Below are 45,584 nucleotides of genomic sequence, written 5' to 3'. Positions count from 1 at the left end.
CCCTTCCGGGACCCTTGAGAACAGGACGTTCGAAAGGGAGCCCCCAGGGACGGGTTCACGGCGTTCCCGGAAGGGCGCCGGCCGCGCCCGCGCACCCTTGGAACGGCACGATTATCGCATCCCGATGTCTCTGTGACGGACATCGGATTTCCGGCAGAGGGCACCGTGGCCGGGGCATTTTTGCTTGCCCCGGCCGGGGGCGGTGCCTAGAATCAACTGCAAATTTCGCACGTATATCATTGTTATGAATAAATTTATGGGTTGCGCGATCTTGGGGATCGCGCTAGTGGGGAGTGGCTGTGCCCTCTCTCCCTCGGGGAATGGACAACACCGCGACGATACACCGGACGTAATACAACTCCCGCCAATGCCGGCGGCGGAGCCCTCCCTGGAGGACCCGGACCTGGCCAACGGCATGGACGAACCGGCGCCCCACGATCCCGCCGGCGACCAGGCCACCGACCAGGATCTGTGGGAGCGAATCCGCCGCGGCTACGCGCTCAACCTGGATCAGGACAACCCCCGCGTGCGCGCCCAGCGCGACTGGTACGCCCGCCACCCTCAGTACTTCACCCGCGTCACCACCCGTTCCGAACGCTACCTGCACTTTATCGTGGAAGAGGCGGAAGCCCGCCAGATGCCCCTCGAGCTGGTGCTGCTGCCGGTGGTGGAAAGCGCCTTCGACCCGTTCGCCTACTCCCACGGCCGCGCCGCCGGCCCCTGGCAGTTCATCCCCTCCACCGGCAAGTACTTCGGGCTCGATCAGACCTGGTGGTACGACAACCGTCGCGACATCGTGCGCTCCACCCGGGCCGCGCTGGACTACCTGCAGCAGCTGTCCGAGCGCTTCGACGGCGACTGGCTGCTGGCGCTGGCCTCCTACAACGCCGGCGGCGGCACCGTGTCCCGGGCCCGGCGCCGCAATGAAGAAGCCGGCCTGCCCACGGATTTCTGGAACCTGGATCTGCCCAGCGAAACCACCGCCTACGTGCCCAAGCTGCTGGCCGTGGCGCAGATCGTCCGCACCCCGCAACGTTACGGCGTGACCCTGCACCCCATCGACGACCAGCCTTATTTCGCCAGCGTCGACGTGGGCGGCCAGATCGACCTGGCCCAGGCCGCCAGCCTGGCGGGCATTTCCACCGAGGAACTGTACCTGCTCAATCCCGCCTTCAATCGCTGGGCCACCGCCCCCCACGGCAGCACGGAACTGCTGGTGCCGGTGGGCTCCGCCGACACCTTCCGGGAGCGGGTGGCGGCCCTGTCACCGCAGGAACGGATGCACTGGCTGCGTTACACCATCCGTCCCGGCGATTCCCTGATCGCCATCGCCCGGCGACACCGCACCACCCCGGCGGTGCTGCGCGACATCAACGATCTGCAAGGCAGCACCATCGTCGCCGGCCGTACCCTGCTGATTCCGGAACGGGCCGCCGCCAACGGCCGGCTCGCCGGCCAGACCGAGCGGGCCGGCGGCGGTCGCCAGCGGGTCGATCACCGGGTGGCCTCCGGAGAGACCCTGTGGGCGCTGGCGCGCAGCTACGACGTGAGCGTGCGCGAGCTGGCGCGCTGGAACGACATGTCCCCCGGCGACCCACTGCGCATCGGCCAGACCCTGGCGGTGTGGACCGAGGACGGCCCCGCCGCCAGCCGCGCCGCCGAGCGCCGCGACGAGATGATCCGCAAGGTGCGGTATTCGGTGCGCCGGGGCGATTCCCTGTACGCCATCGCCAGCCGCTTCAACGTCTCGGTCAGCCAGATCCGCGACTGGAACAACACCGTCAAGCAGCGCCGCTACCTGCAGCCCGGCGACCGCCTGACCCTGTACGTGGACGTACGCCGCGCGCCCTGATCGGCGCGCCGCGAACTCCGCGGCGGAAAGCGGCTCCAAGTAGTCCGGGTATTTGGTGAAAATCGCGGCCTGGGCTATGGTGTCGCCACCGGCCCCTTTCTGGAGTCCACAATAACGATGACAGGCGCTATGCGGTCCTTTCTGTTTCTGGCGGTCCTTTTTCTGGCGGTACCGTGGCCCGAGGCGGTACGGGCGGACACCACCACCGCCCACGCCATCGCCATGCACGGCAGCCCCAAGTACGGGCCCGGCTTCCCCCACTTCGATTACGTCAACGCCGATGCCCCCAAGGGCGGCGACCTGCGCCTGCACGAGCTGGGCGGCTTCGACAATTTCATGCCCTGGCTGCCGAAAGGCACCGCCGCCGCTGGCGCCGGCGAATACCTGTTCGACACCCTCACCGTGCGCAGCCTGGATGAACCGTTCAGCGAGTACGGACTGCTGGCGGAAACCATCGAGTGGCCCGAGGACCGCCGCTGGGTGACCTTCACCCTGCGCAAGGAAGCCCGCTTTGCCGACGGCGAACCGGTGCGCGCCGAGGACGTGGTGTGGACCTTCAAGACACTGCGTGACGAAGGCGAACCGTTCTACGCCTATTACTACGGCGACGTGGACAAGGTGGAAGCGCTGTCCGAGCGCAAGGTGAAGTTCAGCTTCAAACCCGGTGACAATCGGGAGCTGGTGATGATCGTCGGCCAGTTGCCGGTGATGCCCAAGCACTACTGGAAGGACCGGGATTTCGCCGACGCCAGCCTGGAGCCGCCGATGGGCTCCGGCCCCTACCGGGTGAAGAGCTTCAAACCCGGCAAGCGGGTGGTCTACGAACGCCGCGACGACTACTGGGCCAAGGATCTGCCGGTGATGCGCGGTCGCTACAATTTCGACCGCATCATCCACGAGTATTACCTGGACGAAACCGTGGCCCTGGAGGCCTTCAAGCGCGGCGACTACGACTGGCGCACCGAAACCAATTCCAAGCTGTGGGCCACCGCCTACACCGGCGATGCCTTTAGCAGCGGCCGTCTGGTCACCGAGGAAGTGCAGCACAGCAATCCGGCGGGCATGCAGGGTTTCGTGTTCAACACCCGCCGCCCGGTGTTCCAGGATCCGCTGCTCCGTGAAGCGATCACCTACGCCTTCGATTTCGAATGGTCCAACAAGAACCTGTTCTACGGCCAGTACCAGCGCACCCGCAGCTACTTCCAGAATTCCGACCTGGCCGCCGAGGGGCTGCCGGACGAAGACGAGCTGGCCCTGCTGGAGCCGCTCAAGAAGGACCTGCCGCCCCGTGTGTTCACGGAAAGCTACCAACCACCCCGCTCCGACGGCTCCGGGCGCCCCAGGGAAAACCTGCGCCACGCCCAGAAGCTGCTGATCGACGCCGGTTATCAGGTCAGGAACGGCAAGCTGCATACCCCGGACGGCCAGCCGGTAAGCTTTGAGTTTCTGCTCTACCGGCCGGCCTTCGAGCGCATCGTGCTGCCGTTCGCGCGCAATCTGAAAACCCTGGGCATCGATGCCAATGTGGTGCGCGTGGATCAGTCCCAGTTCGTGCAGCGCCTGCGCCGTTTCAACTTCGACATGATCGTCGGCGGCTGGGGCCAGTCCACCTCGCCGGGGAACGAACAGCGCGGCTTCTGGAGCTGCGAAGCGGCCGAACGGGAAAGCAGCCAGAACTATGCCGGCGTTTGCAACCCGGCGGTGGACGCCCTGGTCGACAAGGTGATCGCCGCGCAGAGCCGCGAGGCGCTGGTGACCCGCACCCGCGCCCTGGACCGGGCGCTGCAGTGGGGCTTCTACGTGGTGCCCAACTGGTACGCGCCCACCCATCGGTTCGCCTACCGGGCCGGCCTCGACCATGCGCCGCTGCCCGCCTATGTGCCGATCACCGGAGCGCTGGACCTCTGGTGGAATGAAAGCGCGCGCTGATGCTGGTCTATATTCTCAAACGGCTGGCGCTGATCGTTCCGACCCTGTTCGGCATCCTGCTGCTGAATTTCGTGATCGTGCAGGCGGCCCCGGGCGGCCCGGTGGAGAAGGCCCTGGCCCAGCTGCAGGGGATGGGCGGCGGTGGCGCCGGCGGCGGCTTTGCCGGCAGCACCGCTGATTTCGTCGGCTCCGGGGGCAGCGATTACCGGGGCTCCCGCGGCCTGCCGCCGGAACTGATCGAGCGCATCGAAAAGCTCTACGGTTTCGACAAGCCGGCGCCGGAACGCTTCTGGCTGATGATCAAACGCTACCTGACCTTCGACTTCGGTGAGTCCTATTACCGGGATCGGGCGGTGGGCGATCTGATCCTGGAGCGGTTGCCGGTGTCGATCTCGCTGGGCCTGTGGAGCACCTTGATCACCTATCTGGTGGCGATACCGCTGGGCATCCGCAAGGCGGTGCGCGACGGCAGCCGCTTCGACGTCTGGACCAGCACCGCCATCGTGGTGGGCTACGCGATCCCCAGTTTTCTGATCGCCATTCTGCTGGTGGTGCTGTTCGCCGGAGGCTCCTATCTGGAATGGTTCCCGCTACGCGGGCTCACCTCGGACGACTTCGAGCAGCTGTCCGCGTTCGGCAAGATGCTCGACTATCTGCACCACATCACCCTGCCCACCCTGGCCATCGTGATCGGCAACTTCGCCACCCTGACCATGCTCACCAAGAATTCCTTCCTCGACGAAATCGGCAAACAGTACGTGCAGACCGCCCGCGCCAAGGGACTCACGGAGAACCGGGTGCTCTACGGTCATGTGTTCCGCAATGCCATGCTGATCATTATCGCCGGCTTTCCGGCGGCCTTCGTGGGCATGTTCTTCACCGGCGTGCTGCTGATCGAGTACATCTTTTCCCTGGACGGCCTGGGCCTGCTCGGCTTCGAGTCGGTGATCAACCGGGACTACCCGGTGGTGTTCGGCACCCTGTTCATCTTCACCCTGCTGGGCATGCTGCTGAAGCTGGTGTCGGATCTCACTTATATGTGGGTGGACCCGCGCATCGATTTCGAGCGGAGGGCGCGCTGATGGGCACCGAGCCGATCTGGCACCGCCAGTGGCGGGCCTTCCGGCGCAACCGCCGGGGCCTGTGGTCGCTGTATCTTTTTCTGGTGCTGTTCGTGGTCAGCCTGGGCGCCGAGCTGGTGGCCAACGACAAGCCGATTCTGGTGCGCTACCAGGGTGAGCTGTACTGGCCGGTGTTCCAGGTCTATCCGGAAACCGCCTTCGGCGGTCTGTTCGAAACCGAAGCCAATTACCGCGATCCCTACGTGCGGGAATTGATCGACGAGGACGGTTGGATGCTGTGGCCGCCGATCCGCTACAGCTACGACACCATCAACTACGAGCTCACCGTGCCGGCGCCGGCGCCGCCGTCGGCGGAGAACTGGCTGGGCACCGACGACCAGGGCCGGGATGTACTGGCGCGGCTGATCTACGGGTTCCGGCTGTCGGTGCTGTTCGGCCTGATCCTGACGGTGGCCTCCAGCGCCATCGGCATCGTGGTCGGCGCGCTACAGGGCTATTACGGCGGCTGGCTGGATCTGACCGGGCAGCGTTTTCTGGAAATCTGGTCGAGCATGCCGATCCTCTATCTGATCATCGTGATTTCCAGTTTCGTGGTGCCCGGCTTCTGGACGCTGCTGCTGATCATGCTGCTGTTTTCCTGGATGACGCTGGTGGATCTGGTGCGCGCCGAGTTTCTGCGCGCGCGCAATCTGGACTATGTGCGCGCCGCCCAGGCACTGGGCGTGCGCACGCCGGTGATCCTGTTCCGCCATATGCTGCCCAACGCCATGGTCGCCACCCTCACCTACCTGCCGTTCGTGCTCAACGCCTCGGTGATCCTGCTCACCTCCCTGGACTTCATCGGCTTCGGGCTGCCGCCCGGCGCGCCCTCCCTGGGCGAACTGCTGGGCCAGGGCAAGGCCAACCTGCACGCCCCCTGGCTGGGGCTGAGCGCCTTCGTCACCCTGGCGCTGATGCTGTCGCTGCTGGTGTTCGTGGGTGAAGCCGTGCGCGACGCCTTCGACCCGAGGAAGTACCGCGCCGACGCGGGAGAACGCCCATGAGTCTGCTCCGTCTTCGTGAACTGAGTGTGTGGTTCGACGACCCGGCCCGGCCGGCGGTGGACCGGGTCAGCCTGGATCTGAATGCCGGTCGCATGCTGGCGCTGGTGGGTGAATCCGGGTCCGGCAAATCGCTCACCGCCCTGTCGATTCTCGATCTGCTGCCCGGCGGCGCCCACCGCCGTGCCCAGGCCATCGAACTGGACGGCGACAATGTGCTGGACTGGCCGGAAGCCCGGCGGCGCGCCCTGCGCGGCGGCCGCATCGGCACCATTTTTCAGGAACCGCTCACTGCCCTGAACCCGCTGCACCGGGTGGAAAAACAGATCGGCGAGGCGATCCGCGTGCACCAAAAAACGGGCGGCGCGGCGGTACGTCGGCGTTGCCTGGAGCTGCTGGAGCAGGTGGACCTGCCCGCCACCGCCGACATGCTGGCGCGCTATCCGCACCAGCTCAGTGGCGGCCAGCGCCAGCGGGTGATGATCGCCATGGCGCTGGCCAATGACCCGCGACTGCTGATCGCCGACGAGCCCACCACCGCCCTGGACGTGACCATCCAGGAAACCATTCTGGATCTGCTGAAACGGCTGCAGCGGGAGCGTCACCTGGGCGTCTTGCTGATCAGTCATGACCTGGGCCTGGTGGGCCGGTTCGCCGAGGATGTGGCGGTAATGCATCAGGGCCGCGTGGTGGAATACGGCGACACCGACCAGGTGCTGAATCGCCCGGAGCACGACTACACCCGCCACCTGCTGGCCGCCGAACCCGGCGGGCGCCCGCTACCGACGCAGCCGGACGCTCCGGTATTGTTGCGCGCGGAGCAACTGGAAATGCACTTCAGCGGCCGCCGGCGCGGCTGGCTCGGCGCCCGGGAGACAGTGGCGGCGGTGGACGGCGTATCCTTCGATCTGCGCCGGGGCGAAACCCTGGGCGTGGTGGGCGAATCCGGCTCCGGCAAGTCCACCCTGGCCCTGATCCTGCTGCGCCTGATCCGCGCCCGCGGCAAGGTGGTGCTGCTTGACCAGCCTCTGGACAGCCTCAGTAGCCGCGCCCTGCGACCCTGGCGCAAGCACATGCAGGTGGTGTTTCAGGACCCCTACGGCAGCCTCAATCCGCGCCTCACCGTGCATCAGGCGGTGGAAGAAGGGCTGCGCGTGCACGACAAATCCCTGGACGCGGACCAGCGCGCGGAACGGGTGCGCGCCCTGCTCGCCGAAGTGGGCCTGCCGGCGGACAGCGGCGACCGCTATCCCCATGAGTTCTCCGGCGGCCAGCGCCAGCGCATCGCCATCGCGCGGGCGCTGATCCTGGAGCCGGACCTGCTGATCCTGGATGAACCCACCTCCGCCCTGGACCGCAGCGTTCAGGCCCAGGTGCTGGCGCTGCTGAAAGACCTGCAGCAACGGCGCGGGCTCAGCTACCTGTTCATCAGCCACGACCTGAAAGTGGTGCGCGCCATCAGTCACCGTCTGCTGGTGATGCGACACGGCAAGGTGATCGAGCATGGCGACACCGAACGGGTATTCGACGCCCCGCAACAGGCCTACACCCGGCGTCTGATCGAGGCGGCCTTCAACCGCGACGGGAAACAAGCCGTTGCACAATAACCCCGCCGGCGCCTTTCACGGCTAACGTGATCGCCTATACTGGGCGCCGGAGTGACTATCTTTTTTGAGGACAGACCATGGGTTTTCTCGCAGGCAAGCGATACCTGATCGTGGGCATCGCCAGCGACCGTTCCATCGCCACCGGCATCGCCGACGCCATGCACCGTGAAGGCGCGGAACTGGCGTTTACCTACCAGAACGACAAGCTCAAAAGCCGGGTGACCAAGGTCGCCGAACGGTGCGGCAGCAGCGAAGCGCTGTGCTTTCCCTGTGATGTGACCTCCGACGAGCAGATCCAGCAGGTGTTCAAGGGTCTCGGCGAGCAATGGGACGGCCTGGACGGCGTGGTGCACGCGGTGGGCTTTGCCCCGGCCGCCGAACTGGACGGCAACTTCGCCGACGTGGCCACCCGGGAAGGCTTCCGCATGGCCCACGACATCTCCGCCTACAGCTTCGTGGCGCTGGCCCAGGCCGCCCGCCCGATGATGGCCGGCCGCAACGGCTCCCTGCTCACCCTCACCTACCACGCTTCCCGGCAGACGGTACCGAACTACAACGTCATGGGCCTGGCCAAGGCCAGCCTGGAAGCGTCGGTGCGTTACCTGGCCGCCAGCCTGGGCCCGGACGGCATCCGCGTGAACGGCATCTCCGCCGGCCCGATCCGTACCCTGGCCGCCTCCGGCATCAAGAAATTCCGCACCATGCTGGACTACAACGCCGCCAAGGCCCCGCTGCGCCGCAACGTCACCATTGAGGAAGTCGGTAACACCGCCGCCTTCCTGTGCTCGGACCTGGCCTCCGGCATCACCGCCGAAATCACCTACGTCGACGCCGGCGCCGCCACCGTCTCCATGCCCTTCGAAGAACCCGCCGAATAACCGGGGTCGGACCACGGCAACTCACTGATTCCAGTAGAGTTGCCCTGATTTTTGGCGGGGGAAAAAGGCTTTATATGGCCTTTTCCCCGCCAAAAATCCCCCTCCAAGAAGCACCATCCCTTCTCAGACGTCTTCTTAATGCCCTTTTTTCAGGGCAAAAATAGCCTTTTAAGCGTCAGGATCAGCCCTGAATCGCCACGAAGTATTGGTGTATCAAGCAGTTAGCGGGGTCCGACCCCGAAAAAGCCCGCCGGAGGCGGGCTTGGGGGGTTACTGGGCGGCGTCGGTGTCGGCCAGGCGGTTGGGGTGCAGTTTCACGTCGAGGCTGTCGCGGAGGAAGGTCATGACCTGGCGGAAGGTGCGTTCGCCTTCCACGCGGGCCAGTTCCTGCAGCGCCTGTTGCTGCTGTTCGTCGGGCAGCGGGTCGGCGTTGCCGTCGGCGACGGCGGTGACCTGCAGGGCCACCAGGTCGCCGTTGCGCAGGTCCACGAAGCGGATGTCGCTGGCCTGGCCGTCGGCGGGACGGGGGGTGGCGAAGGCGGCGTCACTGACCGCCATGTCCGGTTCCGCGGCGCCGCGTTGAACGCCCTGCTCTTCTTCCACCTCGGTGCCCAGCAGTGTGGCGAGGCGGTTCAGGTCGGCGCCGTCTTTCTCCACCGCGTCGCGGGCTTCGGTGGCCAGTTCCTCGGCCCGGTCGCGGGCTTTGTTGAGGCGCAGTTGGGCGCGAATGTCATCGCTGACCTCGGCCAGAGGCAACGGCTCCGGTTCTTCCACTTCCTGCAGGCGCACCGCCGCGTAGCGGTCACCGCCCAGCTCGAGCAGGTCGCTGTTGTGGCCCTGCTCGCGGACCGGGTCGCTGTTCAGCGCCTGGCGGACACGATCGTTGTTGAGCGGCGCGGGCAGATCCTGCAGCGACACCCAATCGGTGGTTTCCAGCGGCAGGTTCAGCTGTTCGGCGGGCACTTCCAGATTGGCGTGTTCGTAGATCAGTTCTTCCAGGGTCACCAGGTCCTCGGACAGCAGGGCCTGGGATTGGGAGCGACGCAGGTCGGCGGCAATGCCTTCGCGCATGTCGGCCAGCGGCGCCATTTCCGGCTTGCTCTCGCTTTCCAGCTTGAGCAGATGCACGCCGGACTCGGAGACCACCGGTTCGGACACCTGACCCACCTGCAGACCGTTGAGGGCGTCGTCCAGCGCTTCCGGCAAGGTACCGGGCTCCACGGTACCCAGTTCGCCGCCGCTGCCGGCGGTGGCGCGGTCATCGGAGTAGTCGCGGGCCACCTGGGCGAAGCTGGTGCCCTGCTCCAGGGCCTGGCGGGCTTCCCGGGCGCGTTCGATGGCCTGATCCTCATCGCGGTCGTCGTTGACGGCGATCAGCACATGGGCCACCTGACGACGGGTGGCGCCGTCCTGCTGCATCTGCCGGCGGGCGTCGTATTCCGCCTGGATCTGTTCGTCGCTGATCTCGACCCGGTCGCGATAATGCTCCGGCGAGAGCACCAGGTATTGTACTTTTACCTGTTCCGGGCGCATGAAGCTGTCCCGGTTCTGCTCGTAGTAGGCCTGGATTTCGTCGTCGCTGACCTGCGCCTCGCCGCGCAGCCGGTCCAGATCGAGCCGCACGTAACGAATGTCACGGCTCTGTTCGCCCAGCCGGCGCTGCTCGGCCAGTTCGCCGGCCAACGCGAAGTCGGTGGCGGCGAAGGCCTGACGGTATTGCTGGCTGATGCGTTCCTGGCGCAGCCCGTCCAGATAGCCCTGGGGCGTCATGCCCTGGGAGCGCACCATCTGTTCGAAACGGGTTTCGGAGAAGCCGCCCTCGTCGGTGAAAGCGGGATTGGCGCGAATCATGCGCGCCGCCTGGGTGTCGCTGAACGCCATGTTCGCGTTGCGCGCGGCGGCGATCATCAGCTGTTCGTTGACGATGCCCTCGAGCACCATCTGCGGCCGGATGAAAGAGTCCAGCACGGATTCGTTGATGTCCGGGCTTTGCTGCCGCAGCATCTGACGCAGTTGCTGGGTACGCGAATTGACGTAGGCACGGGTGATCTTGTTGCCCTCAACCTCCGCCACGGTGCTGTCACTGCCACCACCGGTAAAGTAACCGTAAAAACCGGAAATCACGAACGGAAGAATGATGGCGGCGAGCAGCACCTTGCCCACGGGCCCGCGGACGAACCGCCTGAACTCCTGCATGCTTTACTCCAAGGGATATCGTCTTTTTATCGTTGAAAATCGAACGGATCCAGAAAGCAAAAAAGCGTATCCGCCCTGGATACGCTTACTTCTGCTGGCGGAGCGGACGGGACTCGAACCCGCGACCCCCGGCGTGACAGGCCGGTATTCTAACCAGCTGAACTACCGCTCCTGGAACCTGTTCAGTTCACGGCGTCCTTCAGCGCTTTACCGGCTTTGAAGCCCGGAACCTTGGCGGCGGCGATTTTGATGGTTTCGCCGGTCTGCGGGTTGCGGCCCTCGCGAGCTGCCCGCTCTTTCACGGAGAAGGTGCCAAAGCCCACCAGGGAAACGCTGTCACCCTTTTTCAGTGCGCCGGTAACGGCATCCAGAGTGGCATCCAGCGCACGGCCCGCGTCGGCCTTGGAAATGTCAGCGGCCGCAGCAATGGCATCGATCAGTTCGGATTTATTCACAAAATTCCCCTTTTCTCTTTCCCGGTTTTATGGTCGAGGCGCGATGCACTCTCCTTATGACGAAGCCGCCTTTATACCAACGGGTCCAGGGGGCGTCAAGAAAGGAAGAGCCTGTTCGCACCAGCTTTAACAAAGGTAAAAAACCTTTCCTATCAATGTTTTAAAAACGTCGGCAATGGTTACCGAAAGGCGCCGAGGCACCGCATTAGAAACGCCGCGTGGGCGGCGGTCAATGGGTGCTCGGCCGTTCGGATTCCTTTTGCGCTTTTTCTTCCGCCAGAGCGAGATCTTCTTCCACTTCGGCTTCACTCAGCGGCGTCGGTGTATGGGTCAACGCCACCTCGAGTACCTGGTCGATCCATTTCACCGGGCGGATGTCGAGAGCTTCCTTGATGTTCTCCGGAATTTCTTTTAAGTCGCGCTCGTTTTCGTGTGGAATCAACACGGTTTTAATGCCACCGCGATGGGCGGCGAGTAATTTTTCCTTGAGACCGCCGATGGCCAGCACCTGGCCACGCAGGGTGATCTCGCCGGTCATGGCCACGTCCGCGCGCACCGGAATACCGGTGAGCATGGAGACCATGGCGGTGCACATGCCGACACCGGCGCTGGGGCCGTCCTTCGGCGTGGCCCCTTCGGGCACGTGGATGTGCAGATCATTCCGCTCCAACTGGCGGCGACGGATGCCCAGGTGACGGGCCCGGCTCTTGACCACGGTCCAGGCGGCCTGAATCGATTCCTGCATCACGTCACCGAGGGAGCCGGTGGTGGTGACGCGGCCCTTGCCCGGGGTTGAGACGCCTTCAATGGTCAGCAGTTCACCGCCCACCGAGGTCCAGGCCAGGCCGGTGACCTGCCCCACCTGATCCTGCTCCTCGGCGCGGCCATAGCTGAACCGGCGCACGCCCAGATACTGCTCCACGCTTTCCGGATCCAGTTTGACCGGCGCGTCGTCCTTGGCCAGCAGGTGCTCCTTGACCACCTTGCGGCACACCTTGCTGACTTCCCGCTCCAGACCACGCACCCCGGCTTCCCGGGTGTAGTGACGGATCACGTGGCGCAGGGTGGCGTCGTCGAACACCACCTCGCCTTCCTTGAGGCCGTTGGACTTGATCTGTTTGGGAATCAGGTACTGGGCGGCGATGTTGACCTTCTCGTCCTCGGTGTAACCGGGCAGACGAATCACTTCCATGCGGTCCAGCAGCGGACCGGGAATGTTCATGGAGTTGGAGGTGCACACGAACAGCGTTTCCGACAGGTCGTAGTCCACTTCCAGGTAGTGATCACTGAAGGTGTGGTTCTGCTCCGGGTCGAGCACTTCCAGCAACGCGGACGCCGGGTCCCCGCGCATGTCCATGCCCATCTTGTCCACTTCGTCGAGCAGGAACAGCGGATTGCGCACGCCCACCTTGGACAGTTTCTGAATCACCTTGCCCGGCAGCGAGCCGATATAGGTACGACGGTGGCCGCGGATTTCCGCTTCGTCGCGCACGCCACCCAGGGCCATGCGTACGAACTTGCGGTTGGTGGCCCGCGCCACGGATTGCCCCAGGGAGGTCTTGCCCACCCCCGGCGGCCCCACCAGACACAGCACCGGGCCTTTCACCTTGCCCACCCGGCTTTGCACGGCGAGAAATTCCAGGATCCGTTCCTTGACCTCTTCCAGGCCGTAATGATCCTCGTCCAGAATCTGCTTGGCATGGGCAATGTCGTGGCGCACGCGGCTGCGTTTTTTCCACGGCACCGAGGTCATCCAATCCAGATAGCTGCGCACCACCGTGGCCTCGGCGGACATCGGCGACATCATGCGCAGCTTGTTCAGTTCGTTTTTGGACTTTTCCTTGGCGTCCTTGGGCATGCCGGAGTCGTCGATCTTCTTCTCCAGATCCTCCAGCTCATTGCCACTTTCGTCCAGGTCGCCGAGTTCCTTCTGAATCGCCTTCATCTGCTCGTTCAGATAGTACTCGCGCTGGCTCTTCTCCATCTGCTTCTTGACCCGGCCACGGATGCGCTTCTCGACCTTGAGCACGTCCATGTCGGATTCCATCAGCGCCACCAGATGCTCGACGCGCTCGCGCACGTCCACCATCTCCAGCACGTCCTGTTTCTCTTCCAGCTTCAGCTGCAGGTGCGCGGAAATGGTGTCGGCCAGGCGGCTGATTTCGTCGATGGAGGACACCGAATTGATGATCTCCGGCGCCACTTTCTTGGACAGTTTGACGTATTCCTCGAACTTGGCGAGCAGCGAGCGGGACAGCGCTTCCTGCTCGCTGTCCGAGGGCGCCACGTCGTCCAGTTCGCGAACGTCCGCCACCGCGCCGTCGTCGTCGAAGCGGGCCTTGCTGAGGTGGCCGCGACCGCCGCCCTCCACCAGCACCTTCACGGTGCCGTCGGGCAGGCGCAGCATCTGCAGAATGGTGGACACGGTGCCCACCCGGTAGATGTCCTTCTCGCCCGGATCGTCATCGGACGCGTTGCGCTGAGCCACCAGCATGATCTGTTTGTCGCTGGACATGGCCGCTTCCAGCGCGGCAATGGATTTTTCCCGTCCAACGAACAGCGGGATCACCATGTGCGGATACACCACCACGTCACGCAGTGGCAGCAGCGGAATCTCTTTCAGCACGTATCGCCCCTAATGTGGATGAGTCGGCTGTTGATGGGTCGGCCCCCGCGGGGGCCGGGCGCCCGGTTCAGTCGGGCGCCACTCTGGATTTCTGCTCGCTGTTCTCGTAGATCAGCAGCGGCTCGGACTCACCGTCAATGGTGGCGCTGTCGATCACCACCTTGGCCACGCCCTCCAGGGACGGCACCTGATACATGGTATCCAGCAGCACCGCTTCCAGGATCGAGCGCAGCCCGCGGGCGCCGGACTTGCGTTCCATGGCCTTGCGGGCCACGGCGCGCAGGGCGTCGTCGCGGAAATCCAGCTCCACGCCTTCCATGTCGAACAGGCGGGTGTACTGTTTGGTCAGGGCATTGCGCGGCTCGGTGAGGATCTGCACCAGCGCCTCCTCGGAGAGTTCCTCCAGGGTGGCGATCACCGGCAGCCGGCCGATGAACTCCGGAATCAGGCCGTATTTGACCAGGTCTTCCGGCTCCACCGAGGCCAGGGTCTGCCCCATGCTCAGTGCCGTGTCCTTGCTCTTCACCTCCGCGGAGAAGCCGATGCCACCCTTCTCGGAGCGGTCGCGGATCACCTTGTCCAGCCCGGCGAAGGCACCGCCGCAGATAAACAGGATGTTGGAGGTGTCCACCTGCAGAAATTCCTGCTGCGGATGCTTGCGACCGCCCTGGGGCGGCACCGAGGCCACGGTGCCCTCGATCAGCTTGAGCAGCGCCTGCTGCACGCCCTCACCGCTCACATCGCGGGTGATGGAGGGGTTGTCGGACTTGCGCGAAATCTTGTCGATCTCGTCGATATAGACAATGCCGCGCTGGGCCTTGTCCACGTCGTAGTCGCACTTCTGCAGCAGCTTCTGGATGATGTTTTCCACATCCTCGCCCACGTAACCCGCCTCGGTGAGGGTGGTGGCGTCGGCGATCGTGAACGGCACGTTCAGCAGTCGCGCCAGGGTCTCGGCCAGCAGCGTCTTGCCGCTGCCGGTGGGACCGATCAGCAGAATGTTGCTCTTGCCCAGTTCCACGTCTTCGCGGTTGCGCGATGACTTGGAGCCCAACCGCTTATAGTGGTTGTACACCGCCACCGACAGCACCCGTTTGGCGCGCTCCTGACCAATCACGTAATCGTCCAGGGTGGTCTTGATTTCCTGCGGCTTGGGCAGGCGCTCATCGCCGCCGTCGCCGGACTCTTCCTGCACTTCCTCGCGGATGATGTCGTTGCACAGATCCACGCACTCGTCGCAGATAAAGACCGACGGGCCCGCGATCAGCTTGCGGACTTCATGCTGGCTCTTGCCGCAGAACGAGCAATACAGCAGTTTGCCGTCGTCGCCCTTTCCGGTGGTATCGGTCATCGAATCGCCTCAGAACCTGATGTTTCAGTTTGAAGATGCCGGGTGCCACCGGCTTTTTCAAGCCCGGCGGCGCCCCGGCGCGGGTGCGCGGCGGCCTCAGCGGCGTCGCAGCACCTCGTCGACCAGGCCGTATTCCTTCGCCTGGCTGGCGTCCATGAAGTTGTCACGGTCGGTGTCGCGCTCCACCACTTCCAGCGGCTGGCCGGTGTGTTCGGCGAGCATGCGGTTGAGATCGCCCTTGATCTTGAGTATCTCGCGGGCATGAATCTCGATGTCGGAAGCCTGACCCTGAAAGCCGCCCAGCGGCTGGTGGATCATCACCCGCGCGTTGGGCAGCACATAGCGCTTGCCCCGGGCACCGGCGGCCAGCAGGAAGGCGCCCATGCTGGCGGCCTGGCCGATGCACATGGTGGACACGTCCGGCTTCACGAACTGCATGGTGTCGTAGATCGACATGCCGGCGGTCACCGAGCCGCCCGGGCTGTTGATGTACAGGTTGATGTCCTTATCCGGGTTCTCGGACTCCAGGAACAGCATCTGCGCGACGATCAGGTTGGCCATGTAGTCTTCCACCTGACCGACCATGAAGATCACCCGCTCCTTGAGCAGGCGGGAGTAGATGTCGAAGGAACGCTCGCCCCGGGAGGTCTGCTCGATCACCACGGGCACCAGGCCCACGTTGGTCGGATCCTGCATCAGGGTCTTCATTTCCGGAGTGACGGACGTGATCCGGCTCAAATCTATCATCTAGCGCTTCCTTTTTTGGGTCCCTACGGGGCCGCCTTGCGACCCGCAGAGGGTAATTGGGGCGCGGAAGCCCGCTTACAAGGCAGGGCGCGCCTATTACCCCGATAGTAAGGGGGCCCCCGGGGGCCGTCCATAAAGGCCGGTGAATAAGCGGTTCAACTGCGCAAAAGTTGCGCAAAAGGGCCCCATTTGAACGAAAAAACCTCCGAAACACCGGTTTTTCCGGTCTTTCGGAGGTTGGCTGGGTGCCGTCGACGACGGCACCTGGCGGCGTCGGGCCCGGTTCAGCCCTGCTGCTGGTCGCGGGGCTTGACCGCGTCCTGGTAGGGCTGGGGCTTCTCTTCCACCTTGGCGGACTCCAGCACCAGGTCCACCACCTGATCTTCCAGCACCGCGCCTTCGATCTGCTGCAGCTGCTGCGGGTTGCTGTAGATCCAGTTGACCAGTTCCTCGGGCTGCTCGTATTGAGAAGCGATTTCCTCGACGCGGGTCTTGACCCGGTCGGCGTCCGCCTGCAGCTCGTGCTTGTCGAGAATGGCGCGCATCACCAGGCCCAGGCGCACGGAACGCTCCGCCTGCTCCTTGAACAGCTCGGCGGGCAGCATGGAGGCATCGAACTGCTGGCCACCGCCAAACTGCTGCATCATCTGCTGACGCATGCGGTCCACTTCCTGGCTGACCAGGGCTTCCGGCAGGTCGAACTCGTGCTGGCCGGCCAGGCCGTCCATCACCTGTTCCTTGACCTTGCCGCTGACCGCGTTCTTCAGCTCGCGCTCCATGTTCTTGCGCACTTCCGCCTTGAACGTGTCCATGTTGCCGTCCTCGACGCCGAACGCCTTCATGAACTCGGCGTCCACTTCCGGCAGGGTCTTGGCTTCCACCTTGTTGACCTTGATCTGGAACACCACGGCCTGGCCTTTCAGCTCCTCGGCCTGGTAGTCCTCGGGGAAGGTCACGTCGATGTCCTTCTCCTCGCCGGCCTTCATGCCGACGATGCCGTCCTCGAAGCCCGGGATCATCTGGCCGGAGCCCAGCTCCAGGTTCTGGTCTTCGGCGCTGCCGCCTTCGAAGGCTTCGCCGTCCTTCAGGCCCTTGAAGTCGATGTTGACGCGGTCGCCGTTCTCGGCGGCCCGGTCCACTTCCGCGAACTCACCGCGCTGCTGGCGCAGGGTCTCGATCATTTCGTCCACGTCGGCGTCGGTCACTTCCGCCACCGGCTTTTCCACTTCGATGGCGTCGAACGCCGCCACTTCCACCTGCGGGAACACCTCGAAGGTGGCCACGAATTCCAGGTCCTCACCGGCCACGTTCTTGGTGGCCTCGAAGCCGGGCATGCCGGCCGGCTGCAGCTTTTCCTGCTCCACCGCTTCCAGGAAGGACTCGCGCATCACGTCGGCGAGCACCTCGTTACGCACGGCGGCACCGAAGCGACGCTTTACTTCCCGCATCGGCACCTTGCCGGGGCGGAAGCCATCCAGGCGGACGCTTTTCTGCGCCTCGAGGAGCTTGTTCTCCACGGCGGCGTCCACTTTCTCCGCGGGGACACCCACGGTCACGCGCCGCTCCAGGCCTGAAGTCGTTTCTACGGAAACCTGCATAACATCCTCTTTCTAAAGACTTTTGGGGCCGGAGACCGATCAGAACGGCCCGGGACCACGTACTTTGAAGGGCGGCAATTATAGTCAATCGCGCCGCCCACATGGAAGGTGGCCATAAAAAAAGCCCCCGGGCGATCACCCGGGGGCTTTCATGTTGGGGTGGCTGATGGGACTTGAACCCACGACCACCGGAGTCACAATCCGGGGCTCTACCAACTGAGCTACAGCCACCAACGAAATCGTCGCTTCCACCCGACCCGCGTTCCATCTTGCCGTCAAGGCATTTATTCGATGGCACGCCTGGCAGGGCTCGAACCTGCAACCTACGGCTTAGAAGGCCGTTGCTCTATCCGGTTGAGCTACAGGCGCTTTAACCGAACCCACCGTCAAGCCCGCTAATGGTCGGGGTGGAGGGATTCGAACCCCCGACATCCTGCTCCCAAAGCAGGCGCGCTACCAGACTGCGCTACACCCCGCCGGGCAGGTCGAGCGAGGCGGCATAATACCCGCGCCCCCCGGGACCGTCAACGACGCCCCGACCCGGGGCGTGCCGTTCGCTGGAATATTCGCCAGCCGGGCGGCGCTTTGCCCGAAACCGGCACCCATGCGAGAATCCGCGCTCCTTACCTGGACCCGACAGACAGAGAGAACCGATGAGCGCGCAGATTCTGGATGGCAAGGCGCTGGCCCGGCATTTCGAGGAAGAAATGCAAGGCCGCGTGGAGGCCCTGAAAGCCAAGGCCGGGGGACGTACCCCGATTCTCGCCACCATTCTGGTGGGCGCCGACCCGGCCTCCGCCACCTACGTGAAAATGAAGGGCAACGCCTGCCGGCGGGTGGGCATGGATTCCCTGGCCGTGGAACTGCCGGAGGACACCACCACCGAACAGCTGCTGGCGCGCATCGATGAACTGAACGACAACCCGGACGTGCACGGCATTCTGCTGCAGCATCCGGTGCCGGCGCAGATCGACGAGCGCCGCTGCTTCGACGCCATCCGCCTGGACAAGGACGTGGACGGCGTCACCTGCCTGGGCTTCGGCCGTATGGCCATGGGCGAAGCCGCCTACGGCAGCGCCACGCCGAAGGGCATCATGCGGCTGCTGGAGCATTATCAGGTGCCGATGGAGGGCAAGCACGCGGTGGTGGTGGGTCGCAGCGCCATTCTCGGCAAGCCCATGGCGATGATGCTGCTGGGCGCCAACGCCACCGTCACCGTCTGCCACAGCCGCACCCGGGACCTGCCGGAGCTGGTGCGCCAGGCCGACATCGTGGTCGGTGCGGTGGGCCGCCCGGAGTTCATCAAGGCGGACTGGATCAAGGACGGCGCGGTGGTGGTGGACGCCGGCTTCCATCCGGAGAAATGCGGCGACATCGAACTGGGCCCGCTCACCGACCGGGTGGCCGCCTACACGCCGGTGCCCGGCGGGGTCGGCCCGATGACCATCAACACCCTGATCTTCCAGACCCTGGCGGCGGCGGAAAAAGCCCTCGGCTGACCGCCCTACTCTCCGATGGAGACGCTGGCGGTCATGCCGGCCACCAGCGTCAGATCCCCGGGCACCTGATCCAGCTCGATGCGCACCGGAATACGCTGGGCCAGACGCACCCATTCGAAGGTGGGCGACACCGGCGGCAGCCCCTGATCGGTGCCGGAGGCGGCGTTGGGGTTGGCGATACCCCGGGCGATACCGGCCACCCGCCCGCTCAGGGTGCGCTCGCTGCCCAGCAGTCGCACCCGCGCCGCATCTCCCAGCTTGAGCCGGTGCACCTGGGTCTCCCGAAAATACGCTTCGATCCAGAACGAATCACCGTCCACCAGCGTCAGCACCGGCTCGCCGGCGCGGGCGTAATCGCCGGCATGGGCCAGCAGATGGGTGACGAAGCCGGCGGCCGGCGCCGGCACTTCGGCGCGCTGCAGGTCCAATTGCGCCTCCTTGAGCGCCGCCTCCGCGGCGTGCAGGTCGGCCCGCGCCACCTCCGCCAGGCGGGTGGCGGACTCCCGCTCCTCCGAGGACACCGCCCGGCCCAGCCGTTTGCGGCGGCCGGCCTCGTCGTCACGCAGGCCCAGTTCCTGGCGCCGGTGGGCCAGTTCCGCTTCGGCCCGGTCCACCGCCAGGCGATAGCGGCGCGGGTCCACGCTGAACAGGGCATCGCCCTCCTCCACCCGGCTGTTGTCGGTCACCGTCATGGCGGTGATGCGCCCGGACACGTCCGGGGCCACCTGTATCACCGCCGCCCGCACCCGGGCGTCCCGGGTCCACAACTGATGCACATAGTGAAACCACAAAAACCAGACGGCGATGGCGGCGCCCAGCACCAGCGCGCCGGTCATCAGCAGAGCGCGCCAGCGGCCCGCGCGGCGTTCAGACATGCGCGTGCTCCCTGTTCAAGACCTTCGCTACCGTCAAGACCCTTGCCACAATAAAGCACTCCCGAACATAAACAGCGCCAGCGCCACCGCGCACAGCACCAGAAACACGCACAGACCGGCCAGAGCCGGATGCCAGAACCAGCGATAGCCGTCGACCCGCCCGATCAGCCGGTTGACCGGCCAGAACAGCAGCAGCGCCAGCAGCAGCACCGGCAACAGGGGCGGCAGCAGCACGCCGCCCAGATCGATTTCATACAACATCCTGGTTCCTCAGGCCCCGCCAGGGCCGGTCCGCGGAGCCGGCCAGAAAGAAGCCGGCATAGCGACGGATAATACTGATCTGCAGACGCAGACGCACAACCGAACGCACCAGCCGGCGACGTTCGCCGGGGTCCAGTTCCGGGCCGTAGGCGCGCTGGCAGCGGCGCAGCACCGTGTCGGCCTGGGCGGTGAGCGCCAGCCAGCGGTCTTCGTCGCCGTCGCGCAGCACCCGCTGGGTGTCGCGGATCAGACGGGTGATGGCCAGCTTTTCATCACCGGGCAGCCCGCGCCGGCAAAGCATGTTCAGGTACAGCAAGCCGAGCCCCAGGGTGACCGCCGCCAGGGCGCCGCGCAGCAGGTCGCCGTCCCGCGGGTCGTTGGGATCCAGATTCGGCAGCAGCAGGCCGATGCGGTCGTAGAGCTGGCGCTCCAGCCGGTGGCGCGGCCAGCGCCGGCGGATCGGCCAGCGCCCCAGGGTGCGGCACAGATCCCGGCACAGCCGCTGCCGGGCCTGCGCCGGCGTGTCCCCGGGCCACACCAGCATGAAGGCCAGCACCGCCAGGGCCATGCCCATCCCCAGGGACAACATATTATTGAACAGCGGCAGAGCGTCGAAATTCTGCAGCGGCGACAGGTCCAGCAACAGCGGAAAGAAGATCGTCACCGGGATTCCGATGCCCGCCGTGGCCGGCCGCGCCATCGCCAGACCGGCCAACACATAGACCGGCGCCAGCCAGACCACCAGCTCCGCGAAGCCATCACTGCCGGGCAGCAGCACCAGTCGATACAGCGTCGCCAGCAGCGCCGCCAGGGCGGCGCCCTTGATAAAGCCGCGCACCGCCGCCAGCGGGTTGTCGCGGGTGGCGAACAGCGCGCAGATCACCCCCACCTGGATCGCCACGCCGGCGCCCTGGGGCGAGGCGCTCCAGTACCAGAACGCCAGGGCGCCGCTCAGCGCCAGGGCGGCGCGCACGCCGTTGCGCCAGGCCTGGGACGGGTCCAGGTGGGGCCGCGAGGTGCCGCCCCGCCACTGCACCAGGGGCGCCCGGTCGGTGAGCATGGCGAACAGCGCCACGCTGGAGCGCAGCCGGTCGCACAGCTCGGCGCTGTGCTCCAACGCCAGCTGCAGGGAATAGAAGCGCTCGTCGTTGTCGTCCCGCTGGCCACCGCGCAGTTCCCGGGCCAGGGTCCGGGCGCGCACGTACAGGCCGTGCAGGGTGTCACGCAGGGCCTCCGGCGGCGCCTCCGGGTCCAGGGCGGCGATGTCCGCCAGCAGCGCGGTGACGGCGGGATGGTGGTGCCGTTCCGCGTAGCGGTTCACGTAGGCGTGCAGCGGCCCCACCGAGGAGATCATCGCCAGCATTTCATGGCCAAGACGCCGGCACAGGCCGGCGCGGTTACGCAGCCTCGGGAAATCGAACAGAGCGTGTTCGCGCAGGTTTTCCAGCGCCATGCCGTCGGTGATCAGGGCCTGCCGGCGGGCCCGCAGTTGGTCCCGGTCCAGCTCGCCGGCGGCGGTATCGGCCACCAGCCGGATCAAGGCGATCAGTTGGGTGCGGCTGCTCTGCAGGTAGGCGCCGCCGGCGGAGCGCGGCCATACCAGCACGCTGAGCAGGCTGACACAGACGATGCCCAGGCCGATCTCGGTGACCCGGGCCACCGCCAGGGAAAAGGTCTGATCCGGCGCCAGCACCGCCGGCACGCCCACGATCAGGGCGCTGTAGCCGGCCAGCACGAAGGCATAGGCACGGAAGTTACGCAGCAGGCTGGCGGCGAAGGTGCACAGCCCCAGCCACACCACCAGGGCGACGAAGAACAGGGTGGGCTGGCTGTTGAGGGCGCCCACCAGCAAGGTGGCCACCAGGGCGCCGCCGAGAGTGCCGAGCAGCCGGTAGATGCCCTTGGCCACGGCCATGCCGCCCAGGGGCTGGGCGACGATGTAGACCGTCATCAGGGACCATTTGGGCTCGTCCAGGCCCAGCGCCAGGGCGATATAAAGCGCCAGCATGCCGGCGGCGAAGGTGCGCAGACTGAACTGCCACTCCCGCGCCCCGGCCTGGCGCACAAAGGCCGGGATCAGGCTTCCCGGGGCCAAGATTCCCGCAGACCCACGGTACGGTTGAACACCGGCTTGGCGGCGGTGCTGTCCCGGTCCACGCTGAAGTAGCCCTCGCGCTCGAACTGGAAGCGGGTCTCGGCGGCGGCGCCGGCGGCGCCGGGCTCCACCACGCAGCCGCTCACGACACGCAGGGATTCGGGATTAAGGTGGTCGAGGAACGACTCCCCCTCCGCCACTTTCGCCGGGTTGGCGACCTGGAACAGGCGGTCGTAGAGGCGCACCTCACAGGGCACGCCGCGGTCGGCGCTGACCCAGTGAATGACGCCGCGCAGTTTGCCCTGCCCTTCGTCGTTCTCCGGGTTCTTGCCCAGGGTGTCCGGATCGTAGCTGCAGCGAATCTCGACGATCTCGCCGGCGTCGTCGCGGACCACGGATTCGGCGCGCACCACATAGCCATAGCGCAGCCGCACCCGGTCACCGAGTACCAGCCGCTTGTACTTCTTATTGGCCTCCTCGCGGAAGTCCTCCCGGTCGATGTAGACCTCCCGGGTCAGCGGCATCTCGCGGCTGCCCATGGTCTCGTCCTGCGGATGCACCGGCGCCACCAGGGTTTCTTCGTGGCCCTCCGGCCAGTTCTCGATCACCAGCTTGAGCGGGTTGAGCACGCAGAAGGCGCGCGGGGCGTGCTGGTTAAGGTCGTCGCGGACCGCCTCTTCCAGCACACTCATATCGATCACCGAGTCGGCCCGGCTGACGCCCAGGGCCTCGCAGAAGTTGCGAATCGCCGCCGGCGTGTAACCGCGCCGGCGCAGGCCGCTCAGGGTGGGCATGCGCGGATCGTCCCAGCCGTCCACGTGGCCTTCGTCCACCAGCAGCTTGAGGCGACGCTTGCTGGTCACGGTGAAATTCAGGTTAAGCCGTGAGAATTCGTACTGACGGGGCTGGGCCGGCACATCCACATTGTCGATCAGCCAGTCGTACAGCGGTCGGTGATCCTCGAACTCCAGGGTACAAAGGCTGTGAGTGATGCCTTCCAGGGCATCGGACAGCGGGTGGGTGAAGTCATACATCGGGTAAATGACCCACTTGTCGCCGGTCTGATGATGCGCCTTTTTGCGTATCCGGTAGAGAATCGGATCGCGCAGATTCAGGTTCGGGCTCCGCATGTCGATACGGGCCCGCAGCACCGCCTCGCCCTCGTCGAAGTCGCCGGCGCGCATGCGTGCGAACAGCGCCCGGTTCTCTTCCACGGACCGGTCCCGATGGGGGCTGTCCTGGCCGGGCGTGGTGAAGTTGCCACGCATTTCGGCGATTTTCTCCGGCGATTGGGTGTCCACGTAGGCCAGCCCCTTATCGATCAGCTGAAGCGCGAAATCGTGCAGCTGGTCGAAGTAGCCGCTGGCGAACCGCACCGGCCCGGCCCATTCGAACCCCAGCCATTCCACGTCGCGCTGGATCGAGCGGATGTACTGCTCTTCTTCCTTCTCCGGATTGGTGTCGTCGAAGCGCAGGTGGCAGGCGCCGCCATAGCTTTCGGCGATGCCGAAATTCAGGCAGATGGACTTGGCGTGCCCGATATGCAAATAGCCGTTGGGCTCCGGCGGGAACCGGGTGACCACGCGGCCATCGTTTTTTCCTTCCGACAGGTCACGATCGATGATCTGTCTGATAAAATTGCTGGGCGCTTTTGCTTCACTCATTGAGCCGCCTGCGGCTGAAATCCGGGGTGCGCTAGTGTACAGTGCGCCCCCCCACAGTCAAAGACTCCCCGGATCCGGAGACCCCATGAAAGTGCTGTTGACCACCACCTACGGAAAGATCCTGCTGGAACTGGACGCCGAGAACGCGCCGAACACCACGGACAACTTCGTCCAGTACGTCAAGGACGGGCACTACGACGGCACCGTGTTCCACCGGGTGATCAGCAACTTCATGATCCAGGGTGGCGGTTTCACCCCGGACATGGAACAGAAGCCCACCCGCGCGCCGATCGAGAACGAAGCGGCCAACGGCCTCTCCAACGAAGTGGGCACCATCGCCATGGCGCGCACCAGCGATCCGCATTCCGCCAGCGCCCAGTTTTTCATCAACGTGGCCGACAACCACTTCCTGGACAAGGCCCGCTCCCCGGACGGCTGGGGCTATGCCGTGTTCGGCAAGGTGGTCGAGGGCATGGAAACGGTCAACCGCATCAAGGGCGTGGCCACCGGCAACAAGGGCTTCCACCAGGACGTGCCCCGCGAGGACGTGATCATCGAGTCCGCCGAGGTTATTGAAGAATGAGCCGAGGAATGAGCCGGGCCCTGCTCGCCGCCCTGCTGCTGTTGCCCGCTCTGGCGCTGGCCGCCAATCCGCGGGTCGAGCTGACCACCAGCCAGGGCGACATCGTGCTGGAGCTGTACCCGAAGGCGGCGCCGGACACGGTGGCCAACTTCCTGCGCTACGTGGACGACGGCTTCTACGACGGTACCGTGTTCCACCGGGTGATCAACGGCTTCATGATCCAGGGCGGCGGCTTCGACGCCGACCTGAAGCAAAAGGACACCCGCGCGCCGATTAAGAATGAAGCGGACAGCGGCCTGCGCAACGAGCGCGGCACCATCGCCATGGCGCGCACCGGCGACCCGAACTCCGCCACCGCCCAGTTCTTTATCAACCTGGTCAGCAACCGCAGCCTGGACCACACCGACAAGACGCCCCGGGGCTGGGGCTATGCCGTGTTCGGCAAGGTGGTGGAAGGCATGGACACGGTGGAACGCATCGCCACGGTGCCCACCGGCAGCGGCCAGATCGCCGGCGGCCCCCGGGTCCGGGACGTGCCGCGCACGCCGGTGGTGATCGAGAAGGCCCGCCGCCTGGACGCCGCCAACGACCAGCAGTAAACGACCAGCAATAGTAGAAGGCCGCCATGAGTTACAGCCTGCTGATTTCCGACCTGCATCTGGACCCGGTGCGCCCCGAGCACCTGGCGGAGCTGGAACGCCTGCTGGCCGACCAGGCGGGCCGCGCCGAGCGCCTCTATGTGCTCGGCGACCTGTTCGAGGCCTGGATCGGCGACGACGACGACAGCGACTTCAACCGCCAGGCCATCGCCGCCTTCCGTGCCTTCTCCGACGCCGGCTCCGGGCTGTTCTTCATGCACGGCAACCGGGACTTCCTGCTCGGCCAGCGCTTCGCCGACGACTGTGGCGGCACCCTGCTCGACGAAGGCACGGTGGTGGACCTGCACGGCACCCGCGCCCTGTTGATGCACGGCGACAGCCTGTGCACCGAGGACCAGGCCTACCAGCAGTTCCGCGCCATGGCCCGCAATCCCCAGTGGCAGCAGATGATGCTGGCCAAACCGCTGGAGGAGCGCCGCGCCCTGGCCCAGGGCATGCGCATGCAGAGCCAGAGCAACAATGCCAACAAAGCCGAGAACATCATGGACGTGACCCCGTCCGAGGTGGTGCGAGTGATCAACGAGGCCGGCGTGCGCGATCTGATCCACGGCCACACCCACCGCCCGGCGGTGCACGATGTGGACCTGGGCGATGGCCTCAGCGGCAAGCGCTGGGTGCTGGGCGACTGGGGCCGGCAGGGCTGGTGGATCGTCGCCGACGGCGACGGCCCGCGCCTGGAAAGCTGGGATATCAAGGAGTAACGGACAAGGCTTCCGCCGGCACGCCGGAATGGAACCGGAACGCCTGGTCCGGCTCCTCGATCAGCGCCCTCTCCTTCTCCTTGAAGAACGCCACCCGCTCCTCGATGGGACCGTCCGCGTAGAGCCGCGCCAGGCGCAGATAATCCTCGAAATGACGCGACTCACTCTTCAATAAATACCGGTAATAGCGACCCAGCTCCTCATCCACGTGGGGCGCCAGGGCGGCGAACCGTTCGCAGGAGCGGGCCTCGATCAGCGCGCCGATGATCAGGGTGTCCACCAGCCGGCCCGGCTCCGAGGTACGTGCGTGACGGCGCAGCCCCTGGGCGTAGCGGGACGGCGACAGATGGTCGTAGGTAATACCGCGTTGGCGCATCATCCCCACCACCTGCTCGAAGTGCAGCAGTTCTTCCCGGGCGAGCTGGCTGAGATTGTCCAGCAGCTCCGGGCGGTCCACATAGCGGAACATCAGGTTCAGCGCCGTGGACGCGGCCTTCTTCTCGCAGTGGGCATGGTCGATCAGCAGAATATCCGGATGCGCCAGCGCCCAGCCGATCCAGGCCTCCGGCGTCGGGCACGGCAGGAATTCACGCAGCGGGGTAATGTCGGTCATGGCCACCTCAAGCAGGACGGCGCCATTCTACAAGGCCGCCGGCGCAAAACCAGCCCGGGTGAGCGGGCCACCGCGCCGGCGCGCGGCGGCCATGGCGATCAGGTGGGCGGGCAGCCGCCGTCGTAATCGGTGGGGAAGATCCGCGAGATCAGCGCGTACAGAGCCGGGTCATAGCTTTCCAGCTCGCCCCGGGTGTTGACGCTGTTATGCAGGCCATTGGGCGGATCCGACTCCAGGTTGCTGTTGAACCAGCTCTGCACGCCCTCGGCCCAGTATTCCTCCACGTTGTCGTCGGCGTAGGTGTTATCGAACAGGCCCTGGTCCAGGGCGTTCTGGTAGGCCGCCCGCAGGGCGGTGCCGAAGGCCGGGTTGAGTTCGCGCAGGGCCATGATGTCCACCGAGTGGGCGAATTCATGGATGAAAATGTCCTCGTGGCGACCCGGATCCTGGTAGGGATCGTTGCCGTAGCAAAGCACGTTTTCCTCGGTGCCGCTGCTCACCGGCCGCGCCATGGTGGCGCCCAGGCCGCCGCGAGCGCGCTGGTCCCAGGTATCGCCCTCCAGGGGGAACACCGTGTCCAGATCCGAGTAGGCGGGGATTTGAGTGATGCCCTCGCCGTCGCCGGTGACCGCCGCCAGGGTGCCGTTGTCGATCATTTCCGCGAGCAGGTCCTGGCGCAGGCTCATCATGCCCAGGATGGTCTGGCAGGCGTGCGAGAGCGCCGCCGACGACACCTGATCGCCCCCCAGTACCGGCAGCCCGTTGGCGTCGGCGTACTGGGAATAATAGGCCTGCTGCTCGCTGTTCAGCTCAAGGCTGGCCGGCGGCGCGCCCACGGCGCAGTCATAGTCCGACACCGCCCGGGCGGTGAACTGCCAGGAGCGGGCCCGCGCCAGCGCTTCACCCTCGCTGTCGGTGATGCCGTCCAGGGTCACGGTGTAGCTCTGGCCATCCACCAGATCCACATCCGGCGTGAAGATCACCAGTTCACCGTCCTCGCTGTAGCGGAAGGAACCGGTCACCTCGTTGACGCCGGCGGTCACCGCGAAGCTCCCGGCGTCCACGCTGGCCGGGTCCACCGGGCCGGAAAACACCGCCACCACCGGGTAATCCGCCTTCTGTTCGGCGCCGTCCACCGGACTGCTGGCATTCAGGGTGAAGCCGCCGCCACCGGGACCGCCGCCCGGATCGCCGCCGCCGGCGCCCTCTCCTCCTCCGCCGCCACCGCCGCCGCCACAGCCGGCCAGCGCCAGGGCGGCCAGCCCGATCAGGGCCGGCAGTGCCGCTTGCTGTTTGCCTCCAAGCCACTTCATCGTTGTTTCCCCTCTTCCATCATTGATGCCTGCTGTTCTCGGTGCCTTGATGCTGACCCAGGCCCCCGGCCACCGGTATTCCCTAATAAGGGGGCGCGCTCGGCGCCGACTTACCGGCGGATAACGCGCCGGTAACCCGCCGTTACCCGGCCGCGCTCACGGTTGCCCCTGGTGTTCAATGACGGCGGCGATATAATCGCGCCCCATGGGAAGACGAACCAACCCCGCCATCCAGACCCTCAAGGGGCGCACCGCCGCCGGCGCGCTGCGCCTGCTGGGTCTGTTGCCGTTCCGGCTGAACCGCGCCATCGCCACCGTCCTGGGGCGCCTGCTGGCGGCGCTGCCGACGGAATCACGCCGCATTACCCGCATCAACCTGGCGCTTTGTCTGCCGGATCAACCGGCGCCGGAACGGCTGGCCCGGCAATCCCTGGTGGAAAGCGTCAAGAACACCTTCGAGATCGCCCGCTTCTGGCACCGCCCGGAGGACGGCCTGGAACGGGTGGTGGCCGAGGACGGCGACGGCCCCCTGCGCGAGGCGGTGGCCAACCGGGAGCCGGTGCTGATCCTGGCGCCGCATCTGGGCTGCTGGGAGGTGCTCAACTTCTGGCTGGCCCGGGAGTTCGGCCTGCACGCCATGTTCGCCCCGTCCGGCCTGCCGGAGCTGGATCAACTGATCAAGCAGGGCCGGGAGCATTTCGGCACCACCATGTACCCGGCCACCGCCCGGGGCGTGGCCGGACTGGTGCGCGCCATGCGCCAGGGCGCGCTCACCGCGATCCTGCCGGACCAGGTGGCGGACCGGCGCAGTGGCCGCTTCGCGCCGTTCTTCGGGCAGCCGGCCTTTACCGGCACGCTGAGCTGCAAGCTGATCAAGCAGACCAACGCCCGGGTGTTCATGGCCTGGGCCCGACGCCTGCCCGGCAGCGAGGGCTTCGAGATTCGCGTGCGCCCGGCGGACCCGGGGGTCCACGACGACGACCTGGACTACGCCCTGACCACCATGAACCGCTCCATCGAAACGTTGATCCGCGAGGAGCCGGCCCAGTATCTGTGGAGCTACAAGCGCTTCCGCCGCCAGCCCCCGGGCGGCCGCCTGCCCTATTGACGAGACCACCAACAGAACCAGTGATTACGAGTATTCACCGGATGAATGACTGAACGGCGGGTTCCGTTTAACAGTTGATGGGGTTTCGGCTATACTCCGCGCGCAATTCCAACCCCCAGTCTCACCCCAACCAACTGATTTCCAAAAGAAATCAGTCAGACGAAACGAGGGATTCGCTGTGCTAGAAGCCTATCGCAAACATGTCGAGGAACGCGCCGCCGAGGGCGTCCCCCCGAAACCGCTGGACGAACAGCAAACCGCCGAACTGGTGGAACTGCTGAAGAATCCGCCCGCCGGTGAAGAGGAGTTCATCCAGGACCTGTTCGTCAATCGCGTTCCGCCGGGCGTTGACCAGGCCGCCTACGTCAAGGCCGCCTTCCTGTCCGCCATCGTCAAAGGCGAAGCCAGCTCCCCCCTGATCGACCGCAAGCGCGCCACCGAACTGCTGGGCACCATGCAGGGCGGCTACAACGTGGCCCCGCTGATCGAACTGCTGGACGATGAAGAACTGGCCCCGGTGGCCGCCGAACAGCTCAAGCACACCCTGCTGGTGTTCGATGCCTTCCACGACGTGGAAGACAAAATGAAAGCCGGCAACGCCAAGGCCAGGGAAGTGATCGAATCCTGGGCCGAGGGCGAATGGTTCACCAGCCGCAAGGATCTCTCCGAGAAATTCACCGTGACCGTGTTCAAGGTGTCCGGCGAGACCAACACCGATGATCTGTCCCCGGCCCAGGACGCCTGGAGCCGCCCGGACATCCCGCTGCACGCCAACGCCATGCTGAAAAACGCCCGCGAAGGCATCGTGCCCGAGAAGGACGGCGAGATCGGTCCGCTCAAGCAGATGGACGAGCTCAAGAAGAAAGGCCACCCGGTGGCCTACGTGGGCGACGTGGTGGGCACCGGCTCCAGCCGTAAGTCCGCCACCAACTCGGTGCTCTGGCACTTCGGCGACGACATCCCCTACGTGCCCAACAAGCGCGCCGGCGGCGTCTGCATCGGCGGCAAGATCGCGCCGATTTTCTTCAACACCATGGAAGACTCCGGCGCTCTGCCGTTCGAGTGCGACGTGGAGAAGATGAACACCGGTGACGTGATCGACATCTACCCGTTCGAAGGCCGGGTGGAAAAAGACGGTGAGGTGATCGCCGAGTTCGATCTGCGCTCCCAGGTACTGCTGGACGAAGTACGCGCCGGCGGCCGCATCAACCTGATCATCGGTCGCGGCCTGACCACCAAGGCGCGCACCGCCCTGGGCCTGGCCGAGTCCACCCTGTTCCGCAAGCCGGAACAGCCCGGCGACTCCAACGCCGGCTTCACCCTGGCCCAGAAAATGGTCGGTAAAGCCTGTGGCATGGAAGGCGTGCGTCCGGGCATGTACTGCGAGCCGAAGATGACCACCGTCGGTTCCCAGGACACCACCGGCCCGATGACCCGGGACGAGCTCAAGGACCTGGCCTGCCTGGGCTTCCAGGCCGACCTGGTGATGCAGTCCTTCTGCCACACCGCCGCTTATCCGAAGCCGGTGGACGTGGAAACCCAGCACACCCTGCCCGACTTCATCATGAACCGGGGCGGCGTGTCCCTGCGCCCGGGTGACGGCATCATCCACTCCTGGCTGAACCGCATGCTGCTGCCCGACACCGTCGGCACCGGCGGCGACTCCCACACCCGCTTCCCGATGGGCATCTCCTTCCCGGCGGGCTCCGGTCTGGTGGCCTTCGCCGCCGCCACCGGCGTGATGCCGCTGGACATGCCGGAATCCGTGCTGGTGCGCTTCAAGGGCAAACGCCAGCCGGGCATCACCCTGCGTGACCTGGTCCATGCGATTCCGCTGCAGGCAATCAAGGAAGGCCATCTGACCGTGGCCAAGGCCGGCAAGAAGAACGTGTTCTCCGGTCGCATCCTGGAAATCGAGGGCCTGGAAGACCTCACCGCCGAGCAGGCGTTCGAGCTCTCCGACGCCTCCGCCGAGCGTTCCGCCGCCGGTTGCACCATCACCCTGTCCGAGGACAGCGTGGCGGAGTACCTGAAGTCCAACATCACCCTGCTCAAGTGGATGATCGCCAACGGCTACGGCGACGCCCGCACCCTGGAGCGTCGTATCCAGGGCATGGAAGAGTGGCTGGCCAACCCGAGCCTGATGCGCGCCGACGCGGACGCGGAGTACCACACCGTGATCGAGATCGACATGGATCAGATCAAGGAACCGGTACTGTGCTGCCCGAACGACCCGGACGATGCCAAGACCCTGTCCGACGTGGCCGGCGCCAAGATCGACGAAGTGTTCATCGGCTCCTGCATGACCAACATCGGTCACTTCCGCGCCGCCGGCAAGCTGCTGGAGAAAGTGGACGGCCTGACCACGCGCCTGTGGATCGCGCCGCCCACCAAGATGGACCAGCACCAGCTCACCGAAGAGGGCTACTACAACATCTACGGCCGCGCCGGCGCGCGCACCGAGATGCCCGGCTGCTCCCTGTGCATGGGTAACCAGGCACGGATCGCGCCCAAGTCCACGGCGGTGTCCACCTCCACCCGGAACTTCCCCAACCGTCTCGGCCAGGGCGCCGATGTGTACCTGGCGAGCGCGGAACTGGCGGCGGTGGCGGCGGTGCTCGGCAAACTGCCGACCACCGAGGAGTACATGCAGTACGCCGAAACCATCGATTCCATGGCCGGCGAGATCTACCGCTACATGAACTTCGACCGCATGGATGAGTACCAGGAAGTGGCGGACAAGGTGAAGATCCCGGTGGCGCAAGCCAGCTAAGGATCGTCCCTGCTCCACCCCGAAAAGCCCGGCCCCGCGCCGGGCTTTTTTTGTCCTTGGTTTTTACATCCCCCCTGTAAAGAACCATTGAATCAGGCTGAAGCCCCCCGCTCTGGTATGCACAATGCGCCGTGATGCCCGCCGCGACCCGGCGGCCCTACGCCGAGCACGCCGTGGCAGTCCCTCAACTCGGAAACGGAATCTCGCGGAGAGGAGCACAGCATGAGTAACGAGGATCTCTACCCCACCCGCAGGGAGGAAGACCGCAAACGCTTCGCACGCCTGGACCCGGTGGTACACGCCCGCAACCAGGAACGTTGGGCCGGCCCGCTGGGCGAGGAATCCCTGTCACGCTACGAGCGCGACGGCTTTCTGTGGTTTGAAGGTTTTTTCTCCCAGGAACGGATGCGTCCGTTCTTCGACGAACTGAACGACATGGCCAAGGACACCGAACTCACCCGATCCGATCAGGTCATCACCGATCCGGATTCCGGTGACATCCGTTCCGTGTTCGCCATGCACGAAATCTCCAAACGCTTTGACGAACTGACCCGCGACCCCAGGATTCTGGGCATGGTCCGACAGTTGCTGGGCGGCGACGTGTATATTCATCAGTCGCGCATCAACGACAAGTTCGGTTTCCAGGGCCGCGGTTTTGAATGGCATTCGGATTTTGAAACCTGGCACTCGGAAGACGGCATGCCGCGCATGCGCGCGGTGAGCGCATCGATCATGCTCACCGACAACAATGAATTCAACGGTCCGCTGATGTTGATTCCCGGCTCTCATCATTACTTCGTGCCGTGCCACGGCAAGACGCCGGAGAACAACTGGAAGGATTCGCTGAAGAGTCAGCGGGTCGGTGTGCCCAGCCAGGAAAATCTGCGCGACCTGGTCAGCCAGGGCGGCATCCAGGCGCCCAAGGGCCCGCCCGGTTCGCTGTTGCTGTTCGAGTGCAATACCCTGCACGCGTCCAACAAAAATCTGTCGCCCTGGCCCCGCTCCAATCTGTTTTTTGTTTACAACAGCGTGGACAACGGCCTGGAGCAACCCTACGGCGACACCGAGGCGCGCCCCCACTTCCTGGCGAATCGGGACAAAGTGGAAGCGCTTTCCATGCACGATAATCTGGATCCGCTGTAAGCGTTTTTTCCAGTTTTTTTGTAAAAAACGTTTCGTGACCGGGCCTCAGTGAGGCCCGGTTCACATTTCCCCGTCTGCCCGCCCAGCTTTTACAAACCCTGACAAACCATTCGCCGATCCCGGGTGTTTATTAAACAGGACAGGCCGCCAATCCGGCGACCCTGCCAGCACTGCGGGACAGCGGCATGAAAAATTCGGATCGAATCGGCTTCACCGTGTTCATCGTGGCGATCGTGTTCATCGCGTTCGTGGCCGGTGCCTTCGTGGTACTGACACGCACCTTTCCCTATCCGCTGTTCAACGACGCCCACAAAGCCGCCGGTGCCCTGATCCAGCAAACCACCCTGTCCGACCTGTATACGCAATCCGATCTGTGGCGCGACGCGCGCCGGGACGACCGGGGTGTCACCGTGCACGATGCCCGGCGCGCCTACCCGGGCCTCACGCTCTACACCTCCGGCGACGGCAGCTATGCCAGCCTGGTGGACATGGACGGCCGGGAAGTGCATCGCTGGCAGTTGCCCTATAGCCAGGTCTGGGATCAAAGCCCGGTGGGCCGGGCGCCGCGTCCCGACGATCGCATCTACTGGCGCAAGGCGCGCCTGTTGCCCAACGGGGATCTGGTGGCGATCTTTATCGCCAACAACGACACCCCCTGGGGCTACGGCATGGTCAAACTGGACGCCGACTCCAAGGTGATCTGGCGCTACCACGCCAGCACCCACCACGACCTGGACATCACCCCGGACGGCGACGTGGTAACGCTCACCCACGAGTTCACCGACCAGCCGGTGCCGGCGTTCGCCAAGCTCGAGACGCCCTGGCTGGACGACTTCCTGGTGGTGCTGGACGGCGACACCGGCGAGGAACGCAGCAAGGTGTCCCTGGCCCGCGCGTTCATGGACTCGCCCTACGCCGACCTGTTCTACGCGGTGCCCAGCTTCGCCACCGCCGACCCGCTGCACACCAACAGCGTGCAGTTCCTGACCCCGGCCCTGGCCGAGCGGTTCGCCCCGGCTCAGGGACAGGCCGGCCAGGTGCTGCTGTCGTTCCGGCATCCCGGCGCGGTGGCCCTGGTGGACCCGGACAGCGGCGCCATGAACTGGGCCATCAAGGGCCCCTGGCTGGGTCAGCACTATCCGCGCATCAACCGGGCCGGCCATTTCACGCTGTTCGATAACCTCGGCAACTTCGAGGAGAACAATCGCACCCGCATTCTCGAAGTGGACCCGGCCAACGAACAAATCGTGGCGCGCTATACCGGCGACGCCGCCCATCCCTTCGACAGCGGCCTGCGCGGCGCGGTGGAAGAGCTGCCCAACGGCAACTGGCTGATCACCGAGTCCGACGGCGGCCGCCTGTTGGAGGTGGCCGACGGCGAGATCGTCTGGGAGTTCGTCAATCCGGTGCGCGCCGGCGACCGGGACCAGTACATCCCGGTGGTGTCCGCCGCCCAGCGGGTGGCGCCGGAAGACCTGGACCCGGCGTTTCGTTCGCAACTGCGAGTGCAGGCACAACCGCAAGCAACGTCTCGGAAACAACCCCCTTCAGAGCAACGTTAGGAGATCACCATGAGTATTCATACTTCCCGGGCAACCCGAATCGCCGCCCTGGCCCTGCCGGCCCTGCTGCTGCCCGGCCTGGCCTGTGCCTACGTGGGCCCCGGCGCCGGGCTCAGCCTGCTCACCGCCCTATGGGGCATTGTCGCCGCCATCGGCGTGGCGCTGCTGTTCGTGATCATGTGGCCGATCCGGCGCCTGCGCCGGCGTCGCAAGGCCGCCGCCGACGAATCCGCCGCCCGGGTGGCCGAGCCGCCGGTGGATGAAACCCCCAGCGGCCACACCGACGAATCGCCGCGCCCCGGCGACGACGACCGCCGCGTTTAATCGCCGCGCAGCAAAAAAACCGGAGGACGCCCCCATGGCGCTGTTCGATCTGCCCGCCCCGCTGTTCGCCGCCGTCGACGCCGGCCTGGCCACCCTGCTGCCCGCGGTGGCGCGGTTGGCGGTGTGGGCGGCGCTGGCCGGCGTCGGCACCTTGTTTCTTTATAAATGGCTGTCTCCCCAGGGCCGTATCGGCGACGCCAAGCGCGCCGCCCGGGAGGCCCGCCAGGCCCTCAACGGGTTCGACGGCGAGTTCGGCGAGGCCGGCCCCCTGATCCGCGACCAGTTCGTCACCGCCTTCCGGCATCTCGGCCTGGTGGTGATCCCCACACTGATTTCGATTCTGCCGCTGCTGGCCCTGCTCACCTGGATCGAGGGCCATTACGCCCATCGCCTGCCCGCCGCCGGTCAGACGCCGGCGCTGGAGGCGGCGCCGGCGCCCTACCGGGCGGACTGGAGCAGCGAGGGCGACACACCGGTGATCCGCATCGGCGACGGCGAGCGTCAGGTGGCCGAGGTGGCCGTCACCGCGCCGATTCCGGTGGTCGAGCAGCGCCACTGGTGGAACTGGCTGATCGGCAACCCGCTGGGTTATCTGCCGGACAACGGCGGCGTGGAACGGGTCACCCTGGCCCTGCCACAACCGGAGTACCTGCCGTTCGGCCCGGGCTGGCTGCGCCACTGGCTGGCGGTGTTCTTCCCGATCATGTTGATCGTTTCCCTGCTGACTTACCGATGGGCGAAAATCGAATGAGCACTTCATCGCGACCCGATACCGCCAACGACACCGACACCGACACCAAGCCGGATCCGGATTTCCAGGTCACCCCCTGGATGCACCGGGCCGGCGGCTGGGTGCATCGCCATCCGCGCGCCTGGATCCGCCTGGGCAATCTGGAAACCCGCGCCGTGGGCGACGTCATCGACGGCCTGACCGTGGACCGGCCGCTTTATGTGGCCGGGCTGGCGCGCTCCGGCACCACCATCCTGCTGGAGCATCTGGCCGGCCACCCGGACGTGACCTCCCACCGCTACGCGGACTTTCCGTTCCTGCCGATCCCCTACTGGTGGAATCGCTGGCTGTCGCTGGTCCCCGGCGCCCACGAGGAGGCCCGCGAGCGCGCTCACAAGGACGGCATTCAGGTGACCTCGAAAAGCCCGGAAGCGTTCGAGGAGATGCTGTGGATGGCGTTTTTCCCGAACGCCCACGACCCCGCCCACAGCTCGGTGCTGGGCCGCGACGACCGGCATCCGGAGTTCGAAGCGTTCTACGATCAACACATCCGCAAGCTGCTGGCGATCCGGGAGCGTCGCCGCTACCTGGCCAAGGGCAATTACAACCTGGCGCGGCTGGGCTACCTGCACCGGCTGTACCCGCACGCCCGTTTTCTGGTGATGATCCGCGACCCGGTTTGGCACATCGCTTCACTGATGAAGCAACAGGCTCTGTTCGTGGCCGGCGAAACCGCCGAGCCCCGGGCCCTGGAACATATGCGACGGGTGGGCCACTACGAATTCGGCCTCGACCGGCGCGCCATCAATATGGGCGACGACGCGGAAGCCGCCCGCGTCACCGCGCTCTGGGAAAGCGGCCGGGAAGTGGAAGGCTGGGCCCGTTACTGGGCGGCGGTCTACCGGCACGTGGCCGATACCCTGGAGGCGGATCCGGCGCTGCGCGCGGCCGCCCTGGTGGTGCGCTATGAGGATCTGTGCGGCCACGCCGACGCCACCCTGGCCCGGGTGTTCCGGCACGCCGACCTGTCCCTGTCGGACCCGGAACGGGCGCGCCTCGCCGAAGGTCTGCACGCGCCCACCTATTACCAGCCCCGTTTCGATGAACGGGAGCGGGCCCTGATCGAGGAGATCACCGCGCCGGTGGCGCGGCGCTTCGGCTATACGGGAGCGTGATGATCCGGGCGTGACGCGGGCGCGTCACGCCCGGCTGCCGGGGAACGGCGGGAACCGGCGTTCTTCCTTCGGCGGCGGGAAATACTGGAACAGCCAGGTCTCGCTGATCACCTTGCCCCGGGCACTGAGGGTCAACCGCATGTTCACCGGGTCCGTGGCGTCGCTGTCCGGGTACCAGTCGAACAGAATACGGAAGCCCTCCAGGTCCTTCACCCAGAGTACATGCAGGTCCTTCACCTGGCCGGCGGAGGTGTCCAGCTGGGTGTCCACATCGATGTCGCCGTCGTAGAGGGCCTTCAGCTCGCCGCCGACGAAGTCCACGGCGATGCGCTCCGCCCAGACGTCCGGGTAATGTTCCCCCGGCGCCCAGCCTTCGGGAAAGCCACCCATGCCACTCAGGGTGGCGCGCACCCGCGCCAGATCGGTGTGCACCGGCGCTCGGGCACCCCAATGCAACCGATAACCGAAATTCAGGGCCTCGCCGCCCTGGATGGCTTTCTCCGGTTTCCAGAACGCCACCACGTTGTCCATGGTTTCGCCGGTGGTGGGCAGTTCCAGCAACTGGATTTCGCCGGCGCCCCACTGGCCCTTGGGCTCCACCCAGAGGCTGGGGCGGTCGTGGTAGCGGCCGATCACGTCTTCATAGTCGTCGAAGTCCCGGTGGGTCTGCAGCATGCCGAAACCCTTGGGATCCTGGTCGCCGAAGGTATTGAACTGAATGCGCGGCGGATTGTTGAGCGGCCGGCACACCCACTCGCCGTTGCCGCGCCACAGCGCCAGCCGGTCGGAATCGTGCACCCGGGGATGCAGGGTGCGGCATTGGCGGCGCTGATGACCGCCGCAGCTGAACATACTGGTCATCGGCGCGATGCCCAGCTGGGCGATGGCCTGGCGGGGGAACAGATGGCTGTCGATGTCCATCACCACCCCGTCATCCGCGCAATCGATCACGAACCGGTAGGCGCCGGCCAGCTTCGGCGAATCCAGCAGCGCGAAGGCGGTGAAGCGGGTGGCGCCGGGGGCCGGGGTCTCGAACCAGAAATGGGTGAAGTCCGGGAACTCCTCCTGCTCGCCCTCGGCGAAGGTGTTGACGGTGGCGCCCCGCGCCGACAGGCCGTATTGATAGGAGCCGTCCACCGCGCGGAAATAGCTGGCGCCAAGGAACGAGATAATGTCCTTCTGGTCCAGGGACGGCGCCTTGAACACCCTAAAGCCGGCGAACCCCAGATCACTGCCCAGTTGGGACACGTCCACGTCGGCGCGGGCGTAGTCGAACAATTCCGGGCGGAAGTGAATCTCCCGGGCCTGGCCGCTGTCCGCGTCCACCGAGTACATGCGCACCGGCTGGTCGAAGGCCATGCCGGCATGGATGAACTGCACATTGAGCCGGTCGCTTTGCCCGCGCCACAGCGCATGGGCCGGGTCGTAACCGATCTCGTTGTACTGGTGCGGGGTAAGCGCCGCCAGGGTTTCCGGCAGGCGGCGCGCGCCGTCCCGGTAGGGCTCCGCGGCGAGCCGGCGGGCGCGCTCGCGCAGGCCCTCGAAACTGAAAGGCCGGGCTTCGCCGTCGGCGATGCGATCATTGGCGCGGGCGGCGGCGAACAGCGGGGCGGACGGCAAACCGTACCAGGCCGCCAGCGCCACCGCGCTTTTCAACAGGGTTCTACGCTTCATCAAGACTCGGTCCTTGTGCGGATACCGGACGGTTCGACAACCCTACTCCAGGCTGGTACCGAGCGGTGGTAAAAGCTTGAATAATCGGACCGTGCCTGCCGGTGCCCGTTCCGGCGCCGGTTCACAAAACAAAACCTTGGAAATCGTCCGGGAATATTGGCGCACGCCGCCGCCGGGTGTATGTTCAAAGCCGGATCGGTCTGCAAGGGACACGTCATGATCAAACGTATTTTCCTCGCCCTGGTGCTGCTGGCCGTGGTGGTGGCGGTGGCCTTCACGGTCTACGCCTGGCATTCGGAATTGCCCGCCATGGCGGCGTCGGATCGACCGGACTTCGACGCCGCCACCATCGAGCAGGGCCGGGTGCTGGCCGCCGCCGGCTACTGCGCCACCTGCCACACCGCCGAGGGCGGCGAGCCCTACGCGGGCAACTATCCGGTGGTCAGTGATTTCGGCACCATCTATGCCTCGAACATTACCCCGGACCCGGACACCGGCATCGGCACCTGGTCTCCGGAAGCGTTCCGGCGCGCCATGCACGAAGGCGTGGATCGGCAGGGCCGACATTTGTTTCCCGCCTTTCCCTATGACCATTTCACCAAACTGTCGGACCAGGACGTGGACGCGCTCTACGCCTACCTGATGAGCGAGGTGACCCCGGTCAACGAGCCAACCCGCGAGTCCACCCTGCCCTTCCCGCTGGATCTGCGCTTCCTGCAGGCGGGCTGGAAACTGCTGTTCGTGGATTTCGGCCGCTACCAGCCGGACCCGGAGCGCGACGACGCCTGGAACCGGGGCGCCTACCTGGCCGAGGGCATCAGCCATTGCGGCGCCTGCCATACGCCGCGCAATGCTCTGGGCGCGGAAGACAACGGTCGGCGCTATCAGGGCGCGGTGATCGACACCTGGACGGCACCGGCGCTGACCAGCCGTAACCCCTCGGCGATGCGCTGGACCGCCGCCAATCTGACCCGGTACCTGAAGACCGGCGCGGACGCCTACCATGGCATCGCCGCCGGTCCCATGGGGCCGGTGGTGCACGCCGGCATCGCCGAGCTGCCGGACCGGGACCTGCAAGCGCTGGGCGTGTATTTCGCCAGCGTCGCCGGTGATGGCGACAGCGGGCCCCTGCCGGATCCGGACTCTTCGCCGGTGCAGGCGAGCGTGGCCGCCGGCAAGCCGGACCCGGCCTGGCGTCTCGACGATGGCGAACGCCTGTACGCCACCGCCTGCGCCGCCTGCCACTACAACGACAGCGCCGACAATCTTAAGGCGACCCGACCGGAGCTGGGTATCAATTCCGCCACCCGCCTGGACGACCCGGCCAACCTGATTCACGTGATACTGGACGGCGTACCGACCGGAGAAGGCAGCCACGGCGTGGTGATGCCGGCCTTCCGCTCGGCCCTGGACGACCAGCAGATCGCCGCCATCGCCGCCTACCTGCGCGCCAGCCGCACCGACCTGCCGGCGTGGCCGGATCTGCCCGCCCGGGTCGGTGAGCTGCGCGCCCACGCCGGCACGCATTGACGAGGAAGCCCCCATGATCGAGTGCACCATCAATGGAGAAAAAGTCCGCCTGGACGCGGACCCGGACATGCCGCTGCTGTGGGCGCTGCGCGACCTGGCCGGCCTCACCGGCACCAAATTCGGCTGCGGCATCGGCCTGTGCGGCGCCTGCACCGTCCACGTGGGCGGGCACGCCACGCGCAGCTGCATCACCCCGCTGAAGGACGTGGCCGGCGCCGAGATCACCACCATCGAGGGCCTGGACGCCGACGGCGGCCACCCGCTGCAACAGGCCTGGCGGGAACTGCAGGTGCCCCAGTGTGGCTACTGCCAGTCCGGCCAGATCATGCAGGCCGCCGCCCTGCTCAAGGACATGCCGAACCCCACCGACGAGGACATCGACGCGGTGATGACCGGCAATCTTTGCCGCTGCATGACCTACCCGCGCATCCGTGGCGCCATTCGTGATGCCGCCGCCGCCATCAAGGAGGGCAGCGCCCATGGCTGATCCACGCCGCTTACCCGACGATGTTCCGGCGACGCCGCGCCTGACCCGGCGCGGCTTCCTGGTGTCCATGTGCGCCGCCGGCGCGGTGTTCGGTTTTCCCCGTGCCGGTCTGGCGGCCATGAATCCGGAAGCCGCCGACGGCCAGCCCCTGGAGGCCGCCGGGCAACGCTTCGAACCGACGATCTGGTACTGGATCGATACCGAAGGCCGGGTCAATGTGAATGTGATCCGCGCCGAGATGGGCCAGCATGTGGGCACCGCCATCGCCCGCATCCTGGCCGACGAGCTGGGCGCCCGCTGGGAGGACGTGCACATCGAGCATGTGGACAGCGATCCCAAGTGGGGCACCATGGTCACCGGCGGCAGCTGGTCGGTATGGCAAAGCTGGCCGGTGTACCGCCGCGCCGGCGCCGCCGGCCGCCTGGCCCTGGCCGAGAAAGCCGCCGCCCGGTGGGGCATCAAGGCGGACGCGGTGACCGTGGCCGACGGCCGGGTCAGTGCCGGCGGCCGCAGCATGAGTTTCGGCGAACTGGTCAAACAGGGGCTGGACCGACAGTTCAACGAGGACGAACTCAAGGACCTGCCGCTCAAGCCCCACGATCAACTGACCCTGCTGGGCCGGGACCTGAAGGCCCTGGACATCGACACCAAGACCAACGGCCAGGCGATCTACGGCATCGACGCCAAGGTGGAAGGCATGGTGCACGCCGTGCCGATCCTGCCGCCCACCCGCTACGACTGCACCATCACCAACATCGACGACAGCGCCGCCAAGGGCATCAAGGGGTACCGGCAGACCCTGAAACTGGACGACCCTTCCGGCACCGCGCCGGGCTGGGCCATGGTGATCGCCGACAGCCACTGGGCGGCGCAGCAGGCCGCCGCACGCATCCAGGTGTCCTACCAGACCGGCGACGCCACCCGGGTGAATGAGGCGGAAATCCAGGCGGAGAACCGCCGGCTGGCGGACGATCCGGGCGCCGGCTCGGTGCTCGACACCGGCAATCCCGACCAGGTGGACGCGGCGTTCGAAGGCGCCGCCGACACCTTCCAGGCCGACTACACCACCCAGACGGTGCTGCATTTCCAGCTGGAGCCGGTCAACGCTCTGGTGTTCCGCAACGACGACGGCGTCTGGGAAGTACACACCGGTAATCAATGGCAGTCCCTGTGTCTGCCCTGGCTGCAAAAGGCGCTGGGCGTGAACGAGGACCAGGTGGTGATGCGCACCTACCTGCTGGGCGGTGGCTTCGGCCGCCGTCTCAACGGCGACTATGCGATTCCCGCCGCCCTGGCCTCCAAGGCCCTGGATGGCCGGCCGGTAAAGATGATCCTGACCCGCGCCGACGACAGCCATTTCGACAGCGTGCGCCCGCCCACCCTGTCGCGCCTGCGCATGGCCTTCGACGGCGACAAGAAAGTGGTGGGCATGGACAGCGCGGTGGTGTCCGGCTGGCCCACCAAGGTGATGATGCCCGCCTTCATGCCCAAGGGCGTCAACGGCGAGCCCTATGATCCGTTTTCCTCGGACGGCATCGACCACTGGTACGGGGTCGGCGCGCAACGGGCCCGGGCGATCTCCAACGAACTGGCGGAGCGCACCTTCCGCCCGGGCTGGCTGCGTTCCGTGTCGCCGGGCTGGACCAACTTCGCGGTGGAGAGCTTTATGGACGAGGCGGCCCGCCATATCGGCCAGGACCCGTTGCGTTTCCGCCTGGACCATTTCAAGGCGGAGGGCCGCAACGCCGGCCAGGCCCCCAACTCCGTGGGCGGCGCCCGCCGTCAGGCGGCGGTGCTGAAGCGGGTGGCGGCGCTGTCCGGCTATGGCCGCGACGACCTGCCCGCCGACAGCGCCATCGGCATCGCCACCACCTATGGCCAGTCGCGCAGCATGCCCACCTGGGTGGGCGGCGCGGTGCATCTGAGCGTGGACCGGAACAGCGGCCGGGTGACGGTGCACAAAATCTGGCTGGTGGTGGACTGCGGCACCGTGGTGGACCCCAACGGCGCCCACGCCCAGGTGGAAGGCAGCGCGCTCTGGGGCCTGTCCATGGCGCTCTACGAGGGCACCGAGTTCAAGAACGGGCGGGTGGCGGCCACCAACCTGGACCGTTACGCGCCGCTGCGCATGATCGACACGCCGGACATCGAGATCGAACTGGTGGAGAGCACCGAGGTGCCGGTGGGGCTCGGCGAGCCGGGCACCACCGTGGTGGCGCCGGCCATCGCCAACGCCCTGCACGCGGCGGTGGGCGTGCGTCTGCGCCATCTGCCGATCACCCCGGCGGCGGTGCGGGAGGCACTGCAACGCGCGGAGGGCTGAGCACGCCTGCGCATTAAGGCGTATGATGCCGGGTCGATTCCGAACCCACCGGGAGCCCTTCTTGGCCGAAAGCAGTATCTCCCCGGACCGTCCCGAGCACGACGGTCTGCCGGCCCGGCAACGCCGCCTGGCCATGCTCGCCATCGCCACCAGCATCGGCATGTCGGTGATGGACAGCAACATCGTCAACGTGGCCCTGCCCACCATCGCCGACAGCCTGGACGTGAGCCGCTCCCAGGTGGTGTGGGTGGTCAACGCCTACCTGCTGGCGGTGGCCACCACCCTGCTGCCGCTGTCGTCCCTGGGCGACATCGTCGGCTACCGGCGCATCTACCGTTTGGGCCTGGGCCTGTTCGTGGTCGCCTCCCTGGTCTGCACCCTGGCGGATTCTCTGGTCACCCTGGCGGTGGCCCGGTTTTTCCAGGGCCTGGGGGCCGCCGGCGTGATGAGCGTCAACGCCGCCCTGGTGCGCTTTATTTATCCGGCCCGCTCCCTGGGCCGGGGCATCGGCCTCACCGCCATGGTGGTGGCGCTGTCCTCCGGGCTCGGCCCCACCGTGGCCGCCGGCATTCTGTCGATCGCGGACTGGCCCTGGCTGTTCGCCTTCAACGTGCCGCTGGGCCTGCTGGCCCTGTACCTGGCGTCGCGCAATCTGCCGCGCACGCCCACCGATCCGCGCCGCTTCGACTGGCCCAGCGCCCTGCTCAATGCCCTCGCCATCGGCCTGCTGGTCAGCGCCGTGGACGGCCTCGCCCACGGCCTGTCGCCGCTGCCGGCGATGGCGGCCCTGGCCGCCGCCCTGCTGGTGGGTACCGCCCTGGTGCGCCGCCAACTGAATCAGCCGTCGCCCATGCTGCCGGTGGATCTGCTGCGCATCCGCCCGTTCGCCCTGGCCATCGGCACCTCGTTCTGTTCATTCACCAGCCAGATGGCGGCCTTTATCGCCCTGCCCTTCTATCTGCACGATGTGCTCGGCTACAGCGCCGTGCAGACCGGCCTGCTGATGACCCCCTGGCCGGCGGCGATCATGGTCACCGCCCCCATCGCCGGCCGGCTCGCCGACCGCTATCCCATCGGCGTGCTGTGCTCCCTGGGGCTGGCATTGAAGGTGGTGGGGCTGGTGCTGCTGGCGGTGCTCTCCAACCAGGCGCCGCTGGGCGTGATTCTCGCCTGCATGGCGCTGTGCGGCTTCGGCTTCGGCTTTTTCCAGGCCCCCAACAACCGCGCCATCATCGGCTCGGCGCCCCGCCAGCGCAGCGGCGGCGCCGGCGGCATGCAGGGCACCACGCGCCTGCTCGGGCAGACCCTGGGGGCCGCGCTCACCGCGCTGATGTTCGGCCTGATGGACGACGCCATCACCCCTGCCTTGCTGATGGCGGCGGCCTTTTCCCTGGCGGCGGCGCTGATCAGTCTGCTGCGGATCGGCTCGACGCCGAAGGTTTGAGAGTGTCTTCGCTCATCCCCAGGCCGCCGTCGGCCAGCAGCCGCCACAGCCGGCCGGCGGCCTGGGACAGGGGGCGCGACCGCAGCCGGTAGGCGCAGGTCTGGGCGGTGGCGCCCACCTGCAACGGCAGCGGCACCAGCCAGCCCGCCGCCACCTCTTCGCGGATCAGCGCGTCCGGCGCCAGCGTCAGGGCATGGCCGGCGCGGCACAACCCCACGCAGGCGCTCAGCGTCGGCATCAGGAATTCGGCGCCGTGGCGCGCCTGCAGCAGTCGATGGAACCAGGGCGCCGCCTGCCGGCCGTAATCCGGCGACACCCGCGGCATGGCCCAGGGCCGGCCGGCCACGAATTCCAGCGCCGCCGCTTCCGAGTCCAGCGCTGCCCGCGCCTCGCCGCGCAGCCAGTCCGCCGGCGCCACCATCTTCAGCGGCAGATTCAGCAGCGGCTCCACCACCGCGTCGTCCAGGTCGGGCAGATCACCCCGGCGGCGCACGTCGTAGAGCAGAAAATCATAGCGGTAGCCGTACAGCCCTTCGCGCAGCGCCTCGAAATGGTCGGTGTGCACGTCCAGATGCAGCTTCAGGCCGGCCCGCTCCATGGCACGGGCCAGCTCCCGCGCCAGCAAATCCGGTACGAACGGCCCGCATCCCAGGCGCACCTGGCCCTCCCGGCCTTGCTGAAAGCGCTCCACCATCTGATCCAGACCGGCGCTTTCGCGCAGCACCCGCGACGCCTGCCGGTACAGGGCGGTGGCGAATTCGGTGGGGCGCAGGGAGCGGGTATCCCGCTGAAACAGCGGCGCACCCAGCTGCTCCTCCAGTTTCTGCAGGGCGCGGCTCAGGGCCGGCTGGGTCACCCCCAGAGCCCGCGCCGCCGCCGACAGGCTGCGGTATTCGTACACCGCGCGAAACTGAACCAATTGCTGCAATTGCCACATGCGTCCTTCCCCGGGCCTGGTCGCGGTGCCACGCACCTTAGCACCCTTCGAACCGGCGTGAAGGGCATGGATATATAAACCCCAGTCATGGGTTATCTGGCCATACTCCCGTCCATCGTTCCAAAAAACAACGCTCAGAAAAACAACGATGGCACCGAAACAGGTAACCCCATGACGTCTTTCACGCGACGCACCGTGCTCAAACAACTGGCGCTGGGCACCGCCGCCCTGGGCACCGCCCCGGCCCTGCGCGCCGCCGCCGGCGGCGCCGGCAAGCGGCCCAATGTGCTGCTGCTGGTGTCCGATCAGGAGCGCGGCTGGCCGGACCTGCCCGGCGCCCTGGACCTGCCCGCCCATGAAAAACTGCTGGCCCGCGGCGTCGGCTTCACCCAGTACCACGCCAACACCTCGCCGTGTTCGCCGTCCCGTTCGGTGATGTACACCGGCCAGCACACCATGCACACCGGCATGACCGCCAACCTGCACGCGCCGCCGTTTCCGACCCTGAACCCGGACCTGCCGACCCTGGGCCACGTGTTCCAGGCGCTCGGCTATCACACCGCCTACAAGGGCAAGTGGCACCTGTCCGACATCGACGACGGCCCGGGCCTGATGTACGGCAGTTATCCGAGCCAGCGCCACGCCCTGGAGCCCCACGGCTTCCACGACTACAACCTCACCGGCGACGTGCACGGCTCGGTGTGGCAGGGCTATCTGGCGGACCGCATGGTGTCCGGCGAGGCCGGCCAG

36 protein-coding genes and 4 tRNA genes (1 of these 40 only partly in view) are annotated in these 45,584 nt (G+C 66.2%); 22 read left to right on the top strand and 18 right to left on the bottom strand.

Annotated elements, in window-relative coordinates:
• Positions 1 to 367 precede the first annotated feature (367 nt).
• The 6 genes from ACLD0W_RS17250 to ACLD0W_RS17225 all read left to right on the top strand — a co-directional run bounded on the left by ACLD0W_RS17250 (position 368) and on the right by ACLD0W_RS17225 (position 8,388).
• Complete coding sequence (locus ACLD0W_RS17250) at positions 368 to 1,852, top strand: LysM peptidoglycan-binding domain-containing protein (protein ID WP_410308688.1); 1,485 nt, start codon at positions 368 to 370, stop codon at positions 1,850 to 1,852.
• Positions 1,853 to 1,981: 129 nt separating this feature from the next.
• Positions 1,982 to 3,781: an extracellular solute-binding protein gene (locus ACLD0W_RS17245; protein WP_410308687.1), complete on the top strand. Its 1,800-nt coding sequence runs from the start codon at positions 1,982 to 1,984 to the stop codon at positions 3,779 to 3,781.
• Positions 3,781 to 4,863, top strand: a complete 1,083-nt coding sequence (locus ACLD0W_RS17240) for a microcin C ABC transporter permease YejB (RefSeq protein WP_410308686.1) — start codon at positions 3,781 to 3,783, stop codon at positions 4,861 to 4,863. Before ACLD0W_RS17245 ends, ACLD0W_RS17240 begins: the two co-directional genes overlap by 1 nt.
• On the top strand, positions 4,863 to 5,906 hold the full coding sequence (locus ACLD0W_RS17235; protein WP_410308685.1) for an ABC transporter permease: 1,044 nt from the start codon (positions 4,863 to 4,865) through the stop codon (positions 5,904 to 5,906). Before ACLD0W_RS17240 ends, ACLD0W_RS17235 begins: the two co-directional genes overlap by 1 nt.
• On the top strand, positions 5,903 to 7,510 hold the full coding sequence (locus ACLD0W_RS17230) for an ABC transporter ATP-binding protein (protein WP_410308684.1): 1,608 nt from the start codon (positions 5,903 to 5,905) through the stop codon (positions 7,508 to 7,510). The genes ACLD0W_RS17235 and ACLD0W_RS17230 overlap by 4 nt, the downstream gene beginning before the upstream one ends.
• Positions 7,511 to 7,587: 77 nt before the next feature.
• Positions 7,588 to 8,388: an enoyl-ACP reductase gene (locus ACLD0W_RS17225; protein WP_410308683.1), complete on the top strand. Its 801-nt coding sequence runs from the start codon at positions 7,588 to 7,590 to the stop codon at positions 8,386 to 8,388.
• 270 nt (positions 8,389 to 8,658) lie between these two features.
• On the opposite strand, the gene ACLD0W_RS17220 is transcribed toward ACLD0W_RS17225, so the two are convergent.
• The 10 genes from ACLD0W_RS17220 to ACLD0W_RS17175 form a co-directional block, all read right to left on the bottom strand.
• Positions 8,659 to 10,584: a SurA N-terminal domain-containing protein gene (locus ACLD0W_RS17220; RefSeq protein ID WP_410308682.1), complete on the bottom strand. Its 1,926-nt coding sequence runs from the start codon at positions 10,582 to 10,584 to the stop codon at positions 8,659 to 8,661.
• A 95-nt stretch (positions 10,585 to 10,679) separates the two neighbouring features.
• A tRNA-Asp gene (locus ACLD0W_RS17215) sits at positions 10,680 to 10,756 on the bottom strand.
• Positions 10,757 to 10,766: 10 nt separating this feature from the next.
• Positions 10,767 to 11,039 (bottom strand): HU family DNA-binding protein, encoded by a 273-nt coding sequence (locus ACLD0W_RS17210; protein WP_138771382.1) that lies wholly within the window; start codon positions 11,037 to 11,039, stop codon positions 10,767 to 10,769.
• 229 nt (positions 11,040 to 11,268) lie between these two features.
• A complete protein-coding gene (lon, locus tag ACLD0W_RS17205) occupies positions 11,269 to 13,611 on the bottom strand; it encodes an endopeptidase La (RefSeq protein ID WP_410308689.1) in 2,343 nt (780 codons plus the stop codon).
• Between the two features lie 121 nt (positions 13,612 to 13,732).
• Positions 13,733 to 15,016 (bottom strand): ATP-dependent Clp protease ATP-binding subunit ClpX, encoded by a 1,284-nt coding sequence (clpX, locus tag ACLD0W_RS17200; protein ID WP_410308681.1) that lies wholly within the window; start codon positions 15,014 to 15,016, stop codon positions 13,733 to 13,735.
• A 96-nt stretch (positions 15,017 to 15,112) separates the two neighbouring features.
• Positions 15,113 to 15,763 (bottom strand): ATP-dependent Clp endopeptidase proteolytic subunit ClpP, encoded by a 651-nt coding sequence (clpP, locus tag ACLD0W_RS17195; protein ID WP_410308680.1) that lies wholly within the window; start codon positions 15,761 to 15,763, stop codon positions 15,113 to 15,115.
• Between the two features lie 284 nt (positions 15,764 to 16,047).
• A complete protein-coding gene (gene tig / locus ACLD0W_RS17190) occupies positions 16,048 to 17,361 on the bottom strand; it encodes a trigger factor (RefSeq protein WP_410308679.1) in 1,314 nt (437 codons plus the stop codon).
• Between the two features lie 155 nt (positions 17,362 to 17,516).
• Positions 17,517 to 17,592, bottom strand: a tRNA-His gene (locus ACLD0W_RS17185).
• 61 nt (positions 17,593 to 17,653) lie between these two features.
• Positions 17,654 to 17,730, bottom strand: a tRNA-Arg gene (locus tag ACLD0W_RS17180).
• A 30-nt stretch (positions 17,731 to 17,760) separates the two neighbouring features.
• A tRNA-Pro gene (locus tag ACLD0W_RS17175) sits at positions 17,761 to 17,837 on the bottom strand.
• A 177-nt stretch (positions 17,838 to 18,014) separates the two neighbouring features.
• Between ACLD0W_RS17175 and folD the strand changes: the two genes are divergently transcribed.
• The gene (gene folD / locus ACLD0W_RS17170) at positions 18,015 to 18,860 is read left to right on the top strand and encodes a bifunctional methylenetetrahydrofolate dehydrogenase/methenyltetrahydrofolate cyclohydrolase FolD (RefSeq protein WP_410308678.1); all 846 of its coding nucleotides are present in this window, start codon (positions 18,015 to 18,017) and stop codon (positions 18,858 to 18,860) included.
• Positions 18,861 to 18,865: 5 nt separating this feature from the next.
• Here folD and ACLD0W_RS17165 read toward each other — a convergent pair whose 3' ends face one another.
• The 4 genes from ACLD0W_RS17165 to ACLD0W_RS17150 are packed head-to-tail and all read right to left on the bottom strand — an operon-like array spanning position 18,866 to position 23,755.
• Complete coding sequence (locus tag ACLD0W_RS17165; RefSeq protein WP_410308677.1) at positions 18,866 to 19,735, bottom strand: efflux RND transporter periplasmic adaptor subunit; 870 nt, start codon at positions 19,733 to 19,735, stop codon at positions 18,866 to 18,868.
• Between the two features lie 33 nt (positions 19,736 to 19,768).
• On the bottom strand, positions 19,769 to 19,996 hold the full coding sequence (locus ACLD0W_RS17160; RefSeq protein ID WP_410308676.1) for a DUF1656 domain-containing protein: 228 nt from the start codon (positions 19,994 to 19,996) through the stop codon (positions 19,769 to 19,771).
• On the bottom strand, positions 19,986 to 22,091 hold the full coding sequence (locus ACLD0W_RS17155; protein WP_410308675.1) for an FUSC family protein: 2,106 nt from the start codon (positions 22,089 to 22,091) through the stop codon (positions 19,986 to 19,988). Before ACLD0W_RS17155 ends, ACLD0W_RS17160 begins: the two co-directional genes overlap by 11 nt.
• On the bottom strand, positions 22,073 to 23,755 hold the full coding sequence (locus ACLD0W_RS17150; protein ID WP_410308674.1) for a glutamine--tRNA ligase/YqeY domain fusion protein: 1,683 nt from the start codon (positions 23,753 to 23,755) through the stop codon (positions 22,073 to 22,075). The genes ACLD0W_RS17155 and ACLD0W_RS17150 overlap by 19 nt, the downstream gene beginning before the upstream one ends.
• A gap of 85 nt (positions 23,756 to 23,840) precedes the next feature.
• Between ACLD0W_RS17150 and ACLD0W_RS17145 the strand changes: the two genes are divergently transcribed.
• Genes ACLD0W_RS17145 through ACLD0W_RS17135 form a run of 3 tightly spaced genes read left to right on the top strand, consistent with a single transcriptional unit; the run spans position 23,841 to position 25,698 of the window.
• Complete coding sequence (locus ACLD0W_RS17145; RefSeq protein ID WP_410308673.1) at positions 23,841 to 24,338, top strand: peptidylprolyl isomerase; 498 nt, start codon at positions 23,841 to 23,843, stop codon at positions 24,336 to 24,338.
• Complete coding sequence (locus ACLD0W_RS17140) at positions 24,335 to 24,937, top strand: peptidylprolyl isomerase (protein ID WP_410308672.1); 603 nt, start codon at positions 24,335 to 24,337, stop codon at positions 24,935 to 24,937. The genes ACLD0W_RS17145 and ACLD0W_RS17140 overlap by 4 nt, the downstream gene beginning before the upstream one ends.
• Positions 24,938 to 24,963: 26 nt before the next feature.
• Positions 24,964 to 25,698 carry a UDP-2,3-diacylglucosamine diphosphatase gene (locus ACLD0W_RS17135; protein ID WP_410308671.1) on the top strand — a complete coding sequence of 245 codons (735 nt, stop codon included), beginning with the start codon at positions 24,964 to 24,966 and terminating at the stop codon, positions 25,696 to 25,698.
• Here the strand turns inward: ACLD0W_RS17135 and ACLD0W_RS17130 are convergent.
• Positions 25,688 to 26,311, bottom strand: a complete 624-nt coding sequence (locus ACLD0W_RS17130; protein WP_410308670.1) for a tRNA-(ms[2]io[6]A)-hydroxylase — start codon at positions 26,309 to 26,311, stop codon at positions 25,688 to 25,690. The two genes, ACLD0W_RS17135 and ACLD0W_RS17130, sit on opposite strands and share 11 nt — an antisense overlap.
• Before the next feature lie 98 nt (positions 26,312 to 26,409).
• Positions 26,410 to 27,624, bottom strand: coding sequence for an Ig-like domain-containing protein (locus ACLD0W_RS17125; RefSeq protein WP_410308669.1), 1,215 nt, complete (start codon positions 27,622 to 27,624; stop codon positions 26,410 to 26,412).
• 205 nt (positions 27,625 to 27,829) lie between these two features.
• Between ACLD0W_RS17125 and ACLD0W_RS17120 the strand changes: the two genes are divergently transcribed.
• The 7 genes from ACLD0W_RS17120 to ACLD0W_RS17090 all read left to right on the top strand — a co-directional run bounded on the left by ACLD0W_RS17120 (position 27,830) and on the right by ACLD0W_RS17090 (position 36,439).
• On the top strand, positions 27,830 to 28,732 hold the full coding sequence (locus ACLD0W_RS17120; protein ID WP_410308668.1) for a lysophospholipid acyltransferase family protein: 903 nt from the start codon (positions 27,830 to 27,832) through the stop codon (positions 28,730 to 28,732).
• Positions 28,733 to 28,910: 178 nt separating this feature from the next.
• The gene (acnB, locus tag ACLD0W_RS17115; protein ID WP_410308667.1) at positions 28,911 to 31,505 is read left to right on the top strand and encodes a bifunctional aconitate hydratase 2/2-methylisocitrate dehydratase; all 2,595 of its coding nucleotides are present in this window, start codon (positions 28,911 to 28,913) and stop codon (positions 31,503 to 31,505) included.
• 222 nt (positions 31,506 to 31,727) lie between these two features.
• The gene (gene thpD / locus ACLD0W_RS17110; protein ID WP_410308666.1) at positions 31,728 to 32,648 is read left to right on the top strand and encodes an ectoine hydroxylase; all 921 of its coding nucleotides are present in this window, start codon (positions 31,728 to 31,730) and stop codon (positions 32,646 to 32,648) included.
• A 185-nt stretch (positions 32,649 to 32,833) separates the two neighbouring features.
• On the top strand, positions 32,834 to 34,210 hold the full coding sequence (locus tag ACLD0W_RS17105) for an arylsulfotransferase family protein (protein WP_410308665.1): 1,377 nt from the start codon (positions 32,834 to 32,836) through the stop codon (positions 34,208 to 34,210).
• A 9-nt stretch (positions 34,211 to 34,219) separates the two neighbouring features.
• Positions 34,220 to 34,534 carry a hypothetical protein gene (locus ACLD0W_RS17100; protein ID WP_410308664.1) on the top strand — a complete coding sequence of 105 codons (315 nt, stop codon included), beginning with the start codon at positions 34,220 to 34,222 and terminating at the stop codon, positions 34,532 to 34,534.
• Positions 34,535 to 34,568: 34 nt separating this feature from the next.
• Entirely contained in the window at positions 34,569 to 35,285 is a 717-nt protein-coding gene (locus ACLD0W_RS17095; RefSeq protein ID WP_410308663.1) for a hypothetical protein, read from the top strand.
• The gene (locus ACLD0W_RS17090) at positions 35,282 to 36,439 is read left to right on the top strand and encodes a sulfotransferase family protein (protein WP_410308662.1); all 1,158 of its coding nucleotides are present in this window, start codon (positions 35,282 to 35,284) and stop codon (positions 36,437 to 36,439) included. The genes ACLD0W_RS17095 and ACLD0W_RS17090 overlap by 4 nt, the downstream gene beginning before the upstream one ends.
• 24 nt (positions 36,440 to 36,463) lie before the next feature.
• Here ACLD0W_RS17090 and ACLD0W_RS17085 read toward each other — a convergent pair whose 3' ends face one another.
• Positions 36,464 to 38,113, bottom strand: coding sequence for a glucan biosynthesis protein (locus ACLD0W_RS17085; protein ID WP_410308661.1), 1,650 nt, complete (start codon positions 38,111 to 38,113; stop codon positions 36,464 to 36,466).
• A 216-nt stretch (positions 38,114 to 38,329) separates the two neighbouring features.
• Between ACLD0W_RS17085 and ACLD0W_RS17080 the strand changes: the two genes are divergently transcribed.
• The 4 genes from ACLD0W_RS17080 (at position 38,330) to ACLD0W_RS17065 (ending at position 43,897) form a co-directional block, all read left to right on the top strand.
• Positions 38,330 to 39,643, top strand: coding sequence for a cytochrome c (locus ACLD0W_RS17080; RefSeq protein ID WP_410308660.1), 1,314 nt, complete (start codon positions 38,330 to 38,332; stop codon positions 39,641 to 39,643).
• A gap of 13 nt (positions 39,644 to 39,656) precedes the next feature.
• Positions 39,657 to 40,130: a (2Fe-2S)-binding protein gene (locus ACLD0W_RS17075; protein ID WP_410308659.1), complete on the top strand. Its 474-nt coding sequence runs from the start codon at positions 39,657 to 39,659 to the stop codon at positions 40,128 to 40,130.
• A complete protein-coding gene (locus tag ACLD0W_RS17070) occupies positions 40,123 to 42,453 on the top strand; it encodes a molybdopterin cofactor-binding domain-containing protein (RefSeq protein WP_410308658.1) in 2,331 nt (776 codons plus the stop codon). Before ACLD0W_RS17075 ends, ACLD0W_RS17070 begins: the two co-directional genes overlap by 8 nt.
• 61 nt (positions 42,454 to 42,514) lie before the next feature.
• Positions 42,515 to 43,897: an MFS transporter gene (locus ACLD0W_RS17065; RefSeq protein ID WP_410308657.1), complete on the top strand. Its 1,383-nt coding sequence runs from the start codon at positions 42,515 to 42,517 to the stop codon at positions 43,895 to 43,897.
• Here the strand turns inward: ACLD0W_RS17065 and ACLD0W_RS17060 are convergent.
• The gene (locus ACLD0W_RS17060; RefSeq protein ID WP_410308656.1) at positions 43,860 to 44,834 is read right to left on the bottom strand and encodes a LysR family transcriptional regulator; all 975 of its coding nucleotides are present in this window, start codon (positions 44,832 to 44,834) and stop codon (positions 43,860 to 43,862) included. The genes ACLD0W_RS17065 and ACLD0W_RS17060 overlap by 38 nt on opposite strands.
• 171 nt (positions 44,835 to 45,005) lie before the next feature.
• Here ACLD0W_RS17060 and ACLD0W_RS17055 point away from each other — a divergent pair, with 171 nt between their 5' ends.
• On the top strand, positions 45,006 to 45,584 hold the start of the coding sequence (locus tag ACLD0W_RS17055; RefSeq protein ID WP_410308655.1) for a sulfatase-like hydrolase/transferase. The gene runs 1,119 nt beyond the window's last position; 579 of the gene's 1,698 nt are visible here — the first part of the coding sequence; its start codon is at positions 45,006 to 45,008; its stop codon lies off the right edge, out of view.

The organism is Alloalcanivorax sp. C16-1 (genome assembly GCF_046507805.1).
In the GTDB taxonomy this organism is placed as follows: Bacteria; Pseudomonadota; Gammaproteobacteria; order Pseudomonadales; family Alcanivoracaceae; genus Alloalcanivorax.
The sequence above is the reverse complement of the archived record's forward strand: the minus strand, read 5'-3'. Positions and strand labels throughout refer to the sequence as shown.

Excerpts from the sequence above, each read along its gene's own strand:
- ACLD0W_RS17250 (WP_410308688.1), top strand. The coding sequence starts at position 368 with ATGCCGGCGGCGGAGCCCTCCCTGGAGGACCCGGACCTGGCCAACGGC.
- ACLD0W_RS17245 (WP_410308687.1), top strand. The coding sequence starts at position 1,982 with ATGCGGTCCTTTCTGTTTCTGGCGGTCCTTTTTCTGGCGGTACCGTGG.
- ACLD0W_RS17240 (WP_410308686.1), top strand. The coding sequence starts at position 3,781 with ATGCTGGTCTATATTCTCAAACGGCTGGCGCTGATCGTTCCGACCCTG.
- ACLD0W_RS17235 (WP_410308685.1), top strand. The coding sequence starts at position 4,863 with ATGGGCACCGAGCCGATCTGGCACCGCCAGTGGCGGGCCTTCCGGCGC.
- ACLD0W_RS17230 (WP_410308684.1), top strand. The coding sequence starts at position 5,903 with ATGAGTCTGCTCCGTCTTCGTGAACTGAGTGTGTGGTTCGACGACCCG.
- ACLD0W_RS17225 (WP_410308683.1), top strand. The coding sequence starts at position 7,588 with ATGGGTTTTCTCGCAGGCAAGCGATACCTGATCGTGGGCATCGCCAGC.
- ACLD0W_RS17220 (WP_410308682.1), bottom strand. The coding sequence starts at position 10,584 with ATGCAGGAGTTCAGGCGGTTCGTCCGCGGGCCCGTGGGCAAGGTGCTG.
- lon (WP_410308689.1), bottom strand. The coding sequence starts at position 13,611 with ATGGTGATCCCGCTGTTCGTTGGACGGGAAAAATCCATTGCCGCGCTG.
- clpX (WP_410308681.1), bottom strand. The coding sequence starts at position 15,016 with ATGACCGATACCACCGGAAAGGGCGACGACGGCAAACTGCTGTATTGC.
- clpP (WP_410308680.1), bottom strand. The coding sequence starts at position 15,763 with ATGATAGATTTGAGCCGGATCACGTCCGTCACTCCGGAAATGAAGACC.
- tig (WP_410308679.1), bottom strand. The coding sequence starts at position 17,361 with ATGCAGGTTTCCGTAGAAACGACTTCAGGCCTGGAGCGGCGCGTGACC.
- folD (WP_410308678.1), top strand. The coding sequence starts at position 18,015 with ATGAGCGCGCAGATTCTGGATGGCAAGGCGCTGGCCCGGCATTTCGAG.
- ACLD0W_RS17165 (WP_410308677.1), bottom strand. The coding sequence starts at position 19,735 with ATGTCTGAACGCCGCGCGGGCCGCTGGCGCGCTCTGCTGATGACCGGC.
- ACLD0W_RS17160 (WP_410308676.1), bottom strand. The coding sequence starts at position 19,996 with ATGTTGTATGAAATCGATCTGGGCGGCGTGCTGCTGCCGCCCCTGTTG.
- ACLD0W_RS17150 (WP_410308674.1), bottom strand. The coding sequence starts at position 23,755 with ATGAGTGAAGCAAAAGCGCCCAGCAATTTTATCAGACAGATCATCGAT.
- ACLD0W_RS17145 (WP_410308673.1), top strand. The coding sequence starts at position 23,841 with ATGAAAGTGCTGTTGACCACCACCTACGGAAAGATCCTGCTGGAACTG.
- ACLD0W_RS17140 (WP_410308672.1), top strand. The coding sequence starts at position 24,335 with ATGAGCCGAGGAATGAGCCGGGCCCTGCTCGCCGCCCTGCTGCTGTTG.
- ACLD0W_RS17135 (WP_410308671.1), top strand. The coding sequence starts at position 24,964 with ATGAGTTACAGCCTGCTGATTTCCGACCTGCATCTGGACCCGGTGCGC.
- ACLD0W_RS17130 (WP_410308670.1), bottom strand. The coding sequence starts at position 26,311 with ATGACCGACATTACCCCGCTGCGTGAATTCCTGCCGTGCCCGACGCCG.
- ACLD0W_RS17125 (WP_410308669.1), bottom strand. The coding sequence starts at position 27,624 with ATGAAGTGGCTTGGAGGCAAACAGCAAGCGGCACTGCCGGCCCTGATC.
- ACLD0W_RS17120 (WP_410308668.1), top strand. The coding sequence starts at position 27,830 with ATGGGAAGACGAACCAACCCCGCCATCCAGACCCTCAAGGGGCGCACC.
- thpD (WP_410308666.1), top strand. The coding sequence starts at position 31,728 with ATGAGTAACGAGGATCTCTACCCCACCCGCAGGGAGGAAGACCGCAAA.
- ACLD0W_RS17105 (WP_410308665.1), top strand. The coding sequence starts at position 32,834 with ATGAAAAATTCGGATCGAATCGGCTTCACCGTGTTCATCGTGGCGATC.
- ACLD0W_RS17100 (WP_410308664.1), top strand. The coding sequence starts at position 34,220 with ATGAGTATTCATACTTCCCGGGCAACCCGAATCGCCGCCCTGGCCCTG.
- ACLD0W_RS17095 (WP_410308663.1), top strand. The coding sequence starts at position 34,569 with ATGGCGCTGTTCGATCTGCCCGCCCCGCTGTTCGCCGCCGTCGACGCC.
- ACLD0W_RS17090 (WP_410308662.1), top strand. The coding sequence starts at position 35,282 with ATGAGCACTTCATCGCGACCCGATACCGCCAACGACACCGACACCGAC.
- ACLD0W_RS17085 (WP_410308661.1), bottom strand. The coding sequence starts at position 38,113 with ATGAAGCGTAGAACCCTGTTGAAAAGCGCGGTGGCGCTGGCGGCCTGG.
- ACLD0W_RS17080 (WP_410308660.1), top strand. The coding sequence starts at position 38,330 with ATGATCAAACGTATTTTCCTCGCCCTGGTGCTGCTGGCCGTGGTGGTG.
- ACLD0W_RS17075 (WP_410308659.1), top strand. The coding sequence starts at position 39,657 with ATGATCGAGTGCACCATCAATGGAGAAAAAGTCCGCCTGGACGCGGAC.
- ACLD0W_RS17070 (WP_410308658.1), top strand. The coding sequence starts at position 40,123 with ATGGCTGATCCACGCCGCTTACCCGACGATGTTCCGGCGACGCCGCGC.
- ACLD0W_RS17060 (WP_410308656.1), bottom strand. The coding sequence starts at position 44,834 with ATGTGGCAATTGCAGCAATTGGTTCAGTTTCGCGCGGTGTACGAATAC.